Source organism: Streptomyces sp. NPDC059010 (genome assembly GCF_042740355.1).
Lineage (GTDB): Bacteria > Actinomycetota > Actinomycetes > Streptomycetales > Streptomycetaceae > Streptomyces.
In genome coordinates this window covers 1-54,810 of the sequence record NZ_JBHYJA010000032.1, presented here as the reverse complement: position 1 = coordinate 54,810, position 54,810 = coordinate 1, and the positions used below count along the sequence as shown (strand labels likewise).

At 71.2% G+C, this 54,810-nt stretch carries 47 protein-coding genes; 26 read left to right on the top strand and 21 right to left on the bottom strand.

Annotated elements, in window-relative coordinates:
• Positions 1-75: 75 nt before the first annotated feature.
• The 4 genes from ACFWYS_RS30335 to ACFWYS_RS30320 all read right to left on the bottom strand — a co-directional run bounded on the left by ACFWYS_RS30335 (position 76) and on the right by ACFWYS_RS30320 (position 4,633).
• Positions 76-696, bottom strand: coding sequence for a hypothetical protein (locus ACFWYS_RS30335; RefSeq protein WP_384775724.1), 621 nt, complete (start codon positions 694-696; stop codon positions 76-78).
• 175 nt (positions 697-871) lie between these two features.
• Positions 872-2,074: a serine hydrolase domain-containing protein gene (locus ACFWYS_RS30330; RefSeq protein WP_384775722.1), complete on the bottom strand. Its 1,203-nt coding sequence runs from the start codon at positions 2,072-2,074 to the stop codon at positions 872-874.
• 100 nt (positions 2,075-2,174) lie between these two features.
• Positions 2,175-3,965, bottom strand: coding sequence for a TIGR03767 family metallophosphoesterase (locus tag ACFWYS_RS30325; RefSeq protein WP_384775720.1), 1,791 nt, complete (start codon positions 3,963-3,965; stop codon positions 2,175-2,177).
• Between the two features lie 200 nt (positions 3,966-4,165).
• On the bottom strand, positions 4,166-4,633 hold the full coding sequence (locus ACFWYS_RS30320) for an NUDIX hydrolase (protein ID WP_384775718.1): 468 nt from the start codon (positions 4,631-4,633) through the stop codon (positions 4,166-4,168).
• A gap of 203 nt (positions 4,634-4,836) precedes the next feature.
• On the opposite strand from ACFWYS_RS30320, the gene ACFWYS_RS30315 reads away from it, so the two are divergent.
• A complete protein-coding gene (locus tag ACFWYS_RS30315) occupies positions 4,837-8,124 on the top strand; it encodes a S8 family serine peptidase (protein WP_384775716.1) in 3,288 nt (1,095 codons plus the stop codon).
• Between the two features lie 67 nt (positions 8,125-8,191).
• Here the strand turns inward: ACFWYS_RS30315 and ACFWYS_RS30310 are convergent, their stop codons facing one another.
• Together ACFWYS_RS30310 and ACFWYS_RS30305 are read right to left on the bottom strand one after the other, a co-directional pair.
• Positions 8,192-8,926, bottom strand: a complete 735-nt coding sequence (locus tag ACFWYS_RS30310; protein WP_384775714.1) for a hypothetical protein — start codon at positions 8,924-8,926, stop codon at positions 8,192-8,194.
• A gap of 1 nt (position 8,927) precedes the next feature.
• Positions 8,928-9,455, bottom strand: a complete 528-nt coding sequence (locus ACFWYS_RS30305) for an RNA polymerase sigma factor (protein ID WP_384775818.1) — start codon at positions 9,453-9,455, stop codon at positions 8,928-8,930.
• 308 nt (positions 9,456-9,763) lie between these two features.
• Here ACFWYS_RS30305 and ACFWYS_RS30300 point away from each other — a divergent pair, with 308 nt between their 5' ends.
• Complete coding sequence (locus ACFWYS_RS30300; RefSeq protein ID WP_384775712.1) at positions 9,764-10,780, top strand: aspartate-semialdehyde dehydrogenase; 1,017 nt, start codon at positions 9,764-9,766, stop codon at positions 10,778-10,780.
• 110 nt (positions 10,781-10,890) lie between these two features.
• On the top strand, positions 10,891-12,435 hold the full coding sequence (locus tag ACFWYS_RS30295; RefSeq protein WP_384775710.1) for a TerD family protein: 1,545 nt from the start codon (positions 10,891-10,893) through the stop codon (positions 12,433-12,435).
• A gap of 50 nt (positions 12,436-12,485) precedes the next feature.
• Here ACFWYS_RS30295 and ACFWYS_RS30290 read toward each other — a convergent pair whose 3' ends face one another.
• Positions 12,486-12,971 (bottom strand): DUF1203 domain-containing protein, encoded by a 486-nt coding sequence (locus ACFWYS_RS30290; RefSeq protein WP_384775708.1) that lies wholly within the window; start codon positions 12,969-12,971, stop codon positions 12,486-12,488.
• A gap of 120 nt (positions 12,972-13,091) precedes the next feature.
• On the opposite strand from ACFWYS_RS30290, the gene pepN reads away from it, so the two are divergent.
• Positions 13,092-15,665 carry an aminopeptidase N gene (gene pepN / locus ACFWYS_RS30285; protein WP_384775707.1) on the top strand — a complete coding sequence of 858 codons (2,574 nt, stop codon included), beginning with the start codon at positions 13,092-13,094 and terminating at the stop codon, positions 15,663-15,665.
• Between the two features lie 76 nt (positions 15,666-15,741).
• On the opposite strand, the gene ACFWYS_RS30280 is transcribed toward pepN, so the two are convergent.
• Genes ACFWYS_RS30280 through ACFWYS_RS30270 form a run of 3 tightly spaced genes read right to left on the bottom strand, consistent with a single transcriptional unit; the run spans position 15,742 to position 17,787 of the window.
• Positions 15,742-16,284: an NUDIX hydrolase gene (locus ACFWYS_RS30280; RefSeq protein WP_384775705.1), complete on the bottom strand. Its 543-nt coding sequence runs from the start codon at positions 16,282-16,284 to the stop codon at positions 15,742-15,744.
• Between the two features lie 11 nt (positions 16,285-16,295).
• Positions 16,296-17,423: an adenosylhomocysteinase gene (locus tag ACFWYS_RS30275; protein WP_384775703.1), complete on the bottom strand. Its 1,128-nt coding sequence runs from the start codon at positions 17,421-17,423 to the stop codon at positions 16,296-16,298.
• Entirely contained in the window at positions 17,410-17,787 is a 378-nt protein-coding gene (locus ACFWYS_RS30270) for an ATP-binding protein (RefSeq protein ID WP_384775701.1), read from the bottom strand. Before ACFWYS_RS30270 ends, ACFWYS_RS30275 begins: the two co-directional genes overlap by 14 nt.
• Positions 17,788-17,994: 207 nt before the next feature.
• On the opposite strand from ACFWYS_RS30270, the gene ACFWYS_RS30265 reads away from it, so the two are divergent.
• Both ACFWYS_RS30265 and ACFWYS_RS30260 read left to right on the top strand, forming a co-directional pair.
• On the top strand, positions 17,995-18,537 hold the full coding sequence (locus ACFWYS_RS30265) for a GntR family transcriptional regulator (protein ID WP_384775699.1): 543 nt from the start codon (positions 17,995-17,997) through the stop codon (positions 18,535-18,537).
• The gene (locus ACFWYS_RS30260; protein WP_384775697.1) at positions 18,534-19,313 is read left to right on the top strand and encodes a GntR family transcriptional regulator; all 780 of its coding nucleotides are present in this window, start codon (positions 18,534-18,536) and stop codon (positions 19,311-19,313) included. The genes ACFWYS_RS30265 and ACFWYS_RS30260 overlap by 4 nt, the downstream gene beginning before the upstream one ends.
• A gap of 14 nt (positions 19,314-19,327) precedes the next feature.
• Here ACFWYS_RS30260 and ACFWYS_RS30255 read toward each other — a convergent pair whose 3' ends face one another.
• From ACFWYS_RS30255 to ACFWYS_RS30240, 4 genes are read right to left on the bottom strand one after another with little or no spacing between them, the layout of a single operon-like run.
• Complete coding sequence (locus ACFWYS_RS30255) at positions 19,328-20,170, bottom strand: phosphotransferase family protein (protein WP_384775696.1); 843 nt, start codon at positions 20,168-20,170, stop codon at positions 19,328-19,330.
• 13 nt (positions 20,171-20,183) lie between these two features.
• Positions 20,184-21,080, bottom strand: coding sequence for a LysR family transcriptional regulator (locus tag ACFWYS_RS30250; RefSeq protein WP_384775694.1), 897 nt, complete (start codon positions 21,078-21,080; stop codon positions 20,184-20,186).
• Positions 21,081-21,094: 14 nt separating this feature from the next.
• Entirely contained in the window at positions 21,095-22,009 is a 915-nt protein-coding gene (locus ACFWYS_RS30245; protein ID WP_384775692.1) for a DMT family transporter, read from the bottom strand.
• 42 nt (positions 22,010-22,051) lie between these two features.
• Positions 22,052-23,008: an EamA family transporter gene (locus ACFWYS_RS30240; RefSeq protein WP_384775690.1), complete on the bottom strand. Its 957-nt coding sequence runs from the start codon at positions 23,006-23,008 to the stop codon at positions 22,052-22,054.
• Positions 23,009-23,119: 111 nt separating this feature from the next.
• Here ACFWYS_RS30240 and ACFWYS_RS30235 point away from each other — a divergent pair, with 111 nt between their 5' ends.
• A complete protein-coding gene (locus ACFWYS_RS30235) occupies positions 23,120-23,632 on the top strand; it encodes a MarR family winged helix-turn-helix transcriptional regulator (protein WP_384775688.1) in 513 nt (170 codons plus the stop codon).
• Position 23,633: 1 nt separating this feature from the next.
• Here ACFWYS_RS30235 and ACFWYS_RS30230 read toward each other — a convergent pair whose 3' ends face one another.
• The gene (locus tag ACFWYS_RS30230) at positions 23,634-25,145 is read right to left on the bottom strand and encodes an FAD-dependent monooxygenase (RefSeq protein ID WP_384775686.1); all 1,512 of its coding nucleotides are present in this window, start codon (positions 25,143-25,145) and stop codon (positions 23,634-23,636) included.
• Between the two features lie 156 nt (positions 25,146-25,301).
• Here ACFWYS_RS30230 and ACFWYS_RS30225 point away from each other — a divergent pair, with 156 nt between their 5' ends.
• On the top strand, positions 25,302-25,901 hold the full coding sequence (locus ACFWYS_RS30225) for a TetR family transcriptional regulator (RefSeq protein ID WP_384775684.1): 600 nt from the start codon (positions 25,302-25,304) through the stop codon (positions 25,899-25,901).
• Positions 25,902-26,055: 154 nt separating this feature from the next.
• Here the strand turns inward: ACFWYS_RS30225 and ACFWYS_RS30220 are convergent, their stop codons facing one another.
• From ACFWYS_RS30220 to ACFWYS_RS30210, 3 genes are all read right to left on the bottom strand, one after another.
• Positions 26,056-26,316, bottom strand: a complete 261-nt coding sequence (locus ACFWYS_RS30220) for a hypothetical protein (RefSeq protein ID WP_384775683.1) — start codon at positions 26,314-26,316, stop codon at positions 26,056-26,058.
• A gap of 117 nt (positions 26,317-26,433) precedes the next feature.
• On the bottom strand, positions 26,434-28,548 hold the full coding sequence (gene malQ, locus ACFWYS_RS30215) for a 4-alpha-glucanotransferase (RefSeq protein ID WP_384775681.1): 2,115 nt from the start codon (positions 28,546-28,548) through the stop codon (positions 26,434-26,436).
• Entirely contained in the window at positions 28,549-28,746 is a 198-nt protein-coding gene (locus ACFWYS_RS30210; RefSeq protein ID WP_384775816.1) for a hypothetical protein, read from the bottom strand.
• A 235-nt stretch (positions 28,747-28,981) separates the two neighbouring features.
• Between ACFWYS_RS30210 and ACFWYS_RS30205 the strand changes: the two genes are divergently transcribed.
• The 3 genes from ACFWYS_RS30205 to ACFWYS_RS30195 are packed head-to-tail and all read left to right on the top strand — an operon-like array spanning position 28,982 to position 31,628.
• On the top strand, positions 28,982-29,515 hold the full coding sequence (locus ACFWYS_RS30205) for a PadR family transcriptional regulator (RefSeq protein ID WP_384775679.1): 534 nt from the start codon (positions 28,982-28,984) through the stop codon (positions 29,513-29,515).
• Positions 29,512-30,270, top strand: a complete 759-nt coding sequence (locus tag ACFWYS_RS30200) for an ABC transporter ATP-binding protein (protein WP_384775677.1) — start codon at positions 29,512-29,514, stop codon at positions 30,268-30,270. The genes ACFWYS_RS30205 and ACFWYS_RS30200 overlap by 4 nt, the downstream gene beginning before the upstream one ends.
• 8 nt (positions 30,271-30,278) lie before the next feature.
• Entirely contained in the window at positions 30,279-31,628 is a 1,350-nt protein-coding gene (locus ACFWYS_RS30195; protein ID WP_384775675.1) for an FtsX-like permease family protein, read from the top strand.
• Between the two features lie 90 nt (positions 31,629-31,718).
• Here ACFWYS_RS30195 and ACFWYS_RS30190 read toward each other — a convergent pair whose 3' ends face one another.
• Entirely contained in the window at positions 31,719-32,255 is a 537-nt protein-coding gene (locus tag ACFWYS_RS30190) for an HNH endonuclease (protein WP_109498769.1), read from the bottom strand.
• Positions 32,256-32,582: 327 nt separating this feature from the next.
• On the opposite strand from ACFWYS_RS30190, the gene ACFWYS_RS30185 reads away from it, so the two are divergent.
• Positions 32,583-33,677 carry a mechanosensitive ion channel family protein gene (locus ACFWYS_RS30185; protein ID WP_384775814.1) on the top strand — a complete coding sequence of 365 codons (1,095 nt, stop codon included), beginning with the start codon at positions 32,583-32,585 and terminating at the stop codon, positions 33,675-33,677.
• Between the two features lie 67 nt (positions 33,678-33,744).
• Here ACFWYS_RS30185 and ACFWYS_RS30180 read toward each other — a convergent pair whose 3' ends face one another.
• Both ACFWYS_RS30180 and ACFWYS_RS30175 read right to left on the bottom strand, forming a co-directional pair.
• Positions 33,745-34,005: a hypothetical protein gene (locus ACFWYS_RS30180; RefSeq protein ID WP_384775672.1), complete on the bottom strand. Its 261-nt coding sequence runs from the start codon at positions 34,003-34,005 to the stop codon at positions 33,745-33,747.
• A 128-nt stretch (positions 34,006-34,133) separates the two neighbouring features.
• Positions 34,134-35,063 (bottom strand): LysR family transcriptional regulator, encoded by a 930-nt coding sequence (locus tag ACFWYS_RS30175; protein WP_384775670.1) that lies wholly within the window; start codon positions 35,061-35,063, stop codon positions 34,134-34,136.
• A 123-nt stretch (positions 35,064-35,186) separates the two neighbouring features.
• Here ACFWYS_RS30175 and ACFWYS_RS30170 point away from each other — a divergent pair, with 123 nt between their 5' ends.
• The 14 genes from ACFWYS_RS30170 to ACFWYS_RS30105 all read left to right on the top strand — a co-directional run bounded on the left by ACFWYS_RS30170 (position 35,187) and on the right by ACFWYS_RS30105 (position 54,728).
• Positions 35,187-36,500 (top strand): MFS transporter, encoded by a 1,314-nt coding sequence (locus ACFWYS_RS30170; protein ID WP_384775668.1) that lies wholly within the window; start codon positions 35,187-35,189, stop codon positions 36,498-36,500.
• Positions 36,501-36,674: 174 nt separating this feature from the next.
• The gene (locus tag ACFWYS_RS30165) at positions 36,675-37,886 is read left to right on the top strand and encodes an ROK family protein (protein WP_384775666.1); all 1,212 of its coding nucleotides are present in this window, start codon (positions 36,675-36,677) and stop codon (positions 37,884-37,886) included.
• A 112-nt stretch (positions 37,887-37,998) separates the two neighbouring features.
• The gene (locus tag ACFWYS_RS30160) at positions 37,999-39,360 is read left to right on the top strand and encodes an ABC transporter substrate-binding protein (RefSeq protein ID WP_384775664.1); all 1,362 of its coding nucleotides are present in this window, start codon (positions 37,999-38,001) and stop codon (positions 39,358-39,360) included.
• A gap of 2 nt (positions 39,361-39,362) precedes the next feature.
• Positions 39,363-40,304 carry a carbohydrate ABC transporter permease gene (locus ACFWYS_RS30155; protein ID WP_384775662.1) on the top strand — a complete coding sequence of 314 codons (942 nt, stop codon included), beginning with the start codon at positions 39,363-39,365 and terminating at the stop codon, positions 40,302-40,304.
• On the top strand, positions 40,304-41,197 hold the full coding sequence (locus ACFWYS_RS30150) for a carbohydrate ABC transporter permease (RefSeq protein ID WP_384775660.1): 894 nt from the start codon (positions 40,304-40,306) through the stop codon (positions 41,195-41,197). Before ACFWYS_RS30155 ends, ACFWYS_RS30150 begins: the two co-directional genes overlap by 1 nt.
• A 2-nt stretch (positions 41,198-41,199) precedes the next feature.
• Positions 41,200-42,465: a 6-phospho-beta-glucosidase gene (locus ACFWYS_RS30145; protein ID WP_384775658.1), complete on the top strand. Its 1,266-nt coding sequence runs from the start codon at positions 41,200-41,202 to the stop codon at positions 42,463-42,465.
• Entirely contained in the window at positions 42,456-43,427 is a 972-nt protein-coding gene (locus tag ACFWYS_RS30140; RefSeq protein WP_384775656.1) for an N-acetylglucosamine kinase, read from the top strand. The genes ACFWYS_RS30145 and ACFWYS_RS30140 overlap by 10 nt, the downstream gene beginning before the upstream one ends.
• A 215-nt stretch (positions 43,428-43,642) precedes the next feature.
• Entirely contained in the window at positions 43,643-45,028 is a 1,386-nt protein-coding gene (locus tag ACFWYS_RS30135) for a hypothetical protein (protein WP_384775654.1), read from the top strand.
• 167 nt (positions 45,029-45,195) lie between these two features.
• Positions 45,196-46,176: a glutamate ABC transporter substrate-binding protein gene (locus tag ACFWYS_RS30130; protein WP_384775812.1), complete on the top strand. Its 981-nt coding sequence runs from the start codon at positions 45,196-45,198 to the stop codon at positions 46,174-46,176.
• A gap of 64 nt (positions 46,177-46,240) precedes the next feature.
• Positions 46,241-47,566 (top strand): hypothetical protein, encoded by a 1,326-nt coding sequence (locus ACFWYS_RS30125; RefSeq protein ID WP_384775653.1) that lies wholly within the window; start codon positions 46,241-46,243, stop codon positions 47,564-47,566.
• 22 nt (positions 47,567-47,588) lie between these two features.
• Positions 47,589-50,144, top strand: a complete 2,556-nt coding sequence (locus ACFWYS_RS30120; RefSeq protein WP_384775651.1) for a tetratricopeptide repeat protein — start codon at positions 47,589-47,591, stop codon at positions 50,142-50,144.
• Between the two features lie 3 nt (positions 50,145-50,147).
• The gene (locus ACFWYS_RS30115) at positions 50,148-51,605 is read left to right on the top strand and encodes a PP2C family serine/threonine-protein phosphatase (RefSeq protein WP_384775649.1); all 1,458 of its coding nucleotides are present in this window, start codon (positions 50,148-50,150) and stop codon (positions 51,603-51,605) included.
• Positions 51,606-51,703: 98 nt separating this feature from the next.
• Positions 51,704-53,050, top strand: coding sequence for a VWA domain-containing protein (locus tag ACFWYS_RS30110; RefSeq protein ID WP_384775647.1), 1,347 nt, complete (start codon positions 51,704-51,706; stop codon positions 53,048-53,050).
• A gap of 103 nt (positions 53,051-53,153) precedes the next feature.
• Positions 53,154-54,728, top strand: a complete 1,575-nt coding sequence (locus ACFWYS_RS30105; RefSeq protein ID WP_384775645.1) for an FHA domain-containing protein — start codon at positions 53,154-53,156, stop codon at positions 54,726-54,728.
• Positions 54,729-54,810: the final 82 nt, after the last annotated feature.

The window sequence follows — 54,810 nt, the reverse complement described above, 5'->3', positions numbered from 1 at the left end:
GTCCACGTGTACGGCCTCCCCGACCCCGTCTGGAACGTCGACCTGCGGCTGCCCGGCGGCCCCTCCTCGTGCCGCTCAGTAGAGCTTGTCGACGGCCGTGACGGTGGTGTTCTTGAAGTCGGCGACCTGGGCGTGCTGGAAGTTGCCCAGCTGCGCCCACCTGACGAGTGTCACGGTCGTCCCGTCCCGGCCCACCGAGTACAGGCTGATGTCGGAGGACCCCACTGTCGAGGAAGTGGTGTGGATGCCGTAGACATGGGCCCCCTCCTCCACATTCAGCCTGCCGTAGTACTTCTCGGTCGCGGTCACGTCGGGGTTCTGCCGCATCAGCTTCGCCGCGCAGTCGGCGAGGTCCTTGCGCAGCAGGGCCGCGAAGTCCTTGGCCCGCTGCTCGCTGCGCTCCACCACCGTCACCTGAGTTGCGTTGGTGTCGTACTCGGTCCAGTACTGGCGGTGGCCGGCGATCGACGGCAGCGGGTCGCCCCCGCAGGCCGGCAGCGGGTCGGGCTGCCCCGACGTGACGGGGCCGGCGTACCAGGCCGACGTCGGGTGCGGCGGCAACTCGCTCGCCGCCAGGTACCGCGGTGTGCCGTCGGACGTCGACACGGCGGCAGCCGGGACTGCGGCCAGGGCGACGACGACTCCGGCCGCCACGGAAGCAGCGGTGCTTCGGGCGCCTCGTACTCGGACGTTCATGATTCCCCCATGCTGGTCAGCGGTCATTTGCAGGGGCGGGCAACCCGAGAACCCGGTGTTTCCCCGCCCCTACGCCTCATACGACCCGCCGCCACCCACACCCGTTGTGCCAACGTTCGTTACGGATCCGTCCGATGTGTCACGTTCCCGCAACAGGCCGCCCCGGCGGGCTCGGTCAGCCGATACGGGACGGTGCGAACGGCACGCCCGGATCAGCTCGGTGCCGCGTGCCCGGCACGTTTCCGCAGAACTCGGCCTCGATCACCGCCACCGCGTCCCCCGACCAGTCGCCGTTGAAGTTGAGGGCCAGGGAGTGGCGGCCGTCCTCGGTCGTGACCCCCTCGGACTGGGAGCCGTGGATGCCGCCGCCGTGGCCCCAGACCGTGACGCCGCAGGTCAGCTTGGCCTTCATCAGGCCGAGGCCGTAGCCGGTGGTCTCGTCGACGGGGACGGTCGTGGTCATCTCGGCCAGCTGCTCGCGCGGGAGCAGCTGGCCGCGCAGCAGGGCGCTGTAGAAGCGGTTGAGGTCGGTGGAGTTGGAGATCATCTCGCCGGCCGAGGAGGCGAGCGAGGGGTTGAGCTTCGTGACGTCGTACGTCGGCCCCGTCGCCGTCTCGGCCAGCTTGGAGTAGGCCCGGCTGCTGGGCCCCGGCACGGTCACCCGGGTGCCGGGGACGGACGTGGCGGTCAGGTGCAGGGGCTTGATGATGCGCTCGCGGATCGCGTCGCCGTAGGGGCGGCCCGTGGCCTTCTCGATCACCATTCCGGCCAGGACGTAGTTGGTGTTGGAGTAGTTCCAGGACGTACCCGGCTCGAAGTCCGGCTTGTGGGTCATGGCGACCGCGACCAGTTCCTCGGGCTTCTGCGTGTCGTAGCGGTGCTCGAAGAAGCCGTCCTTGAGGAAGTACGTGCGGCCGAAGTCCTCGTCCGCCGTGTAGTTGAAGATGCCGCTCGTGTGGTTCAGCAACTGCCGCACGGTGATGCGGCTCCCGTCATGGCCGTTGCCCCGGACCAGGCCCGGCAGCCACTTCTCCACCTTGTCGTCCAGGGACAGCCTGCCCTCCGCCTCCAGCTGGAGCAGCACGGTGGCGACGAAGGTCTTGGTGATGCTGCCCACCCGGTAGCGGTCGTCGGCCGAACGCGGCTTGCCCGTCTTGAGGTTGCCGACGCCCGCCGTCGCGGACCAGGCCCCACGGCCGTCCTTCGCCGTGGCCGTCACTCCGGGCACACCGGCATCGACCGCGGCCTCGATGGCCTTGCGGGTCGCCTCGTGGTCGGTTCTGGCGGGCGCCGCCGCCAGAGCCGGTGCCGCGAGGGCCACGGACAGTGCCACCGCCGTTGCCGCGACGAGTGCCGTGCGGGTCGTACGTACGCTCATGTCTCTCCCCCAGCTCCTGCGCTCTCACCGAGCGCGGTCGGGGGGAGAGACCTGGCGTCCACGGCCAAGGTTGACGCGTGTTGTGCCAGTTGAGCGTGTTTCAGCCCTTCTTCAGGACCAGCTCCGTGTTGCGGTCCCTGCGGTCGCCGCCGAGGGTCGAGCGGGCTCCGGGGGCGTTGAGGGAGAGCTCGCGGTAGAGCGCGGCGAGGCCCGTCTGGGAGAGGTCGGTGAAGTTGGTGCGGTGCGGGGCCCCGGACTCGATCAGGGTGGTGAACAGGGAGATCGTGCCGTCCTTGTTGTCCACCACCTCGATGATCCGGGCGAGTTGGGGGAAGTCGACGTGGGAGGCGGTGGAGATCTCCCAGAAGGCGCGGCCGCCGGAGGCGGAGTGCGGGGTGATGACGTTCTTGTGGATGTGGCCGTTCACCCAGGCGAGGACGTTGCGGTGGCTGCCGAGGAGCTGGAGCAGTTCGGCACCGCCGACGCGCCGCTCGTTCGGGCGGGCCGGGTCGCGGCGCAGGTTGTCCATCGTCTCGCTGGTGTGATGGCTGAAGATGATCGCGTACGAGTCCTCGTTGTCCCGCAGCGTCTTGTCCAGCCACTTGAACTGGGCCGCCCCGATGGACCCTTCGTAGTGCCCGCCCGGGTTGGTGGTGTCCAGGCTGATGCCGATGACGTCGTCGGCGATACGGAAGCTGTAGTACTGCGTGCCCGCGTCCAGGTTGGCCGTCGAGTAGCCGTGGCCGACCGGGCCGTGGCCGCTCAGGGCCGGGTTCAGATGGGCCTGCACGTACTCGCGGGGCGTGAACGGGGCGCGGCCCTCGTCCGGGGTGACCGAGCGCATCGAGCGGGCGTGGGCCTTGAGGAAGTCCTTGAAGACGGTGCCCCTCGGGTCCTGGTCCTGCTTGAGGGAGTCCTGGAGCTTCTTGGCGTCGGCGGCGGAGACGTTCATCAGCTTCTTGCCGCCGACGGCCAGGTCGGTGAGGTAGGAGTCGCTGTGCGAGGCGTAGGTGCCGAGCGGCAGCGCGTCGTGGTTGCCGACCGTCGAGTACCAGGGGATGTTCAGGCCGGGGCTGCGCAGCTCGCGGATCGCGGCGGCCAGGTAGCCCTCGATGTGCGGGAAGCCGAGCTGCTTGTCGGCGTCGCGGATGCTGTCGTCGGCCTGCCAGTACAGCTTCAGGCCGCTGCTCTGGACGCCCTCGTAGTGCCGCGGGTCACCGGTGTTGGGGGTGACCCGGCCGCCGCTCATCACCTTCAGGAACCAGTCCAGCTCGGACTTGCAGTTGTTGTCGGTGTTGTCGCCGGTGGTCATGGCGAAGTGCAGCGGGGCGCCGGTGACGGGGCTGCCGCGCAGCGCGTTGATCCGCTCCACCAGGGCCACCGCGCCGGGCACGGTCAGCGCCTCCTGCGGACGCCAGGCGTGCACGTCCGTGGAGCGCAGGTACTCAAGGCGCAGCGGGTGCTGGGCGTCGATCAGGTGCAGGTCGGTGAGCTGGACGAAGGCGGCGAGCGCCGTACGCCGCTTCTCGCGGCCCGCCTTGGCCGACGCCAGGTTCTCGCGCACTACGCGCCGCCAGCCGGGCCCGTCGGCGAGCCGGCGGTAGCCGCCGGTGCCGGTCGGGGTGGCGACGTTCGCGAGGGTGGTGCCCCGGGTGTAGGGCGCGAGGGCGACCGGCAGCTTGCGGGAGGCGCTGGCGGGGGCCTCGGCGGCAGCGGCGCCCGCTGCGGCGTTCGGCGCGCCCGCCGGGTCGGCGGTGGTGGCGGCCTGGCTGTCGGTGGGCCGCAGGGCGTAGCCGACGCCCGCGGAGAGGGTGACCGCTCCGGTGGCGGCGAGCAGGGTGCGGCGGTGGACCCCCACCGCGGAGCTGGCGACAGAGCGTATGCGCGACATGCGCGATCTCCCCGAGTGCGAACGCGTCGGCAACAGGACGCGAGCGTCCGCCTCGGGCGAACTGCTCGCTCACTGTGGATCGTTGGCACCGGGGATGACCTGTGCATGAACATGGCGGCAACGGGCAACGCCGATCACCGTACGTGGATCTTCGCCCACCTTCCGCGTTCACGGCCGCTCTTCGAACGGCCGGGACGCGGTCACTCAGTGTTCATCTTCCGGGGTACCCGTCCCGTCGCCGGGCGCTCACGCCACAGCGCCAGCCCCTTGGTGACCATGGGGACCAGGGTCAGGTCGGTCACCGTGTCGAGCGGATGCCAGGCCGCCATGTCCGTGGAGCCGTTCGTCTCGTGACGGAGGTCGCCGCCGGTGATCCTGGCCTCGTAGACGAGCCGCAGGCCCTGGTGGTCCACGGCCCGGCGGAGGCGGCGGCCCGGGAAGCGGCGCTGGAAGGAGTCCAGGCCGAGCAGTCCGGTCGGCTCGACGAGATAGCCGGTCTCCTCCTCCACCTCCCGCACGACCGTGTCGTAGGGATCCTCGCCGTGCTCCATGCCGCCGCCCGGCAGGACCCACTCATGGCCGCCGCCGGGCGCCGGGGAGCGGGCCAGGAGGAGTTGCCCGTCCCGTACGCATATGGCGTAGGCCGCCACCCTCAGGTTTTTCCGCACGTACGGACATTAGCGCCACCGTCGGCATGTCCCGTTTGTGGCTGATCTCCCCAATGTTCGCCGGGGGTTTTCCCCATCCGTCCATTTCGATTCGGTCAACTCTTCCCAAACATCCTTCCCTTGCATAAAGCTGTGCGGTCGTCCGGGATCGCATACCGAACGCATACCGGACGCCCATGCTCCTTTACCTACAAGGGATGCCGATGACCCTCACCCCCCAGCGCGAACCGAAGCCGGGCGCGAGACGCGCGGCCCGCATAGCCGTGGCCGCCGGTCTAGTCGCCGCGCTCTCCGCAGCCGGGCCGATACCCATGGCCATGGCCGTGGACCCCGCGCCCGCCGCGACGGACCCGGGCGTCAAGTCCGCTCACGACAAGCTCGGTTCGGACGACGCCGACCTGCTCGCCGAGGCCAAGGCCGACGGCGACAAGAACGTCACGATGATGATCGCGACCGCGCCCGGCCAGACCGAGAAGGTCGCCGAGCAGCTGGACGCGGTCGGCTCTGTGGGCCGTACCTACGACAAGCTCGGCTACGTCCGGGCCACCGTCCCCACCGGCAAGGCCGACAAGGCCATCGCCGCCGCGACGAAGCTCTCCTCGGTGCACGGCATCGATCTGCGCGAGGAGATACCCCTGGACGACCCCGCCGTCGACACGAAGAAGTCGTCGGCCGCCGCCGTCGCGGCCGCCGCCCCGGACAAGAACACTCCGGCGGAGAACCCGTACAACCCGTCCTTCGAGACGGGCGCCGTCGACTTCGTGGACGACCACCCGAAGGCGGACGGCCGAGGCATCACCATCGGCATCCTCGACAGCGGTGTGGACCTCGGGCATCCCGCCCTGCAGAAGACCACCACCGGTGAGCGGAAGATAGTCGACTGGGTCACCGCCACCGACCCGCTGCTGGACAGCGACCGCACCTGGCGCCCGATGGTGACCTCCGTCTCCGGGCCCACCTTCACCTACGGCGGCAAGACCTGGACGGCGCCCGCGGGCTCGTACCAGGTGAGCACGTTCCTGGAGTCGTACACCACGGGGGGCGACGCGGCGGGCGACGCCAACCGCGACGGCGACAAGACCGACTCGTGGGGCGTCCTCTACGACGCCGCGAACGGCACGGTCCGGGTCGACCTCAACAACAACTACGACTTCGGTGACGACACCCCGATGAAGCCGTACAAGGACGGCTACCAGATCGGGTACTTCGGCACCGACAACCCGGCCACCGACGTCGCCGAGCGCCAGCCGTTCGTCGTGCAGATCCGCAAGGACGTGCCGATGGACCCGCTGGGCGGGGACTGGGTCGGCAAGAAGTCCGACTTCGTCAACATCGGCGTCATCGAGTCCGAGCACGGCACGCACGTCGCCGGCATCACCGCCGCCAACGGCCTGTTCGGCGGCGACATGAACGGCGAGGCGCCGGGCGCCAAGCTCGTCTCCTCCCGCGCCTGCACCTGGACCGGCGGCTGCACCAACGTCGCGCTCACCGAGGGCATGATCGACCTCGTCACCAACCGCGGCGTCGACATCGTCAACATGTCCATCGGCGGCCTCCCGGCGCTGAACGACGGCAACAACGCCCGCGCCGAGCTCTACACGCGCCTGATCGACACCTACGGCGTCCAGCTGGTGATCTCCGCGGGCAACTCCGGCCCCGGCGCCAACACCATCGGCGACCCGGCCCTGGCCGCCAAGGTCATCTCGGTCGGCGCGACCATCTCCAAGGAGACCTGGGCCGCCAACTACGGCTCGGTCGTGTCCAAGCCGTACGCGATGATGCCGTTCTCCTCGCGCGGCCCGCGTGAGGACGGCGGCTTCACCCCGACCCTGGTCGCCCCGGGTGCCGCGATCAACACCATCCAGACCTGGCTGCCGGGCGCCCCGGTCGCCGAGGCGGGCTACGCGCTCCCGGCCGGCTACGGCATGCTCCAGGGCACCTCGATGGCGTCCCCGCAGGCGGCGGGCGCGTCCGCGCTGCTCCTGTCGGCCGCCAAGCAGAAGCGCATCGCCCTCACCCCGGCGACCCTGCGCACCGCGCTGACCTCGACCGCCGACCACATCAAGGGTGTTCAGGCGTACGAGGAGGGTGCCGGCCTCATCAACATCGAGGACGCCTGGGACTCCATCCGCGACGGCGCCACCGCCCACGAGTACGCGGTGAAGGCGCCGGTCGACACCGCGATCGACCAGTTCCTGAAGACGCCGGGCTTCGGCACGGGCGTCTACGACCGCGAGGGCGGCCTCAAGGCCGGGCAGAAGAAGTGGTACGACGTCACCATCACCCGTACGTCCGGCCCGGACAAGGCGATCCGGCACGAACTCGACCTGGCGAACAACGCGGGTGACACCTTCCGCATCGCCGGCTCCGACGAGATCAGCCTCGGCCTGAACAAGCCGGTCACCGTCAAGATCGCCGCCAAGCCGTCCTCGGCCGGCCTCAAGAGCGCGATCCTGGAGGTCGACGACCCGCGCACCGAGGGCGTCGACCAGCAGATCCTGAACACGGTCGTGGTCTCCGCGCCGCTCAAGTACAGCTACTCGGCGTCCGGTTCGGTGCAGCGCAACAGCACCAAGTCGTACTTCGTGACCGTCCCCGAGGGCGCCAAGTCCCTTGAGGTCGCGATCGGCGGGCTGAAGGACAAGAGCCAGACCCGGTTCATCGCCATCCACCCGTACGGCACGCCGTCCGACAACACCGGCACCCCGTACTGCTACAACAACTACCTCGCCGGCAACGGCTGCAAGCCGGACGTGCGTTCCTACGCCGCCCCGCAGCCCGGTGTCTGGGAGATCGAGGTCGAGTCGCGCCGTACGTCGCCGCTGCTCGACAACCCGTACAAGCTGGACGTCACCGTCCTCGGCGCGGCCTTCGACCCGGAGACCGTGACCGTGCCCGAGGCCAAGGTCGGCACCCCGGCCGCCGCCTCCTGGAAGGTGACCAACAAGTACGCCGCGATCGACGGCAAGCTGGCCGGCGGCCCGCTCGGCTCGTCGAAGACCGCGCGTCCGACCATCGCCCAGGGCGCCACCCAGACCACCACGGTCGAGGTGCCCGCGGGCGCGACCTCGCTGAACGTCTCCATCGGCAACGTCTCCGACGCCGCCGCCGACCTCGACCTGGTCGTCCGCAACGCCGCCGGCACCGAGGTGGGCAGCTCCGCCGACGGTGACTCGGAGGAGGCGGTGTCGGTCGCGAACCCGGCCGCCGGGACGTACACGATCGACGTCATCGGCTACTCGATTCCGGCCGGTTCGACGGCGTACGACTACCTGGACGTGTTCTTCTCCGCCGCGCTCGGCACCGTCAAGGTCGACGAGTCGGCGCCGGTGAAGCTCGGCACGGGTGACTCGGCCACCGTCACGGGCAGCGTCACCGCCGCCGCGGCGGCGCCCGAGGGCCGTGCGTTCTTCGGCCAGGTCCAGCTGCTGAACGCGCGCGGCACGGTCGCGGGCATGGGCAGCGTGAAGATCGAGAAGGTCACGCCGTAGTTCACGGCAGACCGTCGGTAGTACGGCAGTGAGGGCGGGCGTCCGTGAGGGCGCCCGCCCTTCGCCGTCAGCAGGTGAGCCGGTGCGCCTCGCGGAGAGAGGCGGTGATCCAGGCCCGCTCGGGGGCGATGTCCTGCTCGCCGATGAACCAGACGTCCGGGGTCGTGGCGTCGCGGGGGATGCCGACCAGGAGGTGTTCGCCCTTGAGGACGGAGTCCTTCTCCATCTCGAAGGTCACCTTGTCCTCGGTCTTCTCCGGCAGGTAGGCGCGGGTCACGCGCAGGGTGATCCGCTCCTGTGCCGTGTCGGGCACCGGCTCCACGGCGGTGACGACGCCCTCGGCGACGAGGCGGGAGCAGGCGAGGTAGTTCGGGCTGCCGAAGTCCTCGTCGGCGGACGGTGAGGCGGCCGCCTTGCTGTCGGCGGCGGCGCCGCCCGCGTCCGAACTCATGGTGTCGGTCCCGGCCCGCGACAGCAGCCAGCCCATGCCGACCAGCACGGACGCGGCGGCGGCCACGGCGAGGGAGCCGAGGGCGACGGTGCGGATCCGGTGCCGGGCGCGGGAGGGGCGGCGTACGGGGGCAGGGGCATGCTCGGGCTCCGGAACCGGAACCGATTCGGGTGGCTCGGCGAGCGCGTGCCCGATGATCCCGAGCTGCTCCCTCAGCAGCGCCACATCGGCGGCGGCCGACCGGTGCTCGGCCATGAAGGCGGCGTCCGCCCGCTCCTGGTCGGACAGCGGTTCACCGGTGATCGCGGCCATCAGCGCGTCGGCGCCGCGGCCCTCGTTCTCGGCGGTCATGTCACACCACCTCGTCCTCGTGCAGGCGGGCGCGCAGGGCCCGTACCGCCGTGTGCAGCCTGCTCTTGACCGTGCCCTCCGGGATGCCGAGCTCCTCGGCTATGTCGCGCACGGGGAGATCGCCGTAGAAACGCAGGACGAGGACCTGACGCTGGGCGTCGGGCAGCTCGTCCAGGCCCCGGGCGACGGCGAGGGAGAGCAGGCTCGTGTCCTCGCCGGAGGGGTGCTCGGTCTGGCGCAGGGAGGCGAGCCGTTCACCGAGCCGCTCCTGACGCTTCTTCGCCCGGTGCCAGTCCATGGCGAGGTTGGAGGCGACGACCGCCGCCCACGCCGACACGTCCCGCGGCGCCTCACGTCCGCTCGCGGCCCGCTCCAGCAGCCGCAGACGTACCTGCTGTACCCCGTCCAGCAGGTCCGCCTGCGGCACCCCGCCGAGCGCGAGCACCGCCCGTACCCGGCGTTCCTGAGCCGCGTCCAGGGGATCGGTGTGATCGTCCTCCCGGGCACGGCGGGCCTTTCTGCGCAGCACAAGCCACCCCCTCACCGCGTTTCCTCTACGACGCCGCAGCGCACGGAAACGTTCGGCCGGGGCTTCAGGAGATTTCGCGAGGTGTACGTCACACCGACACGCGAGCGCAGCACAGCTTGCGGCACGAGAGCCCCGTAGGACGAATTTCTGCAGCTCAGCGCGGGTGCGGACGGGAGTTCCGGTGCCGTCCGGCCGGTCGGGGTGGCCCGGCCCACGGGTATGAAGCGCAAAGAATTGGACAGGCGGACCAGGGTCGGCCGCATGATGGAAAGGCCGCAGACATGCAGGAACGCCTAGAGGGAGTCGCCGTGAGGGTCGGAATCGTCGGAGCCACCGGTCAGGTCGGTACGGTCATGCGCAGGATCCTCGTGGAGCGGGACTTCCCGGTCACCGAGCTGCGTCTGTTCGCCTCGGCCCGCTCGGCGGGGACGGTCCTGGACGGCGTGACGGTGGAGGACGCGGCCACCGCCGACTACTCCGGTCTGGACATCGTGCTGTTCTCGGCGGGCGGCGCGACCTCGAAGACGCTGGCCCCGAAGGTCGCCGCGCAGGGCCCGGTCGTGATCGACAACTCCTCCGCCTGGCGCCGTGACCCCGAGGTCCCGCTGGTGGTCTCCGAGGTGAACCCGCACGCCATCGCCGACCGCCCCAAGGGCATCATCGCCAACCCGAACTGCACGACGATGGCCGCGATGCCGGTGCTGAAGCCGCTGCACGCCGAGGCCGGCCTCGAAGCGCTGGTCGTCGCCACCTACCAGGCCGTCTCGGGCTCGGGTCTCGCGGGCGTGGACGAGCTGTTCGAGCAGGTCAAGAAGGTCGGCGAGGACGCGCCCAAGCTGACCCACGACGGTTCGGCGGCGGAGTTCCCCGAGCCGAACAAGTACGTCGCGCCGATCGCGTACAACGTCCTGCCGCTGGCCGGCTCCATCGTGGACGACGGTCTCAACGAGACCGACGAGGAGCAGAAGCTCCGCCACGAGTCCCGCAAGATCCTGGAGGTCCCCGGCCTGAAGGTCTCCGGCACCTGCGTCCGCGTCCCGGTCTTCTCCGGCCACTCCCTCCAGGTCAACGCCCGCTTCGCCCGCCCGATCAGCGTGGAGCGCGCCAAGGAGGTGCTGGCCGGCGCCCCCGGCGTGGCCCTCACCGACGTCCCGACCCCGCTGCAGGCGGCCGGTCAGGACCCGTCCTACGTCGGCCGCATCCGCCAGGACGAGACGGTCGAGCACGGCCTCGCCCTGTTCATCTCCAACGACAACCTCCGCAAGGGCGCCGCGCTGAACGCCGTGCAGATCGCGGAGCTGGTGGCGGCCGAGCTGAAGGGCTGACGTCGCGTCGCGGTGAGAGGGGCGGGGCGCCCGGCAGGTGCCCCGCCCCTCCCGCGTCCGGACTGACGAAACCGGCCACACATACGTGCGGTTTGTGTGAAGATCGCGCCATGACGCAGATGGCCAAGGGCGCGAACCTGCCCGTCCCCTCGGACACCCTGAACGTCGCGGTGACGTGGATCCGGGCCCCCGGCGTCCCCGACGTGGACGTCTCGGCCCTGCTGCTCGACCCGTCGGGCCGGGTGCGCGGCGACGCGGACCTCGTCTTCTACAACCAGAGCGAGCATCCGTCGGGCAGCGTGCGCCACCTGGGCAAGGGCGAGGGCACCGCCGGGGCGACGGCCGACTGGCTGTGGCTGGATCTGGCCGCCGTCGAGGCCGCGGTGGACCGGGTCGTGGTGGCCGCGTCCGCCGACGGGGGAGCGTTCGGCGACGTACCGATGCTGGACGTTCGGGTCGGAGTGCCGACCGGGCAGATCATCGCGTGCTTCACGATCGACGACGCGCTCACGGAGACCGCGTTCGTCTTCGGCGAGTTCTACCGCAGGAACGGCGGCTGGAAGTTCCGCGCGGTGGGCCAGGGCTACGACTCGGGCCTGGCGGGACTGGCGACGGACTTCGGCATCACGGTGGCGGACGCGGAGGGCGCTGCGGATTCGGCGGGCACGGCAGGCGCTGCGGGCACGGCGGGCATCCATATGCCGACGGCCGCGCCGATGCCCGCACCGACCGCGCCCCCGCCCCCTCCGGCTGCCGCCCCCTTTCCGCCGCAGGTCCCGGGCGTGCCGCCCCAGTCCGATGGCCCGGTCTTCAAGGCACCGGGCGTGCCACCGGCACCCCAACCCCCGGCCGCACCACCCGGCTTCCCTCCCCCGGCCGCACCACCCGGCTTCCAAGCCCCAGGCGCCCCACCCGTCCCCCAACCCCCGAGCACGCCGCCCGCCTTCCCGCCCCCCGCATCCTTCCCGCCCCCAGCCGTCCCGCCCTCGGCCCCACCCCCGGCCACGCGCCCGCCCGTTGCCGGCTTCGCCGCGCCCGACCACTTCGGCTCCGTGCCCTCCCCGCCCCCGGCCGCCGGAAGCCTGGACGACCTCGGGGCCGGCTTCCCGGCCTTCGTCCAGCAGGGGCAGGGCAAGCAGCGGGTGACCTGTCCACCCTCGCTGCCGGCCGGGTGCCGGGTGGTCGTCGAGATCGAGTGCCGGAACAGCATCTCGGTGAACATCGACACCTGCGACGAGTACGGCCGCAGCGACCAGAGTCTGCTGTCCGCCTACGAGGACGAGGTGCACGGCCGGACGGTCGCCCTCGTCCCCAAGGACCGCCCGCTGAGCCTGCTGGTGCGCGCCGACACCCCGTGGACGCTGCGTGTGCTGCCGCTCGGCCACGCCCGGCGCCTCGACCACACCCTGCACGGCCGGGGCCCCGACCTGCTGGTCTACGAGGGCCCGGCGGGCGTGCTGTCCTTCGTGCACCAGGGCGAGAGCAACTTCGCCGTCTGGCACCACTCCAAGTCGGCCGACCCCACCTGGCCGCAGGACGAAGAGGACCTCCTGGTCAACGAGGTCGGCCGGCTGGACCTGCTGGCGCCGGTGCAGGGCCCGGGTCTGCTGCGGGTGGAGGCCGACGGGCCGTGGCGCATCGCCGTGGGCGGCTGACCCTCGCCACGGCCGGCCTCAGGACCTGCGCACCTCAAGGCCGGCGCACCTCAGGACCGGCGGACCTCGTAGAGGAAGCAGCCGTACTCGACGGCCCGAACGTGGACGAGCGCCACCGCCGGATCGGCGAACGCCTCCCGGAACGCCGCCTCGAACTCCCCCTGTTCCGGGTGCTCCGGCACGAGCCGCCCGCCCAGGATGTGCCCCTCGGCCGAGTAGCGCCGCACCGTGCGGTGGGCGTTGGCGAAGGGCAGCGCGGTCCCGTCCGGCCCGGCGCACTCGTCCGCGTGGACGAAGACGGGACCCTGCTCGTCGTAGGCCCCGGGAGCGGCCCCCGTCTCCGCCGCCCAGCGGCGCAGGGGAGCGTACGAAACGAGGGCGATCCGCTCCCCCGGTGCACTCCGCCGCAGGCAGCAGCGCAGGGGTGCCCCGCCCTCGTCGTCGGTCACGGGAACCGTGCGGCGCCCGGCGTCGTCGACGAAGCGCAGCTCCTTCAGGGCCGTCGGATCGATGGCGCGTGCGAGGTAGGTGGTCATGCCCCCAGCCTCGCCCGCCCCCACCCCCGTCCACCGGCGGTAAACGGACATCGCGCTCCGTCAGGTCACGTGGAAGGATGACCGAACCGCCGAACCTACACATATCGAGGAGATGACCGCGTGCCTGGCACAAACCTGACTCGCGACGAGGCTCAGCAGCGGGCGCAGCTGCTCACCGTCGAGTCCTACGAGATCGATCTCGACCTCTCCGGCGCGCAGGAGGGCGGTACCTACCGGTCTGTCACCACGGTGCGCTTCGACGTCACCGCGACCGGCGCGGAGTCGTTCATCGACCTGGTGGCCCCGACCGTGCACGAGGTGACGCTGAACGGCGACGCGCTCGACCCGGAGCAGGTCTTCGAGGACTCCCGGATCGCACTGCCCGGCCTGCTCCAGGGCCCGAACGTCCTGCGCGTCGTCGCCGACTGCGCGTACACCAACACGGGTGAGGGCCTGCACCGTTTCGTCGACCCCGTCGACCAGCAGGCGTACCTGTACACCCAGTTCGAGGTCCCGGACGCGCGTCGCGTGTTCGCGTCCTTCGAGCAGCCCGACCTGAAGGCCACCTTCCAGTTCACCGTGAAGGCGCCGGAGGGCTGGACGGTCATCTCCAACTCGCCCACCCCGGAGCCCAAGGACAACGTCTGGTCCTTCGAGCCGACGCCGCGCATCTCGACGTACATCACGGCGCTCATCGTCGGCCCGTACCACTCCGTGCACAGCGTGTACGAGAAGGACGGCCAGTCGGTCCCGCTCGGCATCTACTGCCGCCCCTCGCTCGCCGAGTACCTCGACTCGGACGCCATCTTCGAGGTGACCCGGCAGGGCTTCGACTGGTTCCAGGAGAAGTTCGACTACGCGTACCCGTTCAAGAAGTACGACCAGCTGTTCGTGCCGGAGTTCAACGCGGGCGCGATGGAGAACGCGGGCGCGGTGACCATCCGCGACCAGTACGTCTTCCGGTCCAAGGTGACGGGCGCGGCGTACGAGACGCGCGCGGAGACCATCCTGCACGAGCTGGCCCACATGTGGTTCGGCGACCTGGTCACCATGGAGTGGTGGAACGACCTGTGGCTGAACGAGTCGTTCGCCACGTACACCTCCATCGCCTGCCAGGCGCACGCCCCCGAGTCGCGCTGGCCGCAGGCGTGGACCACGTTCGCCAACCAGATGAAGACGTGGGCGTACCGCCAGGACCAGCTGCCGTCGACGCACCCGATCATGGCGGAGATCCGCGACCTGGACGACGTGCTGGTCAACTTCGACGGCATCACGTACGCCAAGGGCGCCTCCGTGCTCAAGCAGCTCGTGGCGTATGTCGGCATGGACGAGTTCTTCCGGGGCGTGCAGGCGTACTTCAAGCGGCACGCGTACGGCAACACGCGCCTGTCCGACCTGCTGGGCGCCCTGGAGGAGACCTCCGGCCGCGATCTGAAGACCTGGTCGAAGCTGTGGCTGGAGACGGCGGGCATCAACATCCTGCGCCCCGAGATCGAGACGGACGCCAGCGGCGTGATCACCTCGTTCGGGATCCGCCAGGAGGCCCCGGCGCTGCCCGCGGGCGCGAAGGGCGAGCCGACGCTCCGTCCGCACCGCATCGCGGTGGGCCTGTACAACCTGGACGAGGAGTCCGGCAAGCTGCTGCGCGACGAGCGCGTCGAGCTGGACGTGGACGGCGAACTGACCGCCGTGCCGCAGCTGTCGGGCAAGCGCCGCCCGGACGTCGTCCTCCTCAACGACGACGACCTGTCGTACGCAAAGGTCCGTCTGGACGAGCAGTCCCTCGCCTTCGTCACCGAGCACCTCGGCGACTTCGAGGCGTCCCTCCCGCGGGCCCTGTGCTGGGCGTCGTCCTGGGACATGACGCGTGACGCCGAGCTCGCCACCCGCGACTACCTGTCCCTGGTGCTGTCGGGCATCGGCAAGGAGTCCGACATCGGCGTCGTGCAGTCGCTGCAGCGGCAGGTGAAGCTGGCGATCGAGCTGTACGCCGCCCCGACCACCCGCGAGGCCCTGCTGACCCGCTGGACGGACGCCACGCTGGCCCATCTGCGCGCGGCCGATGCGGGCAGCGACCACCAGCTGGCCTGGGCACGGGCGTTCGCCGCGACGGCTCGTACGCCGGAGCAGCTGGACCTGCTGGAGGGCCTGCTGGACGGCTCCCACTCCCTGGACGGCCTGGCCGTCGACACGGAGCTGCGCTGGGCGTTCGTGCAGCGGCTGGCGGCGGTGGGCCGCTTCGACGAGACGGAGATCGCGGGCGAGTACGAGCGGGACAGGACGGCGGCCGGCGAACGCCACGCCGCCACGGCCCGCGCCGCCCGCCCGACCCCCGAGGCCAAGGCCGAGGCCTGGGCGTCGGTCATCGACTCCGACAAGCTCCCGAACGCCGTCCAGGAGGCCGTGATCGGCGGCTTCGTCCAGACCGACCAGCGTGAACTGCTGTCCCCCTACACGGACAAGTTCTTCGAGGTCGTCAAGGACATCTGGGACTCCCGCTCCCACGAGATCGCCCAGCAGATCGCGGTCGGCCTCTACCCCACGCTCCAGGTCTCGGAGGAGACCCTGCGCAAGACGGACGCCTGGCTGTCGTCGGCGGACCCGAGCGCGGCCCTGCGACGCCTGATCTCGGAGTCCCGGGCGGGCGTGGAACGCGCACTGAGGGCTCAGGCTGCGGACGCGGCTGCGGAGTAGTAACTGTCGTAATACGTACGCCGATGGGGGCGCCCGGTGCTTCTGCGCCGGGTGCCCCTCTCGCATAGGACTCACGTCAGCGCAGCGCCTCAAGTACTCGGCTGCGTAGCGTTTCGTTCTCGATCGTGTCAGCGTGGCGCCAAGCTGCGGCGGAGACTTCCTCGGTTTGCAGTTCGACCACGTCGGCCGAGGTGCCGAAGAGGAACCGGAAGTCGAAGTGCTGGTGATCCGGCTCGCCCTTGGCGGGGTTGGCCGGGATGGGGTGAGCGTCGATGTGGACGGGACGGTGCCCGGCCGGGGTGACGATGGCGGCCGGGATGCCGGTCTCCTCGGACAATTCCCGCTGTGCGGCGGCGAGGAGGCTGATGTCGTCCGCCTCAACGTGTCCGCCGGGCAGGAGCCAGCGGTTCAGTGCCACATGCCTGAGGTGAAGGACGCGGCCGGCGGGGTCGGCGAGGATCGCCCCTGCCGTGACGTGCCCGCGGAACTCCTTACGGCTGGTGAGGTCGGCGGAAGCGTCGAGGAGCTCAAGAAGATCGACGAGTTGCCCTTTGTCGTGCGGATGGACGTCGAGGTAGTCGTCGAGGGTCTCGCGGATGTGGTCGGCCGTGATGGTCATGGGGTGTTTCCTCACCGGTTGAAGTAGTCGAGCCAGGTCGCGGCGATGGCAGCGCGGTCCGCCGGGCCGATCTCGTGGAGGCCGGGACCGAGTCCGCCGCGGGCGAGTACAGCGGAAGCGGCGAGTATCTCGGCCTGCACGAGGAAGATGAACGGCCCCACGCTGGCGCCATGCAGGAAGTTGACGGCGTTTCCTCCGTTCAGGAGGTAGAAGTAGTGCCCGGTCGTCAGATACCGGGTGATGTGTCGGCCGACGTGGGCACGCTCGTACACCTCGGGCAGACCGGCGAGTTCGAGCTCGTCCTCGCTGCTCGTCACGGTGGCGACGTATGCGCCGTTGCGTAACCGTGCGAAGTCCTCACCGCGCAGCGAGAGCGCACCCGTGGCGCACAGGACGAGTCCCGCGCCCTCAAGGCCCTCCACGAGTGCACGCGCCACCGCGAAGCCCTGGGAGAGCGCCTGTGTGCGGCGTACCGGGTCGGTGTCGTACACCGTGACACGCACCCCTTTGGCGTGCAGCAGGCGGGCGATGCTCGACCCCAGTTTGCCGAAGCCGATCACCAGCGCCGTGCGGCCGTGCAGGATGTCTCCCCGGCTGCGCATGAGTGCCTCGGTGGAGAACACCACCGACTGCCCGACGAGGAAGTCTTCGGGCTCCTTGAGGGGCGAGCGTGCCACCGAGACGACCGGACATGGGAGCTTGTCGAGACCTGCATAGCGGCGGTGGCCGTTCTCGGTGTCCTCGACCAGGCCGAGGATCCGTCCCGAAAAACGGTCGCACAGTGTTTCGAGCGACGGAGCAAAGTAGCCGCCCACATCGAGCAGTACGACGGGGCAGCCTGCCGCGCGCGCCTCGACATATCCCACCGCCCGATCAGGATCGGCGAACAACTCACGCGACAGCTTGTCGCACACGTACCCGCTGCCCTCGATCTCGCGCAGTGCCTCGGCATGCACGGACTTGGGCTTGGGCAGCACCGCTCGCAGGTCCGTAACCGCCGCCACGCCTCGCACGAAGGCGGGTCGCTCGGGTAACAGGTGTGTGATCAGGAGTGCGACCGGAGGCTCGGCCGACGGAGCGAAACGAGAGGCGATCCGACCGAAGTAGGCGTCGAGCCGGGCGCGTTCAGATGCTTCCATCACAGGGCTCCTCGATCCTCGCGGCGGCGGCAGTCTTGAACACCGACCAAACTGTCTTTCCAGGCTTGTGTGCGGTGACTCCGAAGTCATCGGCAAAGGCGGTCACGAGACGAAGTCCCCGCCCCCCACAGTCCTCGACTCGCCCCTCTGCCACCTCCGGACGCCCACCCCCGCTGTCCCGGACCTCGACGCGGACCAGCGAGCCGTCGGTGACAACCGTCAGACAGAACTCACGCCCAGGCGGAACACCGTGCAGCAGGGCGTTCGTCGCGAGCTCCGAGACGCAGAGCCGCACATCGTCATGCCGATCGGTGCAGCCCCACTCCGTCAGCGTTTGGAGGGCGAAGGCGCGTGCGGCGCTCACGGAGCTGCGGGCGCGAGGAAAAACGTCGTTGCCGTGACAAGGACACGGTGATTCACCGCCTGTTCGTGGGGGTGTACGATCGCCACGACCGTATCACTATTCGCGAAAAGCAGAAAGCTTGCCTTTGAGAGGCGGAAGCGGGCAACTGTGCGAGTCGCTTAACGTGTAAAGCAGCAAGGTTGGAATCCCGCCCCGCCGGAGGACACCGTGAGCGACAGCGCGTGGGTCAGCACCTCGATGCCGTACCTGACACCACGAGAGAAGGGCCAGCCCGACGCGTGGGGAGCCGAAGCCGCCGGCCGCGGGGGCAAGGGCAGCCAGCGCATCGCCTTCGCCGGGGAGGTGCCCGCTCCGGACGAAGTCGCCGTCCTCCTCGGACTGCACGCGGGAGAGCCGGTTGTCGTGCGCCGACGCGTCATCCAACTGGACGACGAACCTTGCGAGTTGACGGACACGTACTATCCGCCCAGCATCGCCCGCGGCACTCGTCTCGCCCAGAAGGGAAAGATCCCCGGTGGTGCCGTGACCCTCCTCGCCGAACTCGGGCACGTCGGCGTACGAGTACGGGAGGACGTCACCGCGCGTATGCCCAGCCACGAGGAGCGCGAGGCTCTTCACCTGAGTGCGGACGAACCGGTCCTCCGGCTGAGCAGGGTCACTCTGGACAGCGACGACAAGGCCATACAGGTCGACATGATGGTCATGCCGGCTCATCGGCAGCGGCTGCGTTACGAGATCAAGATCGGATGACCGTGTCCATCACCGACAGCACCCCCTCGGACCCTCGATCGCTCCACGAGCGGATCGCCGCCGACCTCCGGGACGAGATCATGACCGGCGACCTGGCGCCCGGCGCCAAGCTGCCCTCTACCGCCCAGCTCAAGGCAAGATTCGACGCCTCCAACGCCACCATTCAGAAGGCGCTCCAGGTCCTCAAGGACGAGCGGCTCGTCATCGGCCGCGCCGGAGCGGCGGTCACCGTGCGCGAGCACCGGCAGCGGACCATGCGCCCCGCCTCGTTCATGGCTCCGGCAAGCTCGGGACAGCCCTACCGCTGGTTGACCGAGGCCGCGAAGAACGGAATCCAGGCGCACAGCACTCTGCTGAATGTGGCAGAGGTCAGTCCCCCGGCCGACGTCTCATCCGCCCTCGATCTCGCCGAGAGCGAGACGGCTCTGCTGCGGCACCAGATTCTCTCCATGGACGGGGAACCCGTCGAGCTGGTCAAGTCCTACTACCCCTTGGCCCTTGCCCGAGGCACCGCGATCACGGACAAGCGGAAGATCAGGGGCGGCACTCCGGCCCTCCTCGCCGAACTCGGACATCCTCCGCGCGTCAGCGTGGACCGAGTCTCCGCCAGAGTCCCCACCCAGGAGCAGTACCAGGCCTTGAACCTGCCCAGCGACCTGCCGGTCCTCCGTACGCTGCGCGTCGTGTACAGCGACGACCAGCGTCCCATCGAAGTCACCGTCATGGTCAAGGCCGGTCATCTCTACGAGCTCCAGTACGAGTTCACGCCTGAGTGACCCTCCATCCGAGTTCAGCCCAGCCCGCAGCGATCGAGTGCCGCACGGACCTGGTTGAGGCCCTCCGCTCTCCGGTTGTCCCGGTCAGGCATTTGGTCGTCCCGGCGCCAGCGCCAGGCCGAGAACATCGCCCAGTTCAGCGCACGGCACCGGTGAACCAGGCCGTGGTCGGCCCCCGCATAGTGCTCTGCCACTTCTTCGGGCGCATGGGCGAGGTCGAACTCGATCGGCCCTCGGCAGCATGTGGCGAGGTCCACGAAGAGCGGCCCCTCTCGCGTGTTGAGGAGGTTGCCCGGATGCGGTTCGCCGTGCAGCAACTGGTCGCCGGCGTTCTCGATGCCGATTGCGGCGCTCGGGCCACCGAGTGTGTCGCTGAGGAGTTCCCGGTCGGAATCGGGCAGTTCGGGGGACTGCTCCCGGTCGGTCACGACTCTGAGCGCCCCGGCGATTCGATCGGTGAAATGCGGTGCGTCCAGATCGATCCGGCGCAGGGCGGCATGGTGCCGCTGGAGCGCGTCCGCGTAGTCGGCCGGCGCGATCTCCGATTCCACGGGTTCGTAGTAGGTCCAGAGCGAGATGGCGAAGGCATCGCGCGAATGGACGCGGGAGCCGACCCGAGGCGCGAGCTCGGCCACCGGAGCGTCGACGCCGACGAGGCGGCGGGCAACCTCGATTTCGAACGCGGAGTCGGCCAGATGCGCTGAAGGTGCGACCCGAGCCAGCACATCGCAAGGGACCAGACGTAACGCGACACGGTCCGAGTTGTGGATGACCACCACATCGTCGACCTGAAGTCCCAGCTCCGAAGCGGTCGCCCGTCCTGCCTCGACTGCGCGGCGGAGTTCGGATGGCTCCATACGTTCCTCCCTCTTACGTGGCCGCCACATTCCGGAGAGCGTCGAGCACCCTTCCCACCGCAGGGGAATCCTCCCCACCCTTGCGCACGGCCGCCACCACATGGCGGACCGGCCGCGGCTCCCCCACCTCCCGCATCGCGACGCCGCTCCTGCCCACGGCGGCCATCCGCGGCACCAGCGCCACCCCCATCCCCGCCTCCACCATCGCCAGAATCGCGGTCCAACCGGCCGCGGAATGCCCCTGCCGAGGACTGAAGCCGGCCGCCTCGCAGGCGCCCCGGGTGATGTCCGACCACGGCCCGCTGCCACCGAAGATCCAGTCCTCCCCGGCGAGATCGGCCAGCCGCAGCTCGTCTGCGTGAGCCAGCTCGTGCCCCTTCGGGAGGGCGACGTCCAGGGGGTCCGCGAGCAGTTCGACCCGGGTGAAGCGCGCGTCGCCCACCGTCGGTGCCTGCGCCGCCAGCGACAGGGCGAGGTCGACCTCCCCGGCGGCCAGCACCTCGTACGCCTCCCCGGCCTCCGCCTCCCGCACCCGTACGGCCACCCCGGGCGCCGTCTCCCGCAACGCCCGCACGGCCGGCACCACCAGCGCGGGCACCGCCGTGGAGAAGGCCGCCACCCGCACCTCCCCGACCTCTCCGTGCACGTAGGCCGCCAACTCGGCGTCGGCCCGCTCCAGTTGCTCGAACACGGCCTCGGCATGCCGCAGCACCAGCCGGGCCGCGTCCGTCAGCCGTACCCGCCGTCCCTGCGCCTCCAGCAGTGGCACCCCGACCTGCTTGGCGAGGTTGGTCAGCTGCTGCGACACGGCCGACGGCGTCATCCGCAGCGCCTCGGCGGTCGCGGTGACGGTCCCCCGTTCCCGCAGCGTCCGCAGGATCTGCAGCTTCCGGATGTCCCACTCGACCATGGCGGCAACCTACGTCACCGACGCGACGCCGCACCCAGCACGACCCCGCCGAGGATCAGCGCCATGCACACCGCCTGCGTCCAGCCGGTCGCCTCACCGAGGACGGCCCAGGACAGCAGGGCCACACACACCGGCTGGAGGTAGTAGACGACCCCGGCGCGGCTCGGGCCGACCAGCGCGATCGCCCTGTTCCAGGCGAAGAAGGCGACGGCGGACGAGGCGATCCCGACGTAGAGGATCGGCAGGACCGTCCCGGGCGTCGGGGCGAAGCCGCCCTGCACGGCCACGCTCACCCCCTGCGCCGGCAGCAGCAGGGCCGTACCCAGCAGGAACGTCGTGAACAGGAAGGCCGTACCGCCCAGTTCGGCCGGCTTGCGACGCAGCAGACCGCTGTACGCCCCGAAGCAGCACGCCGCCGCCACCATCCACAGGTCCCCCGCCGCGAAACGGGCCCCGCCCGCACCACTCCCGATCAGCAGCACGACGCCCGCGCAGGCCACCAGCAGCCCGGCCACCCGGCGCGCACCCAGCCGTACCCCCGAGGCCCGCTCGAACACGGCCATCAGCACCGGCGAAGCGGCCATGATCATGGCCATGTTGGCGGCGGACGTGGTCAGCCCGGCCTGGTTGACGAGGGTGTTGTAGGTGGTGACGCCGAGGAGTGAGGCGAGGAGTACGAAGCCCGGGTGACGGCGGATCAACTGCCTCTGCCGCCAAGCCTGCCGTGCGCCGAACGGCGCCACCGCCACCAGCGCCACCACCCACCTCCAGAACGCGTGCTGCACCGGCGGCACGCTGTCGTGCAGGGCGCGGGAGGTGACGAAGCTGCCGGACCAGACGATGGTGGCGAGTGCGGCGAGCGCGAGACCGAGAGCGGTCGCTCGGGGGAGGGAGGTCGGGGTGGCTGTCCTGGGGAGGACGACGGTCACGGAGATCCTTTCGCTGGTCGGTGATCGGTGATCGGACTCGATCTACCGTCGCAGCGCGCGACCTGTCACGTCCATCGAAACTTTCCGATGATTCTCTTCAGCAGAACTGAACAATCGAGCCCCGGACGACCGTACGGAACCCCGCCCCGCCCCCACCTGCCCCACGACCGTCGCCCCGAACGCCAGCGCCATGCCCGTGAGCTGGAGCGGGGTCAGTGTCTGCCCCAGCGCCGCCCAGCCGACCACCGCGGCGGTCAGGGGCGACAGCGGGCCGAGGAAGGTGACCTGGGTGGCGGTGAGGCGGCCGATGCCGCGGAACCAGAGCCAGTACGCGACCGCCGTGTTCGCCAGCGCCAGATAGAGGTAACCGACGGCCGCCCGGCCGTCCAGCGCGGGCGGCGCGCCCTCGACCAGGAGGGCGAGCGGGGCGATGAGCAGGCCGCCGGCCGTCAGCTGCCAGCCGGTGAGGGCGAGCGGACCGACGCCGTCCGGGCGCCCCCAGCGCTTGGTCAGGACGGTGCCGGCCGACATGGAGGCCGTGGCCGCCAGGGCCGCCAGCACGCCGACGAGATCGAGCGCACCGGCCGCCTTCAGTACGACCAGACTGACACCGAACGCCGCCACGACCCCGGTGAGCACGTTCCGTACCGTCGGCCGCTGCCCCAGCAGCAACGCCGAGAGCGCCACGACCAGCAGCGGGCCCACCGAGCCGACGACGGCCGCCATGCCCCCGGGCAGCCGGTACGCCGAGAGGAAGAGAAGCGGGAAGAAGGCCCCGATGTTCAGCGCACCCAGCACCGCCGACTTCGCCCACCAGGCGCCGCGCGGGAGGACGCGGGTGACGGCGAGCAGCAGCAGACCGGCGGGCAGGGCCCGTATCAGGCCGGTGAACAGGGGGCGGTCGGGCGGCAGGAACTCGGTGGTGACCGCGTAGGTCGTGCCCCAGGAGACGGGGGCGAGGGCGGTGAGGAGGATCAGGGCGGCACGATTGGCGGCCATGGGGCGACACACCCTTCAGAAGTAGGTCAACAGGAAGTAGCTTAGCCGTAAGCTACTTTCCGTCAAGCCACTTTCTTGCGGGCGAGCGGATCACCGCCGATACTCGGGCCCATGAGCGAACGCCCCCACCGCAAGGACCCCGTCGACGCGATCATCGAGCAGTGGACGGCCGTGCGGCCCGACCTCGACACCAAGGCGATGGAGGTCTTCGGGCGGATCTACCGCCTCTCGCGCACGGTGGGCGACCGCATGGAGAAGGCGTACACCCCCTACGGCATCTCGCGCGGCGAGTTCGACGTCCTGGCAACCCTGCGCCGCTCCGGCGAGCCCTACACCCTCTCGCCGCGCCAGCTCTCGGCGACGCTGATGCTCACCACCGGCGGCATGACCGGCCGCCTCGACAAACTGGAACGCGCCGACCTGCTGCGCCGCTCCCCCGACCCGCACGACCGCCGCGGCCTCCAGGTCACGCTCACCGAGAAGGGCCTGAACCTCATCGACCAGGCGGTCGTCGCCGGCCTCGCCGTCCAGACCGAGGCCCTGTCCGCCCTCGACGCCGAACAGGCCGACCAACTGGCCGACCTGCTACGGGAGTTGCTCGCGGGGGCGCCCGAATCCCGGTAGTTCACCCACCCAGGTGGGCGGCGAGCGCCGCCTCGACCGCCGCCGCGTCCGGGGCCTGAGCCGCCCAGGCCACATACCCGTCGGGGCGGACCAGCACGGTCGTACGCCGGTCGCTCGCCCAGCGCTCCACGGTCACCCGCTCCTTGCGGGGGCCCTCGTTCCCGTACGGCTCGTTCTCGTACGGCTCGGACTCGTGCGGCCCGGACTCGTGCGGCCCGGAATCCCTCGGTGTGATCAGCACGAACCGTCCGCCGCGCAGTGCCTCGTAGAGGCGGCCGCTCTCCAGGGCGACGTCGGGGACGCGGGTGCCGGTCAGACGGTGGGCGCCGCGGGGCGCGGGGTACTTGAAGCCGATGCCGGAGACCTGGGCCAGAGCCGCACGCTGGGCGGGCCTGGCCACGCCGACGAAGGTGGAGACCAGGGCGCGTACGGCACGCAACGCCGGGCTCTGCGCCCGCGCCAGCCGGACCAGCCCGCCACTGCTGCGCAGCACGGCCTTGCCGACGGGGTGGCGCTCGGTCTGGTAGGTGTCCAGGAGCCCCTCGGGCGCCCGCCCCTGGACGGCCGAGGCGAGCTTCCAGCCGAGGTTGGCCGCGTCCTGGAGGCCGGTGTTCATGCCCTGGCCGCCGGCCGGCGAGTGCACGTGCGCGGCATCCCCGGCGAGGAAGACCCGGCCCACCCGGTACTCGGGGACCTGCCGCTCGTCGCTGTGGAAGCGGGAGAGCCAGCGCGCGTCATGCATGCCGTAGTCGGTGCCCAGGGCGCGACGGGTGACCTGCCTGATCTCGTCGAGGTCGATCGGGGCGTCGTCGGGGACCTCGTGGCGGCGGTTCCAGCCCATGACGCGGTACCAGCCGTCGCCGAACGACGCGATCATCGCGAAGGCGTCGTCCGCACCGTTGACGGTGAGCACACCCTCGGGCTCCTCGGCGAGCCGGACGTCGGCGAGGAACAGGGACTTGATGACCGATACGCCGGGGAAGGGCAGGCCGAGCGCCTGGCGTACGGCGCTGCGGTGACCGTCCGCGCCGACGACGTAGGCCGCACGCCGGGTGACGACCGTCCCGTCCGGGCCCCGCACATCGAGGTCGACCCCGCTGTCGTCCTGCCGCAGTGCAACGACCTCGCCCTCGAAGCGGAACTCCACACCCAGCTCCCGCGCCCGCCGCTCCAGCAGCCGCTCGACCTCGTACTGCGGGGTGATCAGCAGGAACGGGAAGCGGGACGGCAGCGTGCCCAGGTCGAGGGAGAGGCGCCGGAAGAGACGCAGCTCGGTGATGGTGTCGCCGGTGGCCAGCAGCTCGTCGGCGAGACCGCGGGCGTCGAGCTGCTCCAGGGTGCGGGCGTGTACGCCGAAGGCACGGGAGAGGTTGCTGATCTCGTGGGGGCGCTTCTCGACGAGGGTGACGGGGACGCCGGCGGCGGCCAGGTCACCGGCGAGGAGGAGGCCGCTGGGGCCGGAGCCGACGACGATCACGGGGTGGGTGGGGGTGGGGGTGGGGGTGCCGGGCATGGTGGCCTCCTGGGTGCCAACATTCGTTTGCCAACGCTCGTTGACCAACGCTTGTTGGCAACGTTAGGACGGCGGGGCAGACGTGTCAACACTTGTTGGCATACAAGCGTTGACCCACACTTGTTGGCCCACATTCGTTGGCCTACGATCGTTGACATGACGCAGCGCAAGGCCACCACCCCCGCCCCGGCCCCCACCCCACCCCGCCGTTCCGACGCCACCCGCACGGCGATCCTCGACGCCGCCCGCGAGCGCTTCGCCACCGACGGGTACGAGCGGGCCACCATCCGCGCCATCGCCAAGGACGCGAACATCGATCCGTCGATGGTGATGCGCTACTACGGCAACAAGGAGGGCCTGTTCGCGGCGGCCGTCGCCATCGATCTGCGGCTGCCGGACCCGGCGTCGTTGACCAAGGAGGACGCAGGCCGGGCGCTGGTGACGCACTTCCTGGCCATGTGGGAGAAGAACGAGGTGCTCACGGCCCTGCTCAGGGTCGGTGCGACCAACCAGGCCGGGGCCGAGCGCATGCGGGGCATCTTCGGGGACCAGTTGCTGCCGGTCGCCCGCCGGGTGTGCCCCGACCCCGAGCAGGCCCCGGCGCGGGCCGCGCTGGTGTCGGCGCAGCTGCTCGGGCTGGCGCTCACGCGCTATGTGCTGCGGTTCCCGCCCGCCGTCGAGCTGGCCGCCGAGGAGGTCGTGGCGTGGCTGGCGCCGACGGTGCAGCGGTATCTGACGGCGCCGTACCCGGCGTGAGAGCCGCGCGGGCCGGGGCGCCGGGGAACATCGCCTGCCGGAGAACACACCGAGGGCGCCGGCCTCGCCCACGTACCGCGACTACGCGTACGTACGGCGAGGGCGGCGCCCTCGGCTTCGGTGTGCGGCGGGCTCGGCGGGAGCCCGCGGTGGGTCAGGCCTTGGCCTTGCCCGGCTTCACCACACGGTGCTCGGACTTGGACTTGTCGAGGACCATCACCAGGCCCGTGATGACCACGAACAGGGCAACGGGGGCCAGGACGTAGAGGCCCAGCGTCTCGATGACGCTCAGGCCCTGACCGGGGTCGTCGCCGTCGTCACGCGTGAGCGCGAGCGCGGGGGACGACATGAGCAGCATCATCAGCGTCGTACCGGCAGCCAGGGCGCCGGCGCGCAGGGCGTTCTTCTTGTCCACGATCCCAAAAGTACAGAACGCCATGAGGGGCCGCGCGCCCGGGGTGCCGTATGCGACGGCCCGCATGCGACGCGGCCCGCCCGGCCGGGCCTCCCGGCCGGACCTCCCCGCGCACCGTCACTCCCGCGAGATGTCCCCGGTATCCCCTCGCCGGCCGTCCTCCCGCAGCACCTCCATCAACGCCCGCACCCTCGGCGAGGCCGCCAGCTCCTCCAGCGTCACGGCCCGCCCCTCCGCGTCGGCGATGGGCAGCCGCCAGTTCGGGTACTGGTCCCATGTGCCCGGCAGGTTCTGCGGGCGGCGGTCGCCGACGCCGTCGGGGAGCCAGATGCCGACCATGCGGGCCGGGGTGCGCAGCAGGAAGCGGTGGACGGCCTGGATCTCGGCCTCCTCCTCCGACACGCAGTGCCCGCCCCACGCACCCCGCGACAGGCCGAGGCGGGAGAGCAGCTCCAGCCACTCCCCCGTGTCCGCCGCCGCCTCCGCCCGCTCCTGTTCCAGGGGGCGGGTCAACAGGCCCAGTCCGTCGCGGAGTTCGACGTGTTCGCCGGTGAGGCGGGCCGCGGTGGGCGGCAGGTCGTGGGTGGTGGCGGTGGCGAGGCAGTCGGCGCGCCAGGACTGCGGCGGCAGGGGGCGGCCGTCGCCGTCCCAGTCCCGTTCGAACCACAGCACCGAGGTGCCGAGGACACCCCGGGAGCGCAGCTTCTCCCGCACGCCCGGCTCCACCGTGCCGAGGTCCTCCCCGATCACCACCGCCCCGGCCCGGGAGGCCTCCAGCACCAGGATCGCGAGCATGGCCTCGGCGTCGTAACGGACGTACGTCCCCTCCGTGGGCGCATGTCCCTGCGGCACCCACCACAGCCGGAACAGTCCCATGACGTGGTCGATGCGCAGGGCGCCTGCGTAGCGGAACAGCGCCTGGAGCAAGCGGCGGTACGGCTCGTAGCCCGACTCGGCCAGCCGGTCCGGGCGCCAGGGCGGCAGTCCCCAGTCCTGCCCGCGCGCGTTGAAGGCGTCCGGCGGCGCCCCCACCGACATCCCGGCCGCGAAGTACGCCTGCTGCGCCCAGGCGTCCGCGCCGTCGGGGTGCACCCCGACCGCGAGGTCGTGCACGATCCCGACCGGCATCCCCGCCTCCCGCGCGACCCGCTGGGCGGCGGTGAGCTGGGTGTCGGTGAGCCAGGCGAGGCGGCAGTGGAAGTCGACCCGGTCCATCAACTCGCCGCGCGCGCGGGCGGTTTCGGGTGATCGCGGGTCCCGCAGCCCCTCCGGCCAGTGCTGCCAGTCGGGGCCGTGCACCTCGGCCAGCGCGTACCAGGTGGCGTGGTCCTCCAGCGCCTCCCCCTCGCGCGCGAGGAAGTCGACGTACGCGGCCCGTCGCCCGGGCCCGAGGGGCACCTCGCGCACCAGCTCCAGTGCCTCCCGCTTGGCCTCCCACACGGCGTCGCGGTCGATCAACGCGCCCTTGGTCAGCACCGCTTCCCGCAGCAGCCCGGCCCGCGCCGACAGCTCCCGGACGCGCTCGTGGTCCTCGGCGTACGCGAACTCGGGGACGTCCTCGACCCGCAGGTGCACGGGGTCGGGGAAGCGGCGGGAGGACGGGCGGTACGGGGAGGGGTCGGTCGGGGCTCCGGGTACGGCCGCGTGCAGCGGGTTGACCTGCACGAATCCGGCGCCGAGTGCCCGTCCGGCCCACGCGGCGAGTTCGGCGAGGTCGCCCAGGTCGCCCATGCCCCAGGAGCGGCGGGAGAGCAGGGAGTAGAGCTGGACGAGGAGGCCGTAGGAGCGTCCGGGGGGCGTGGGCAGGCGGGGCGGGGCGACGACCAGGTGGCTGGTCGCGCTACGGCCGTCGGGGGCCGTGGCCGTCAAGCGGTGGACGCCGGGCGGGAGTTGGCCGGCGGTGGTGCGGGACTCGCCCTGCTCGGTCTCGACGAGCAGCCGGGTGCCGGAGGGCAGTGCGGTCAGGGCCTCGGGTTCGGCGCCGCTCCAGGACACCACCGTCGGCGGCAGCAGCCGTTCGCGCAGTTCCCGCTCCCGTCCGGTGAGGGCGGCGCGGACGGCTCCGGGTGTGCTCGTGTCGACGTCGAGGGCGGCCAGGGCGAGCGTGAGGGCGGTGGCGGAGGCCGTGACCGTGCGGTCGGCGGACGGCTGGTAGGAGGTGGCGACGCCGTGCAGCTCGGCGAGCCGGGACAGATCCTCGGCAGGGGCTTCGGCCGACCGCTCTGCTGTCATCTACACCCTCGGGTAGTCCAGGTCCATGTCCATACCGGTGTCCATACCCGTATCCCAGGCCGCTGCCTCACTGGTCAGTGGCGCGGCGTCGGCGAGCGGCGGCTCGCTGGTGAGGGGCTCGGCGTCGGGGAGGGGTGGTTCGCTGGTGAGGGGGGCTTCGAAGCAGGCGCCCTCGGCGCTGAAGACGCAGGCGTGCATCTCTGGCTCGATGGGCGCCTCAGGTTTGGACAGGGCCGATGCAGTGGCCACGGGAGCCTCCTTGTCGAGTACGGCATCGCGGTTATCGCAGCCCTACCCAGCGGGCGCGATGGCAGACGTACAGACTGGAACAACGTGCCTCTAGTCACATTCGTTCCGCTCGACCGACCCTCCTGTCGTCCTTCCGCGTGATCACTATTCACTCAGTACATGTACTCAGTGCATAATGATCGCCATGAGCACCCGCCACATCCTGTTGGGGCTGCTCGCCGGGGGGCCGAGCCATGGCTACGACCTCAAGCGACGCCACGACGAACGTTTCCCGCAGGCCCGTCCGCTGGCCTACGGGCAGGTCTACACGACCTTGCAGCGCCTGGTCCGCGACGGCCAGGCCGAGGTCGAGGGCATCGACTCGGACGGCGGACCGGAGCGGACCATGTACCGCTCGACGCAGGACGGAGCGCGCGAACTGGCCCGGTGGGCCGGGGAGATCGCGCCGCCCGCGCCGTTCGTGACGAACGAGATCTTCGCCAAGGTCGTCGTCTCGATCCTGTCCGGCGGCGACCCGGAGGCCTATCTGCGCGCCCAGCGTGCCGCCCACATGGAGCGGATGCGGGAGCTCACGGCGGTCAAGACCGCGCAGGGCGCCGATCTCGCGACGGTGCTCTCGGCGGACTACGCCCTCAACCATCTCGACGCCGACCTCCGCTGGATGACGACCACGGCGGCCCGGCTCACCACCCTGACCGCGGAGGTCGACGCCGTATGAGCGACAAAGAGCGCCCGAGGGGGAGCAGTACGAGCGGCGAGGGGGGACCCGCGGTGCCGCTGCTGGCGGCCCGTGACCTCGTCAAGGTGCTCGGCAGGACGCAGGCCCTGCGCGGCGCCTGCGTCGAGCTGGGCGCCGGCGAGATCCTCGCGGTCACCGGCGCGAGCGGCAGCGGGAAGTCCACGCTGCTGCACTGCCTCGCCGGGATCGTCCGCCCGGACACCGGCTCGGTGACATACGGCGGGGACGGCAGGGCCGGCGGAAACGGCGGGGAGCGGCTCGACCGGCTGTCCGAGAAGCGGCTGAGCGAGCTGCGGCGTACGGAGTTCGGTGTGGTGTTCCAGTTCGGGCAGCTGATCCCCGAGCTGAGGGCCGTCGACAACGTGGCGCTGCCGCTGCTCCTCGCGGGCGCCCGCCGTCAGGAGGCGCAGTCGGCGGCCGGTGAGTGGCTGGAGCGGTTCGGGGTGCGCGGGCAGGAGACGCTGCGGCCCGGCGAGCTGAGCGGCGGCCAGGCCCAGCGGGTGGCACTGGCCCGGGCCCTGGTCACCGGCCCGAAGGTCGTCTTCGCCGACGAGCCGACGGGGGCGCTGGACTCGCTGGCGGGCGAGCAGGTGATGACGTCCCTGGTGCACACGGCCCGCGAGTCGGGCACGGCCGTCCTGCTGATCACGCATGACGCGCAGGTGGCGGCGTACGCGGACCGTGAGGTGCGGATGGCCGACGGGGCCGTGGCGCCGCTGGGGGTGGCGGCATGAAGGCGGGCATGACGGCCGACCTCCGGCTGGCCTGGCTGCTCACCAGGGGTTCCGACCGGCGTGAGTGGTGGCGGGTGTCGCTCACCGCGGTCGGGGCGGCGCTCGCGACCGGCATCGGCCTTGCGGTCGCCGCGCTCGCGGCGCTGCGGGGGCGGCAGTACTCGGTGTCCTTCGGCTCCGGACTGCTCGACCAGCCGAACGACCGGCAGGGCGTGATCATGGCCCTGCTGATGCTGCTGGTGCCGGTGCTCGGCTTTCTCGGGCAGTGCGCGCGCGTGGGGGCCGTGCACCGCGACCGGCGCCTTGCCGCGCTGCGGCTCGCGGGGGCCGCGCCCGCTCAGGTACGGCGGATCGCGGCACTGGAGGCGGGGCTGGCCTGTCTGGCCGGCTCGGCCGTGGCCACGGTCGCCTCCGTCCTCGTCCTGCTGAGCGTGTGGCGGCACCCGGAGCCCCTGGCGTGGCTGGGCATCGCGCTGGTCGCCGTGACCGTCCCGGTGCTGGGCGCGGCCGTGAGCGCGCTGTCGCTGCGCCGGGTGGTGGCCTCGCCCCTGGGCTGGGTGCGGCGGGTACGGCCGACGCGGAGGCCGGGGCGGGCGTTCCTGGCGGTGACGGTGCTGTTCGTGGCGCAGGCGGCGTACGCCGGGCTGCGCCTGTACTCCGGCGACCGCCTCGGGTTCGCCGCCGGACCGCTTCTGCTGTTCGCCCTGTGCCTGCTGATCGGCGCCTCGGCCGTGTGGCTGGCGGGCTGGTCGTCCCGGCGGCTGGGCGGCGCGCTCGCGGCCCGCGCCCGGCGTCCGGCGCTGCTGATCGCGGCGGAGCGGCTGCGTGACGACCCGTGGGCGGCGGCCCGTACCCATGCGGCGGTGCTGCTGGTGACGGTCGTGGGCACGGCGTTCGCCGGTATCCGCGCGGTGCTGCTGCAGGTGGTGAGCAACACCGACCAACTCGCCGAGAGCAGGTCGTACTACACCACGGGCCTCGACCTTTCCGGCGCCGCGATCCTGGTCGCCCTCCTGCTGACCCTGTCGGCCCTGGCCGTGGGCACCGCCGAGTCGCTGGCCACCCGCCGCCGGGGACTGGCCGCGCAGGCAGCCGCGGGGGTGCCGCAGAGTGTGCTGGGCCGGGTGCTGCTTCTGGAGACCGCACTGCCGCTCGCACCGGCGGTCCTGCTCGCGGGCGCCGGCGGCACGGCGATCTATGTGGGCTGGGCCGGCCTGATCGACGACCCCGTCGGGTCCGTACCGCTGCTGCCGGTGCTGGTCCCGGTGGCCGTCTACGCCGCCTGTCTGCTGGCCGCGGCCACCTCACTGCCGTTGCTGCGGCGGTCGGTGCGGCCGGCGGAGCTGCGGTACGTGTGAGCGCGGCCGCACAGCCGTCCAGCCCCGGGGGCGCAGGGGACCCTCGGGGCCGGATCGCCGCATACGCCAGGTATGCGAAGGCCCGGGTCGTCAGGCAGAAATGCCGTCGATCCGGGCCAAGGCGTCGTCCGCGCCGAACGGTTGCAAGTACGGCAACCAGCGCGGGTCCCTATGCCCGGTGCCGATGATGCGCCAGGCGAGACCGGTGGGTGGAGCGGGTTTGTGGCGCAGCCGCCAGCCGATCTCGAAGAGGTGTCGGTCGGCCTTCACGTGGTTGCAGCGGCGGCAGGACGCCACCACGTTGTCCCAGACGTGTTTGCCCCCGCGGCTGCGCGGAATGACATGGTCGACGCTGGTTGCGACGCCACCGCAGTACATGCACCGGCCCCCGTCGCGCGCGAAGAGCGCCCTGCGGGTAAGAGGAACGGGCCCCCGATAGGGAACCCGGACGAATCGCTTGAGCCGGACCACGCTGGGTGCGGGGACTGTGACGGTTGCGCTGTGCATGAAGGCGCCGGACTCTTCAAGGCATACGGCCTTGTTCTCCAGGACGAGGACGAGCGCGCGGCGGAGCGGTACGACGCCGAGAGGCTCGTACGACGCGTTGAGGACCAGGACATGCGGCACGGATGCCTCCTTGGGCGTCGGCGGCGCGTGGCTCGCGCCGGGACGATCTGTAGTCAGTCTCCCCTCTTGCCTGGTGAAAGCGCCACCATGTCCCGGTAACGGGCTGGGAGTGTTTTCGACCACATCTGATTCATCCCCCGGATGACGAACGGTTCATCCCACCAGTTCATCCCCGGGTGGGCACGTTTCCTCCCTCGAACATGGCGGCGATCCACACACGATGCCCCGATAGTGTGGTGGGCCTGCCCCGCCGGTGACCTTTTCGTGACCTTGACCGCCATTGACCATCTGCCGGTGGGGCGGGCCGCTGCACTGGAGGTACCCGCCGTGTCCCTGCCCGCCGTCCTACTGGCCGTCGGTTCCACTCCGTCACCGTCTCCCTCGGAGAGCGAGACGCCGTCGGTCCCCTCGATCCAGGACGCCCACGAAAGCGCGACCCAGGCCGCGAGCTGGGTCGAGCAGAACTGGTCGACCTGGCTCGCGATAGGCCTCAAGGTCCTGCTGATCCTGGTGATCGCGGGCGTGCTGAGAGTGGTGATCCGGCGGGCGATCACCAAGCTCATAGAGCGGATGAACCGCACCGCGCAGGCGGTGGACGGCACGGCCATCGGCGGCCTGCTGGTCAACGTCGAGCGGCGCCGTCAGCGCTCGCAGGCGATCGGCTCGGTCCTGCGCTCGGTGGCCAGCTTCGTGATCATGGGCACGGCAGCGCTGATGGTGCTGTCCGCCTTCGACATCAACCTGGCCCCGCTGCTGGCCTCCGCCGGTGTCGCGGGCGTGGCGATCGGTTTCGGCGCCCGCAACCTGGTCACCGACTTCCTCTCCGGCGTCTTCATGATCCTGGAGGACCAGTACGGCGTCGGTGACTCGATCGACGCGGGCGTCGCCTCCGGCGAGGTCATCGAGGTCGGCCTGCGCGTGACCAAGCTGCGCGGCGACAACGGCGAGATCTGGTACGTCCGCAACGGCGAGGTCAAGCGCATCGGCAACCTCTCGCAGGGCTGGTCGACGGCCGGGGTCGACGTCACCGTCCGGCCCTCCGAGGACCTCGACCGCGTGAAGTCCGTGCTGGGCGAGGTCGGCGAGGCGATGAGCAAGGAGGAGCCCTGGAACGAGCTCCTCTGGGGCCCGATCGAGGTGCTCGGCCTGGACAGTGTGCTGCTGGACTCGATGGTCGTGCGCGTCTCGGCGAAGACCATGCCCGGCAAGTCCCTCACCGTCGAACGCGAACTGCGCTGGCGCGTCAAGCGCGCCTTCGACGCCGCCGACATCCCGATCGTCGGCCGCCCCGCGCTCCCCGTCGAGGACGGGGTCACGGCCGATCCGACGGCGGGCATTTCGGCCCCGTCGGCGTACTCCAACACCTCGTCACCACAGGCCCAGGCAGCCACTCCGCTCACGCCGCCGAGCGTGACGAAGTAGGACGGCCGCGCGGCGGGACTGCAGTGGCTCGGTCGGCCTCGGCCACTCCGCCCGCCCTCGGTGCCTCTTAGTCGACCCACCCCCGCCACCGCGGCCACGGCGGCTCGCACCGCCCCTCGGCGATGGCCTCCTCGTGCAGCCGCTGAGCAAGTTCCTCCAGCTCACGCCCGGTCGGCGGCTTGCTGCCGATGGTGGAGACCCGGGAGTAGGCGACCAGGCACTCGCCGTGGTGCACGGGCCGTGTCGCCCAGAAGACGAAGGACACGCCCGCGACGATCACGGCGAGCGAGGCGAGGGCGAGCAGTGCACGGCGACGGTCACGCGTCATCCGCGCAGCCTAGCCACGGCCGGTCACGAACCCACGGGTTCCGGTCACGACCGTGCTGGTTCCCGTCACCGCACCTCCGGAACCGCTCAACGCACCACAGGAACCGATCACCGCACCGCCGGAACCGATCACCGCGCCCAGGCCGGTGTCCAGGTCTCCGCCTCCGGGCGCTCGGTGCGGGTCGCGGTGAGGTGGGTGCGGAGGGACGTGAGGGTGGGGTGCGGGTTGTCGCCGCGCCAGAGCAGGGAGTGCGGGTAGACCGGGGCCGGGTCGCGCAGCGGGATGCGGCGCAGGTCCTGGTCGGCGGGCCAGACCAGGCGGGTGTCCGCGCCGACGAAGGTCGCCAGTACGGCGGAGTCGGCGATCGTGTCGACGAGCGGCTCGGTGCCGAAGTCGGGGCCGGTCGCCTCGATCGCGAGCCCGAACTCGGCGGCGAGGGCGTCGTAGTAGGCGGCCCATTCGGTGCCTTCGACGATGCCGGGCATCCAGATCCGGTGCCCGGCGAGCCGAGCGGGCGTCACCGAGCGCGCCGCGGCGAACGCGTGCCCCGGCCCGGTCAGCAGCTGCACCGGCTCGTCGTACACCCGGACCGCCTCGATGCCCTCGGGCAGCTGCCGCTCGGGCACGGTCACGGCGCGGAAGGACGCGTCGATCGTGCCGGCGCGCAGGGCCGCGACGGCCGCGTCGGCGTCGAAGAGGGTGACGACGTCGAGTTCGGTGTCGGGGTGGGCGCGATGGAAGCCGCGCAGCAGGACCGCCGGGGCGAGCCGCCGGCCGATCACGTCGACGCGCAGGGCACGGCGGCCGGGGCGTACGGAGGCCACGGCCCGTTCCTCGGCCTGCAGGAGGGCACGCGCGTGTGGCAGGAACGCCTGCCCGTCGATGGTGAGCCGGGCCCCGCGGGCGGCACGGGTGAACAGCCGGACCCCGAGGCGCTTCTCCAGCCCGGCGATGCGCTTGGAGACGGCCTGCTGGGTGATCGACAGGGTCGCGGCGGCGTCCTGGAACCGGCCCGCGTCCGCTACGGCGACGAAAGTACGCACGGCGTCGAGGTCCACGGCGGCATCGTAGGCGTACAACCCGTGGTTGTGTCCGTGGACGCCCGTTGGTTGTTTGATCTGAGGAATCGCCTGTCGTTTGGATGGCTCCGGTCAACGGGAGGTTGGGGGGCGGGGCGGAGCATGGTGGGCGAGCGGTCCTTGGGACGAGGGTTCGGGTGGCTGTGGGCGGCGTACACGGTCAGTACGTTCGGGACGCGGCTGGCCTTCGACGCGCTGCCGCTGATCGCGGTGCTCGTGCTGCACGCCGGGGCGACCGAGGTGGCGCTGCTCGCGGCCTCGGGGCTCGCGGTGGGGGCGGCGGTGGCGGTGCCGCTCGGGGCGTGGGTGGAGGTCCGCCGGAAGCGGCCGGTGATGGTCGCGGCGGACCTGCTGCGGTGCGCGGCCCTGCTGAGCATTCCCGCCGCGTTCGCGCTGGGCGGGCTGGGTCTCGGGCAGTTGCTGGTGGTGTCGGTGGTGGTCGCCGCGGCGGACATCACGTTCACCGCGGCGAGCGGGGCGTATCTGAAGTCCCTCCTGCCACCGGAGGACCTGCTCGTGGCGAACGGCCGCTTCGAGGCCACCATGTGGACCGCCACCGCACTCGGACCACCGCTCGGCGGCGTGGCCGTCGGCGTGTTCGGCCCCGTGACGACGGTACTGGCGGACGCGGTCAGCTATCTGCTGTCGGCGCTGGGGATCGGGGCGATCGGCGGGGAGGGCGGGCGCCGAGGCGGTAAGGAAGGGCAACAGAGCGGCCAGGACGGGCGGCAGAGCAGTAAGGAAGGGCACCAGTCCCGTCCTGACGCCCCGTCAAGCCCGCGGGCGACGCGCACGCTGCGGGCCGCCGACCTCGTCGCAGGCTGGCGGCACATCCTCACCGACCCCGCCCTGCGCCCGCTGTTCCTCAACACGATCCTGGTCAACGCCCTGATCATGGCCCCGGCCCCGCTGCTCGCCGTCCTCATGCTGGGCCAACTCGGCTTCACCCCCTGGCAGTACGCCCTCGCCTTCGCCGTGCCCTGCCTCGGCGGCCTGCTCGGCTCCCGTCTCTCGCCCCGCCTGGTGGCCCGTCACGGCAGGCACCGGGTCCTGTACACCGCCGGGACCCTGCGCGCCTGCTGGACGATCGGCCTGGCGTTCGTCGGCCCGGGGACGTCCGGACTGGCCCTCGTCATGGCCGTCGAGTTCGGCCTGATCACCAGCGTGGCCGTCTACACCCCGGTGCTCGCCACCACCCGCCTCGACCGGACCCCGCCGGACCGGATCACCCGCACCCTGTCGGCATGGCAGATCACGGGCAGGACGACGACCGCGGCGATGACGGCGCTGTGGGGTCTGCTGGCGGCACTGACCGGCCCGCGCATCGCCATCGGCCTGGCCGGCGCCCTGATGCTGGCGACCCCGCTCCTGCTCCCCCGCCGCGAACGCACACCGCAGCACAGCACCACCGGGTAACGCCTGGCCGGGTAACGACTGGGCCACCTGGTATAGACCTCTCTTGACGCCACCTTCCCATCGGGTCTACCTTCCTGGACAACTCGATAGGAAACTTTCCTAACAGTGATCCTGGATGGACTTCCGTCGTAGATCGCTGAGAAGCTGGTCAGCCGAAAGGCAGGTGTCGATCCCATGGCAGGAACCGCCGGTACGCCGGGCACTCCACGCGTTCTGCGCGCCATGAACGACCGTGCCGCCCTCGACCTCCTCCTGGAGCACGGGCCGCTGTCCCGCACGCGGATCGGCAAGCTCACCGGCCTGTCCAAGCCGACCGCGTCCCAGCTGCTGGCCCGCCTGGAAGCCGCCGGCCTGGTCCTGGCGACCGGCACGACGGAGGGCCGCCCCGGCCCCAACGCCCAACTGTACGAGGTCAATCCGACCGCCGCGTACGCCGCGGGGCTCGATGTCACCCCCGAACGCATCCGCGCCGCCGTCGCCGACATCACGGGCCGCACGGTCGGGTCGTACGAACTGCCCACCCCCGGCAGACGCCCCGCCCACCCCGTGGTCCGGCAGGTCACCGACGCCCTCGACGGCGCGGTGAAGGCGGCGGGTCTCGCCCGCGACGACGTCCACCGGCTCGTCATCGGCACCCCCGGCGCCTTCGACCCCAACACGGGCCGGCTGCGCTACGCCTCCCATCTGCCCGGCTGGCACACCCCCGCGCTGCTCGACGAGCTCGCGGCGGCCCTGCCGATGCCGGTCGAGTACGAGAACGACGTCAACCTCGCGGCGGTGGCCGAGCAGCGGCTCGGCGCGGCCCGCGGCCACGAGGACTTCGTACTGCTGTGGAACGAGGGCGGCCTCGGTGCCGCGCTCGTCCTCGGCGGGCGCCTGCACCGCGGCTGGACCGGCGGCGCGGGCGAGGTGGGTTTCCTGCCGGTTCCGGGTGTACCCCTGGTCCGTCAGGTGACCAGAGCCAACAGTGGCGGCTACCAGGAGCTGGCCGGTTCGCAGGCCGTCCCCCGGCTCGCGGGCGAAATCGGTATGACCGACATCCCGTCGGGGTCGTACGCCGAGGTCGCCGCCACCCTCGTCCAGCGGGCCGCGGCCGAGGACACCGTCCTGAACCGACTCCTGCTGTCGACCTACGCGACCCGGCTGGCCACCGGTCTCGCCTCCCTGGTCTCCGTCCTCGATCCCGAGCTGGTCGTCCTCAGCGGCGCCTCCCTCACCGCGGGAGGCGAGGTGCTGCGGACCCTCGTCCAGGACGAGCTGGAGGAGCTGGCCGCGTCCCGGCCCCGGCTCGTCGTCGGTGACGTCCGTGAACATCCCGTGCTGCGGGGCGCGTTGGAGAGCGCGCTCGCGACCACACGCGACGAGGTCTTCGACACCTCACGCTGACGCCCCGCCCCTCTCGACCCACCCCCCTCGTCTCATCACTCTCACCTCACCCCTCTCGACCCACCCCCCGCCTTCCCTCACCCACCCCGTCCCGCCCTTGGGAGACCTCGTCATGCCCGGAAAGTCCTGGAAAGTCATACCCTCGGTGTCCCGCAAGGCGGCCACCGCGCTCGCCGCCTCCGCCTCCCTCGCCCTTCTCGCCACGGCCTGTACCGGCCAGTCCGACGCGGGCGCCACCGACGACGCCTCCGCGGAGACGACCCTCAACTTCTGGCACGCCTGGAGCGCGCCCGGCGAGGTGGCGGCGGTCGAGGATCTGGTCGCCGGATTCGAGAAGGCGCACCCCAACATTCACGTCAACGTCGTCGGCAACATGACCGACGACAAGATCAACCAGGCCCTGCGCGCGGGCGGCGCGAAGGCGCCCGACGTGATCTCGTCGTTCACCACGAGCAACGTCGGCAAGTTCTGTTCCTCCGGAGCCCTGGTCGACCTCAACCCGTTCTTCGAGAAGTCGGGGATCGACCCGGACAAGACGTTCCCGAAGGCGATGAACGAGTACACCCAGTACGAGGGAAACCGCTGCGCGGTCCCGCTGCTCGGTGACGCCTACGGCCTCTACTACAACAAGACGGCCTTCAAGAAGGCGGGCATCACCAGCCCGCCCAGGACCTGGTCCGAATTCGAGGCGGACGCCAAGAAACTGACGATCACCCAGGGCGACTCCTACAAGCAGCTCGGATTCATGCCGAACTACCACGGCTGGGAGTCCACGACCGAGCACCTCTTCGCCCAGTGGTCACCGAAGTACTTCGGCTCCGACGGCAAGTCGACGGTCGCCGAGGACCCCGGTTTCGCGGCCGGTTTCACCTTCCAGAAGAAGCTGGTCGACGAGCTCGGCGGCTTCCAGAAGCTGGAGAAGTACCGCTCGGGACTGGGCGACGAATGGGGACCCAAGCATCCCTTCCACACCGGCCAGGTGGCCATGCAGCTGGACGGTGAATGGCGGCTCGGAATGGCCCTGGAGGCCAAGCCGGACTTCGAGATCGGGGTGGCCCCGCTGCCCGTCCCGGACGACCAGGCCGACCAGTACGGCAAGGGCTACATCACCGGCACGATCGCCGGCGTCCCCGCCACCAGCAAGAAGCAGAACGCGGCCTGGGAACTGGTGAAGTACATGACCACCGACACCGATGCCGTGGTCGGCTTCTCCAACGCCGTCCACAACGTGCCCTCCACCCTTCAGGCCCTGAAGTCGCCGAAGCTGAAGTACGACCCGCGCTTCAAGACATTCCTGGACATCGCCGCGAACCCGAACTCGCAGACCGCCCCGGCATCCGTGAACGGCGGCGTGTACCTCGTCACGCTCCAGAAGTTCGGATACGACTACGAGAGCGGCAAGGTCTCCGACCTCAAGGCCGGCCTGAAGAAGACGGCCGAGCAGATCGACACGGACATCGCGCAGGCCAAGTAGTCGTGACCACCTACACACTGCGCGCCAAGCGACGGAAGGCGGCACTGAAGACCGCCGTCTTCCTGTCGCCGTGGCTCATCGGATTCACGCTCTTCTTCGCCTACCCGCTGATCTCGACGGTCTACTTCTCGTTCATGCACTACGACGGGTTCCGGCCGCCCACCTTCAGCGGGGCGAAGAACTGGACGTACGTCTTCCAGGACTACCCCTACTTCTGGCCGGCGCTGCGCAACACCCTGTGGCTGGTCCTGGTGATGGTCAGCCTGCGCGTCCTGTTCGGACTCGGAATCGGCATGCTGATCACCAAGATCAAAACAGGTACAGGGGTCTTCCGGACCCTCTTCTACCTGCCGTATCTGGCCCCGCCCGTCGCGGCGACCATGGCGTTCGCGTTCCTCCTCAACCCCGGTACGGGACCGGTCAATTCCATTCTGGAAGGCATCGGAATTCCCGCACCGGCCTGGTTCAACGACCCCTCCTGGTCCAAGCCCGCCCTCACCCTGCTCGCCCTGTGGGGCGTCGGCGACCTGATGGTCATCTTCATGGCCGCGCTGCTCGACGTCCCCAAGGAGCAGTACGAGGCCGCCGAACTGGACGGGGCCTCGCCCTGGCAGCGGTTCCGCTATGTCACCCTGCCGAACATCTCGCCGATCGTGATGTTCGCGGTCGTCACGGGCGTCATCCAGACCATGCAGTACTACGCCCAGCCGCTGATCGCCGGAAAGGTGGCCTCGGGCGTCATCCAGGGCGCGGGCACCGCGTTCGAGCCGGGCTATCCGGAGAACTCGACCTGGACGCTTCCCCAACTCGTCTACAACCTCGGATTCCAGCGCTTCGACTACGGCTCGGCCTGTGTGGTGGCGCTGGTCCTCTTCGCCCTCTCCATGGTGTTCACCGCGTTTCTGATGCGGCGCCGCGGCGGTCTCATCCAGGCAGGTGACTGATGACCCAAGTACTGGAAAAGCCGGTCGATTTGCCCGCCTCGGCATCCCCCGCCGAACGCACGGCCCGCCGAAAGGCGGTCCTGCACTGGATAGCGGTGCATTCCCTGGGCCTGGCAGCAGCCCTGTTCTTCACGCTTCCCTTCGTGTTCGTGCTCCTGACGTCACTGATGAGCGACAGCCAGGCACTGAGCCGGGACCTGATCCCCGACACCTGGGAATGGGGCAACTACACAAGGGTCTTCGACACACCGGGCTTCCTGACGTGGTGGCGGAACACGCTCCTCTACGCGGTCCTCGGCACCGCCCTCACGGTCGTCTCGTCGATCCCCGTGGCCTACGCGCTCGCCAAGTTCCGCTTCCGCGGCCGCAACCTGGCGATGATGCTGGTCATTTCCATGATGATGCTGCCGCCCCAGGTGGTCGTCATCCCGATGTACCTGTTCTGGGCGAAGCAGCTGGACCTCTCGGGCACCCTGTGGCCCCTGATCATTCCGATGGCGTTCGGGGACGCGTTCTCCATCTTCCTGCTGCGCCAGTTCCTGATGACGATCCCGAACGAATATCTGGACGCGGCCAGGGTGGACGGCTGCGGAGACGTCCGGACCCTCCTGAAGGTCGTCCTGCCGATGGCCCGCCCCGGAATCGCCGCAGTGGCCCTCTTCCAGTTCTTCTACGCCTGGAACGACTACTTCGGGCCGCAGATCTACGCCTCCGAAAACGCGGGCGCATGGACCCTGTCCTATGGCCTGGAGTCGTTCAAGGGCATGCATCACACCGACTGGAATCTGACCATGGCCGCGACCGTACTGGTCATGGCCCCCGTGATCGTCGTGTTCTTCTTCGCCCAGAAGGCGTTCGTAGAGGGCGTCACGCTAACCGGAGTAAAGGGTTGATCATGAAACTGACCGTGGTCGGCGGGGGCTCGACCTACACCCCCGAACTCATCGACGGCTTCGCCCGCCTCCGGGACACCCTGCCCATAACGGAGCTGGTCCTGATGGACCCGGCGACGGACCGTCTGGAACTGATCGGCGCCCTGGCCCGCCGTATCTTCGCCCGGCAGGGCCACCCCGGCACCATCGCCACCACCACGGACCTGGACGCGGCGGTGGACGGCGCCGACGCGGTCCTGCTCCAACTCCGGGTGGGCGGCCAGGCGGCCCGCGAGCAGGACGAGACCTGGCCCCTGGAATGCGGCTGCGTGGGCCAGGAGACAACAGGTGCGGGCGGCCTGGCGAAGGCGCTGCGCACGGTCCCGGTCGTCCTCGGCATCGCGGACCGGGTCCGCCGCACCAACCCCACCGCCTGGATCATCGACTTCACCAACCCGGTCGGCATCGTGACCCGCGCCCTGCTCCAGGAGGGCCACCGGGCGGTCGGCCTGTGCAACGTGGCGATCGGATTCCAGCGCAAGTTCGCGGCCCTGCTCGGCGTGACCCCCGCCGACGTCCACCTCGACCACGTGGGCCTCAACCACCTCACCTGGGAGACCGGGGTACGTCTGGGCGGTCCCGAGGGCGAGAACGTCCTGCCGAAGCTCCTGACCGACCACGGCGACACCATCGCCGCGGACCTGCATCTCCCCCGCCCCCTCCTGGACCGCCTGGCCGTGGTCCCGTCCTACTACCTCCGTTACTACTACGCACACGACGAGGTGGTCCGCGAGCTGCGCACCAAACAGTCGCGCGCCGCACAAGTGGCGGAAATGGAAAGAAAGTTGCTCACCCTGTACGCCGACCCGGCCCTGTCCGAGAAGCCGGAACTGCTCTCCGAGCGAGGCGGCGCGTACTACTCGGAGGCGGCGGTGGACCTGGCGGCGGCGCTGCTGAACGGAGCGGGCAGCCCTCACCAGGTGGTGAACACGTACAACAAGGGCACCCTCCCGTTCCTCCCCGACGACGCGGTGATCGAGGTGCAGGCGACGGTGGACCAGAACGGTGCCCGCCCCCTCCCCGTCCCGGCCCCGGACCCCCTGTACGCGGGCCTGATGGCCCAGGTGACGGCGTACGAGGACCTGGCCCTCGACGCGGCCCTGCACGGCGGCCGGGACCGCGTCTTCAAGTCGCTGCTCTCCCATCCCCTCATCGGCCAGTACGAGTACGCGGAACGACTCACCGACGAACTGATCGCACACAACCGGGAGCACCTCGCGTGGGCATGACCGCACGTGTCCTCGCCATCGACGCGGGCAACAGCAAGACCGACGTGGCGGTGGTGGCGGCCGACGGAACCGTCCTCGGCACGGCCCGCGCCGGGGGGTTCCGTCCCCCGGCGGTGGGCGTGGAACAGGCGATGGACACCCTGGCCGAGGCGGTGGAGCAGGCGTTCACCTCGGCCGGTGTGACCTGCGCCGACCACGTCTCGGCGTGCCTGGCCAACGCCGACCTCCCCATCGAGGAGGAGACCCTGGCGGCCGCGCTGCACGCACGCGCGTGGGGCCCGGCCGTCGAGGTGCGCAACGACACCTTCGCCATCCTGCGCGCGGGCGTCACGGAACCGCGCGGTGTGGCCGTCGTCTGCGGCGCCGGCATCAACTGCGTGGGCATGCGCCCCGACGGCCGTACGGCCCGCTTCCCCGCGCTGGGCCGTATCTCCGGGGACTGGGGCGGTGGCTGGGGTCTGGCGGAGGAGGCGCTGTGGCACGCGGCCCGCGCGGAGGACGGCCGCGGGGTGCCCACGGCGCTGTCGCAGGCCCTCCCCGGCCACTTCGGCCTGCCCACCATGTACGCCCTGATCGAGGCGCTGCACCTGAAGGACGTCCCCGACGCCCGCCGCCACGAACTGACGCCGGTCCTCTTCGCCACAGCGACGGCCGGCGACCCCGTGGCCCGCGCGATCGTGGACCGCCTGGCCGACGAGGTCGTGACCATGGCCACGGTGGCTCTGACCCGCCTCGACCTGCTGGAGGAGGAGGCGCCGGTGCTGCTGGGCGGGGGCGTGCTGGCTGCCCGGCACCCCCAACTGACCGACGGGATCCGAGACCTCCTCACGTCCCGTGCACCCAAGGCGGTACCGCAGGTGGTCACGGCGAGCCCGGTACTGGGGGCGGCCCTGCTGGGCCTGGACGCGGTGGGGGCGCCGACGGAGGTGCATGACCGGGTACGCACCCACTTCGAGTCCTGAACGCCTGTCTGCATCATGCGGCCCGTCAGGAACCGAACTGATTCCCGCCGCGTGTACATGGGCAGGGGTGGTGGGGGATCCTGCCCGTGGGGGATCCTGCCCAGCCGCCGGCAGGCATTGCGCTGCGATCCGATCAAGATCCAGTGAAGGCCGGTGCGGATGTCAGTCCCGGCAGCGATACTTGCGGCGAAGGATGACCATGGGGGAGGTCAGCAGTGACACAGACGCCGACGGGCCACGCGCCACCACCACCGCCGGCGCCCCCGGCCGGAACCCCGCCCCGCCGCACCGCCTTCGCCGAGGGCTTCGACCAGCTCCGCGCTGCCGCCACCACGGAACCCGGGCGGCTGCGGATCATCGGCGCCTTCATCGCCCTCCTCGTCGTCGCCTTCGGCGCCATCGCGGCCTGGCAGATGACCGACCGGGCAGCAGCGGCCGACGACATCCTCAACCGCAGCCAGCCCCTCAGCTCCGACGCGGCCGACATCTACCGCTCCCTCGCCGACGCCAACACCGCCGCGGCCAGCGGCTATCTCGCCGGTCTGCAGGAGAAGCCCGCCATGCGCGAGGGCTACGAGCGGGACATCCGCACGGCAGCCGCCAAACTCGTCAAGGCGGCCGCCAACTCCGAACCGGGCTCCGCCTCGGCCGACACCATCGCCGACCTCAGCAGGCTGCTGCCGGAGTACAAGGGCCTGGTGGAGACGGCGAGGGCCAACAACCGCCAGGGCTACCCCGTGGGCGGCGCCTACCTGCGCGCCGCGAACGAGATGATGCAGCAGAAGATGCTGCCGGCCGCCGAGAAGCTGTACCAGACGGAGAACCAGCGCCTGCGCGCCGACTACGCGGACGCGAAGTCGTTCCCCTGGGCCGCCGCCGGCCTCGGCGTCCTCGCCCTGGCCGCCCTCGCCTGGGCCCAGCGCCGCAACTACCAGCGCACCAACAGGGTCCTCAACCACGGCCTGGTCACCGCCACGGCCGCCGCCACGGTCGTCCTGCTCTGGCTCGCCGTGAGCCACACCGTCGCCCGCGCGGGCCTGAACGACTCCTACGACCACGGCGTCCGTTCCCTGGACGTGCTGCACGAGGCCCGCATCGCCTCCCTCACGGCCCGCAGCGACGAGAACCTCACCCTGGTCCGCCGGGGCGCGGACTCCAAGACGCTCGGCGACGGCTCGGCCGTGGACGCCTACGAGTGGGGCTACGACCAGCAGATCGACCAGCTCGGCAAGTCGCTCGTCCGGGCCGCGGGCCTCGCCGACGACTCGGCGGGCAAGAAGCCCGTACAGGACGCGAACGGCTTCATGAAGATCTGGAAGGACCGTCACAGCCTCGCCCGCGACGACAACAACTCGGGCGACTACCAGGCCGCCCGCGACCGCGTCATCGGCGCCGCGAAGGAGCCGACCAGCGTGTGCTTCGACAACGTCGACAAGGCCCTGGCGACGGCGCTCAAGCACGAGCAGGAGGAGTTCCAGCAGGCCGCGAGCGGCGGCCGTGACTCGCTGACCGGCCTCCCGACCGGCGCCGCGGTCCTCGCGGTGCTGGGCGCGACCGGCGCGGTCCTCGGCATCGGCCGCAGGCTGTCGGAATACCGGTGAGAGGGGGCACGACGATGAACGCACGCGGCACGACGGCGAACGCAGGCGCCCACTCGGTTCGCCTCCGGGGCACAGGTGGTACAGGTGGCACAGGCTGCACAAGCGGCACAGGCGGCCCGTGGCGGCGGCTGCGGGCCGGACTGCGCGGCTGGGGCGGGGTCGGCGCGATGGCCGTCGTCTGCGCGATGGCGCTGGCGTTCACGCTGCTGCTGCCGCTGTCCCAGCAGCAGGGCGGGCTCGGTGGTACGGCCACCGGGGGCCAGGGCGTCGCCCACGGCAGCCAGGTGCGGGCCGAGGACTGCGAGGACCCGCAGGACCAGAGCCTGTCGCCGTCCGGCGGCAGCGGCGACACCCCCGCCCTCGACGCCATCAAGGGCCGCAAGGACCGGCGTCTGATCGTGGGCGTCGACACCAACAGCTACCGCTGGGGCTACCTCGACCCGAACAACCCCGCCGGTGAGCTGGAGGGGTTCGACATCGACCTGGTGCACCGGATCGCCGAGGACATCCTCGGTGACCGGGACGCGGTGCAGTTCAAGGCGATCCCGACCAGCCGCCGTATCGAGGCGATCCAGAAGGGCGAGGTCGACATGGTGGTCCGCACCATGACGATCAACTGCGACCGCATCGGGCAAGTCGCCTTCTCCGCCCCGTACTTCGTCACCGGCCAGCAGGTCCTGGCCCCCAAGACCTCGACGGTCACCGGGTTCAACGAGACGCTGGCCGACAAGAAGGTGTGCTCGGCCCAGGGCTCCACGGCGTACGACAACCTGAAAGCGGGCAGGAAGAATCGCGACCTTCCCCCCTCCACCGACATCAGGACCACCGTCCCCAACCAGCTCGACTGCCTGGTGAAGTTGCAGCTCGGAGAGGTCGACGCGGTCGTGACCGACGGCGCGCTCGCCGCGAGCCAGGCCGCGCAGGACCCCACGGTGGAGCTGAAGGGCAGCCTGTTCACCGACGAGTACTACGGCGTGGCGATGAAGCTGGGTTCGGACGATCTGGTACGCCAGGTCAACCGGACGTTGGAGAACTACATCAAGGATGGTGGGTGGGAGGCGTCGTACGAGAAGTGGCTCCACCCGACCATGGACCAGGGCGACAAGAAGTCGGCGTCGGCGACCCCTCCCGAGGCCGACTACAAGTAGAGGCCGACTACAAGTAAGCGACCACTGAGACAGACCAGGACCACAACGCAGCGAGAGGTGATCGATGGGCGTCACGGACCCCGCCGGGCCGGTGATGGACCGGGACGAGGTGGACCGTGCGCTGGCGCGGCTCGGCGCGGAGCACGAGGCGATCGAGACGTCGCTCCTCGCCCTGCAGGACCACGCGGGCCGCAGACTGCTGGAGGGCGCCGAGCTCACGGGTGTCACCAAGGAGCGCTGGGCGGCCGCGGAGGCGTCGATCACGCTGCTGTGGGCGTACTTCGACGCGTACACGGACGCGCTGCGCGCCGCCCGTGACATCCGGGCCCGACGCCGCTGGTCCAGCCGCGAGGACCTGGTCGAGCTGACGGAACTGCTGCGCGGCGAGTCCGTGACGGTGGCCGGATCGGCGACCGCGACGGCCAATGCCCCGACCCTGCAGGGCAGTTCGAGCAAACTCAGCGAACAGTTCTCGCTGGCCACCCTGGTGGACCGGATGAACGAGCTGTACGCGACCTCGTTGGACATGGTCGTCGCCGCCGACGCGGTCTGGTCGGCGCTGCCCGCCCGGATCGATTTACTCGCCGCGGAGCTCCAGCGCACCCGCCGCCTCGCGCACTCCGTCGGCGTACGCCCCGGCGAGCACCCGGCGGGCGACGATCTGGAACGCATCACGCGCACGCTCACCCACCTGCGGGCGGAGGTCGTCTCCGACCCGCTGGCGTACTGGCTGCCCACACAGGGGAGTTCGGCGCCCGGCGGCGGCCGGCCGGACACCACGGTCTACGACCGTGAGGCGCGCGCCCTGGAGGACGTACGCCGTGAGATCGACGCGGTGTTGACGGTCCGTCAGGATGCCGAGCAGCGTCTGGTCAGGCTGCGTGACGTGCTGTCCCGCGCGGACCGTACGCTCGCCGAGGCCCGTACCGCGCGCGGCGAGGTGCTGGCGAAGATCGCCGCCACGGAGGTGCCGGTCGTCAGCGGCCCGCCGACCGTGCTCCAGGAGCAGCTGGCGACGGCCGCCGAGTACCGCAGACACGCCCAGTGGCACCGGCTGTCCCCGCTGCTTGAGTCCCTGGAGCAGAAGGCGGAGGACGAACTGCTGCGCGCGCGTGAGTCGTTGACCGCGGTGACCGCGCCGCTGGCGGTCCGTGCCGAACTGCGCGGGCGCCTCGACGCGTACAAGGCGAAGGTCGCCCGGCACGGCTTCGCGGAGGACCCGTTCCTCATCGAGCGCTACGACGCGGCCCGCCGCATGCTGTGGAGCGCCCCCTGCGATCTGCGCGTCGCCGAACAGGCCGTCCTGCGCTACCAGCACGCGGCGGCCGAACTGCTCGGCGGCCCACGCGTACCGGGACCGCGCGGGCCAGAGGACCGCGGGGGAGCATGAGGGTGAGGGGGGAGTCGTCGTCATGAGTCAGGCACAGCAGAGCTGTCAGCGGCCGGACTGCGGCGGGGCGTACGAGGACATGGGCGGCGGGGAGCTGTACTGCGACACCTGCGGTCTGGCCCCGGTCGTCTCGGCGACCGGCATGGTCGGTTCGCCGCCCACCGGGGTGACCGGCGGCGGCAAGGGCGGGCGCGGTTCGGGCAGCGACAGCTCCCGTTCGACCAGCCGCGGCAGTTCGCGTACGTCTTCGCAGTCGTCGAAGTCCCGGCGCTCGGTGTCGGGACGGCTGTCGCGCTCGTTGTCGGGCCGTTCCACGGGCCGCTCGGTGTCGGTGCGCAGCTCCGGCTCCACGGCCGGCTCCAGCGCCCGCGGCCGGCTGGGCGTCGGCCTGGTCCAGGTGCCGGACGTGCCGCGGCCCGACCCGCGCGCGATGGTGCTGGAGAACCCGGAGGTGCCCGAGCGCAAGCGGTTCTGCTCGCGCTCGGACTGCGGCGCGCCCGTCGGCCGGGCCCGCGGGGAGCGTCCGGGCCGTACGGAGGGCTTCTGCACGAAGTGCGGGCACCCGTACTCGTTCGTCCCGAAGCTGAAGTCCGGGGACATCGTGCACGGCCAGTACGAGGTGGCGGGCTGTCTCGCGCACGGCGGGCTCGGCTGGATCTACCTCGCCGTGGACCGCGCGGTCTCCGACCGGTGGGTGGTGCTCAAGGGCCTGCTCGACACCGGCGACCAGGACGCGATGGCGGCGGCGATCTCCGAGCGGCGCTTCCTCGCGGAGATCGAGCACGCCAACATCGTGCGGATCTACAACTTCGTCGAGCACCTCGACAAGCGCACCGGCTCGCTCGACGGCTACATCGTCATGGAGTACGTGGGCGGCAAGTCGCTGAAGGAGATCGCCAACGGCCGCCGCTCCCCCACGGGCAAGCGCGACCCGCTCCCCGTGGAGCAGGCCTGCGCGTACGGCATCGAGGCTCTGGAGGCGCTCGGCCATCTGCACAGCCGGAACCTCCTCTACTGCGACTTCAAGGTCGACAACGCCATCCAGACCGAGGACCAGCTCAAGCTGATCGACATGGGCGCGGTGCGCAGGATGGACGACGACGAGTCGGCCATCTACGGCACGGTGGGCTACCAGGCGCCGGAGGTCGCGGAGGCCGGCCCGTCGGTGGCGTCCGACCTGTACACGGTCGCGCGCACCCTCGCCGTCCTGACCTTCGACTTCCAGGGCTACACCAATGTCTACGTCGACTCGCTGCCCGACCCCGACCACATCGAGGTCTTCCGCCAGTACGAGTCCTTCTACCGCCTCCTGGTCCGCGCCACCGACCCCGACCCGGCCCGCCGCTTCGCCTCCGCGCAGGAGATGACGGAGCAGCTGACGGGCGTGCTGCGCGAGGTGGTGTCCCTGCAGTCGGGGCGGGCGCGGCCGTCGCTGTCGACGCTGTTCGGGCCCGAGGTGCGGGTCACGGACACGGAGTTGTTCCCGAAGCTGGACGGCGAGGTCTCGCGGCTCGGGGCGCGGGTGGTGCGGACCGGCAAGAAGTCGGCCCCGGCGCCGTCACCCGCCGCTCCCAGCCCCGTCGCCGCTGCCGACGGCGGAGCCGCCGGCGCGCTCCCGGCCACCGCACCCGGCATCGTCAAGACCGTCGGCACCTCCGCCGCCGCCCTCGCGCTCCCCGTCCCCCACGTCGACCCCTCCGATCCGAACGCCGGTTTCCTCGCGGGCCTGATGACCACCGCGGCGGCCGAGCTGCTCGGCGCCCTCGCCGCCGCGCCCGCGCCGTCGACCGAGACCCGGCTGCGGCAGGTGCGGGCCTGGCTGGAGAACGGCGACACGATCACCGCGCACGAGGCGCTGCTGAAGCTGGAGGACGAGCGGCCCGACGACTGGCGGGTCGTCTGGTACCGCGGTGTGGCCGCGCTGGTCACCGGCGACCACGAGGGCGCCGCGCTCTCCTTCGACGCGATCTACGACGCCTTCCCCGGCGAGCCCGCCCCCAAGCTGGCGCTCGGTATGTGCGCGGAGGTGCTGGGCCAGCTGGACAACGCCGCCGAGTACTACCGCCTGGTGTGGTCGACCGACCCGAGCTATGTGAGCGCCGCCTTCGGTCTCGCCCGGGTCCAGCTGGCGACCGGTGACCGCCGTGGCGCCGTGGGGACCCTTGAGTCGGTTCCGGAGAGCTCCATCCACTACACGGCGGCACGCGTGGCGGCCGTCCGCGCCCGGCTGCGTCAACGCACGGCGGTGGCCGCCGACGTACCGTTCCTGGACGACCTGACCGCGGCGGCGGGGCAGGTGGAGGCGCTCGACGCATATGGTCTGGACCCGGCGCGCCGGGAGCAGTTGTCGGCGGAAGTCCTCGGTTGCGCGCTGGACTGGATACTCTCCGGGGGCCAGGGTTCCGCCCTACCCGCCTCCGGAGGACGGACGCTGCTCGGCAGCGGCCTGGACGAGCGGGGACTGCGTTTCGGTCTGGAGCGTTCGTACCGCATGCTGGCCCGGCTCGCACGGGGCGGCGAGGAGAGGATCGACCTGGTGGAACGTGCCAACCGTTACCGCCCCCGGACGTGGGTGTAGTTGATGTCGCAGATGCCCCAGCAGGCCGCCCTGACGAAGTGCCCGAGCTGTGCTTGGCCGCTCGAATCGGGGGACCGTTTCTGCGGTGCGTGCGGATACGACCTGTCCGCCGTGTCCGTACGGCCAGACGACCACCCGACCATCGCCATGAACGGCTCGGTGGCGCCCCCCGCGGGCGCGCCCGGCACGGACTGGCCGACGGACGCCCAGGGCACCGACGCCGGCGGCTACGACCTGCCCCCCGGCACACCCCCGCCCCCGCAGTCACCGCCGCCCCCGCCTCCCGCGCCCTCCGCACCGCCGGCGCCCCCGGCGTCGACCGGCACCGGCCTGCCGCCCGGCTTCACCGTCCCGGCCCCGGGCTCCCCCGGTGTGCCCGCCGCCCCGCACACACCGCCGCCCGCGCCCGCCGGTCCGCCCGCCCCGACCGGGTCCCCCGTCTCCCCGGCGTCCGGCGTCCGGTTCGACCGTCCGCCGGAGCCCGAGGAGTACCCGCTGCAGGCGCCCGACCCGCGTATCGCCGACGTACCGACCCCGCGCGAGGGCACCAAGGTGTGCGTGGCCTGCCGTGCGGGCCGGGTCGACCTCGACGGGTACTGCGAGAACTGCGGGCACGCCCAGCCGCGTGAGCGCGACCACATGGAGCAGGACGCCGGCCCGGTCGCCGCCGTCAGCGACCGCGGGCTGCGCCACCACCGCAACGAGGACGCGTTCGCCGTCGACTGCACCGCGCTGCCCGACGGCCGTCCCGCGGTCGTGGCGGTCGTCTGCGACGGCGTGTCCTCGGCGACCCGCCCCGACGACGCCTCGATGGCCGCGTCCCGGGCGGCGAGCGAGTCGCTGCTGACCGCCCTGCCACGCGGCACGCACCCGCAGCAGGCCCTGCACGACGCGATCATCGCCGCCTCGAACGCGGTCAACGCGCTCGCGAACGAACCGGCCACGGCCCGCGAACAGGGCCCGCACCAGAACGCCCCCGCCTGCACGATCGTCGGCTCCGTGGTGACGCCCGAGCTGCTGATCGTCGGCTGGGTCGGCGACAGCCGCGCCTACTGGGTCCCGGTGGACCGCAGCACTCCCCCGGCCCGGCTCACCGAGGACGACTCCTGGGCGGCGCAGATGGTCGCCGCGGGTCTGATGAGCGAGGCCGAGGCGTACGCCGACGAGCGCGCCCACGCCATCACGGGCTGGCTCGGCGCGGACGCCTACGAACTGGAGCCGCACACCGCTTCCTTCAAGCCGGACCGGCCGGGTGTAGTGGTGGTGTGCACGGACGGGCTGTGGAACTACGCGGAGGCCGCCGAGGACATGGCCGACGTCGTACCCTTCGACGCCGCCGCGCGCCCCCTGCACTGTGCCCAGGTACTGGTCGGCCACGCGCTCGACGGCGGGGGCCACGACAACGTAACAGTGGCCGTCCTGCCGTTCCCGGCGCCGCCGATGGGGGCAGGATCGGCCTGAGGCCTGCCGCGGGGGCGGCGCCTCATCGGACCGGAGGGGACCGGTCCGTCGACAGCCATGACCCCATTGCGGGGTTCATTAGGGGGATTTGAGAACGTATGGCCAATTTCTCGAAGTCGAATGTGCCGCAGTTCTCGGTGGACGTGTACCAGAACGAATACCTGCCGGAGGGCGGTCGCGAGGTCAACGCGATCGTCACGGTGACCTCGACCGGCGGCGGCACGATCGGAAGCGCGGTCGCGGCACCCCACCTCTACGCGCCGGGGCAGGGCCCGTCCGCGGCGGTGGCGATCATGGTCGACTGCTCGGGGTCGATGGACTACCCGCCGACCAAGATGCGCAACGCCCGCGACGCCACGGCCGCCGCGATCGACACGCTGCGCGACGGCGTCCACTTCGCGGTGATCGGCGGCACGCATGTGGCCAAGGAGGTGTACCCGGGCGGCGGACGTCTCGCCGTGGCCGACGCCGGCACCCGCGACCAGGCCAAACAGGCCCTGCGCAGGCTGAGCGCGGGCGGCGGTACGGCCATCGGCACCTGGCTGCGGCTCGCCGACCGGCTGCTGTCCTCGGAGGACGTCGCCATCCGGCACGGCATCCTGCTCACCGACGGCCGCAACGAGCACGAGTCACCGGAGGACCTCAGGGCCGCGCTCGACTCCTGCGCCGGACGCTTCACCTGTGACGCGCGTGGCGTGGGCACCGACTGGGAAGTGAAAGAAGTCACAGGCATCGCCTCGGCCCTGCTCGGCAGCGCCGACATCGTCGCCGACCCGGCCGGTCTCGCGGCCGACTTCACACAGCTGATGGAGACGGCGATGGGCAAGGAGGTCGCGGACGTCGCCCTGCGGGTGTGGACGCCGGTCGGCACGACCATCAAGTTCGTCAAGCAAGTCGCGCCGACGGTCGAGGAGTTGACCGACCGGCGCACCGAGGCCGGCCCGCGCGCCGGGGACTACCCCACCGGCTCCTGGGGGGACGAGTCCCGTGACTACCACGTTTGCGTCGAAGTGCCCGCCGCGGAGATCGGCCGGGAGATGCTCGCCGCCCGGGTCTCCCTGGTCATTCCGCAACCCGACGGCTCCGCGGCGAACTTGGGCGCCCAGGGCCTGGTGAGGGCCGTATGGACCGACGACATGGTCGCCTCGACGTCGATCAACCCCCAGGTCGCCCACTACACCGGCCAGGCCGAACTTGCACAAGCCATCCAACAAGGGCTTGATCTTCGCAAATCAGGGGATATCGATGGAGCAACGGCGAAACTGGGCCGCGCCGTTCAGCTCGCCAGCGCGTCCGGGAACGCGGATACGGCGAAACTCCTTGCGAAGGTGGTGGACGTGGTCGATGCCGCGGCGGGTACTGTGCGACTGAAGGCGAAGGTCGCGGAGGCCGACGAGATGACTCTCGAAACACGGTCGACAAAGACTGTTCGTGTAAAGAAGTGACTCAGTACTGACTCAGCAGGACCCTGGAAAGCATCGAGCCTGACCCCTTGGGGTTGGAGAAATCCGGTCGAAGCGGCCGGTAAGGAGAGGGGGAAGCGCCGACATGCCGACCTGCCCGAACGGACACCAGTCGGGTTCCGACGACTGGTGCGAGGTCTGCGGTCACCGCATGGCCGGTGCCGTACCTCCGCCCCCTCCGCCGCCGCCCCCGCCCGGCGGTGGCTATGGCTTCCCGCCGCTCGGCGGCCCGTCCGGTGGACCGAACATCGGTCAGCAGGGCGGCCCGCCGCCCATGTCCGGCGTCCCGGAGCCGGAGCTCTGCCCGCAGTGCCGTACGCCGCGTGAGGGCGGTGCGCCGTTCTGCGAGGAGTGCCGGTGGAACTTCCTGACCAACACGGCGACGTCGTACACGCCCGCCGCCCCGCCCCCGTCGGCGCCCGGCGGCCCGGGTCTGCCCTCCCACTTCCAGCAGGGGCCCCCTCCGCCGTCGTTCGGCGGCGGTGACTCGTACGAGTACCAGGGCTCGCGCCCGTCCCAGGTGAACCGCCCGGCGGAACCGATCCCGCCGTTCGGCGCGGAGCCGCAGGGGCCGGGTGGGCCTGGTGGTCACGGTGGCCCTGGCGGCCCCGGTGGTCAGGGTGGCCCTGGCTCGGGCTTCGGCGGACCTGGTGGCCCCGGTGGTCCTGGCGCTCCCGGCGGCCCTGGTGGCCCCGGCCCCGGCCCCGGTGGCATGGGTGGTCCTGGTTCGGGCTTCGGTGGTCCTGGTTCGGACTTCGGCGGACCTGGCCCTGGTGGTCCCGGCGGTCCCGGCGGCTTCGGCCCGGGTCCCGGTGGTCCGGGCAACACGAACCCCGGTGGTCCCGGCGGCCCCGGTGGACCTGGCGGTCCCGGCGGCCCGGGTGGTCCGGCGTTCAACGGCCCCTCCGGCTTCGGCGGCGACCCGTCGCGGTCCGTTCCGCCGCCGCCCGGTTCCACTCCGCCCGGTGGTCCCGGCGCGACCGGCGGTGCTCCGCAGGCGTTCCAGCCGGCCGGTCCCGGCCCTGGCCCCGCCGCGCCGCCGGCCCCGCCCGGGTTCGGGCAGGATCCGAACCGTCCGCAGCAGGGCGGCCCGTCCTTCGGCGGCGGCGAGGACGACTGGGTGATCTCCCCGCCCGGGTCGGCCCCCGGCGCTCCCGGTGCACACGGCGCGCCTTCTCAGGGCGGCTACGGCTACCCGCAGCCCGGCGCGACCCAGGCCCCGCCCCCGCCCGGCCCCGGCTACCCGCAGCAGCCGTCGACGTGGATGGCGACCATCGGTCCGGACCGTGAGTACTTCATGGCGATGATGCACCGCTCCGGCCCCGAGGCGGCGGGCCTCAACCTGCCCGCGTACTCGCCCGAGCAGCAGCGCACGCTCACCGGCAACCAGGTCACCATCGGCCGCCGCCGCCACTCCACCGGCGACACCCCCGACATCGACCTGTCGGTGCCGCCGGAGGACCCGGGCGTCTCGCACCAGCACGCGGTCCTGGTCCAGCAGCCGGACGGCACCTGGGCGGTCGTCGACCAGAACTCGACGAACGGCACCACGGTGAACGGCTCCGAGGAGCCCATCCAGCCCTTCGTGCCGGTACCGCTGCAGGACGGCGACCGGGTGCACGTGGGCGCGTGGACGACGATCACGATCCGACGCGGCTAGCAGCGGGCACGGCTCGACCCTGAGGTCGGGAGATCGACAGACCGGGAGGGGGCTGTCGTACGGCGATTCCTCGCCGTACGAC

Excerpts from the sequence above, each read along its gene's own strand:
- ACFWYS_RS30310 (WP_384775714.1), bottom strand. The coding sequence starts at position 8,926 with ATGACCGCCGAGAACGAGGGCCGCGGCGCCGACGCGCTGATGGCCGCG.
- ACFWYS_RS30235 (WP_384775688.1), top strand. The coding sequence starts at position 23,120 with ATGAGCGAACGCCCCCACCGCAAGGACCCCGTCGACGCGATCATCGAG.
- ACFWYS_RS30125 (WP_384775653.1), top strand. The coding sequence starts at position 46,241 with ATGGGCGTCACGGACCCCGCCGGGCCGGTGATGGACCGGGACGAGGTG.
- ACFWYS_RS30295 (WP_384775710.1), top strand. The coding sequence starts at position 10,891 with ATGACGCAGATGGCCAAGGGCGCGAACCTGCCCGTCCCCTCGGACACC.
- ACFWYS_RS30170 (WP_384775668.1), top strand. The coding sequence starts at position 35,187 with ATGGTGGGCGAGCGGTCCTTGGGACGAGGGTTCGGGTGGCTGTGGGCG.
- ACFWYS_RS30275 (WP_384775703.1), bottom strand. The coding sequence starts at position 17,423 with ATGGAAGCATCTGAACGCGCCCGGCTCGACGCCTACTTCGGTCGGATC.
- ACFWYS_RS30160 (WP_384775664.1), top strand. The coding sequence starts at position 37,999 with ATGCCCGGAAAGTCCTGGAAAGTCATACCCTCGGTGTCCCGCAAGGCG.
- malQ (WP_384775681.1), bottom strand. The coding sequence starts at position 28,548 with ATGACAGCAGAGCGGTCGGCCGAAGCCCCTGCCGAGGATCTGTCCCGG.
- ACFWYS_RS30195 (WP_384775675.1), top strand. The coding sequence starts at position 30,279 with ATGACGGCCGACCTCCGGCTGGCCTGGCTGCTCACCAGGGGTTCCGAC.
- ACFWYS_RS30200 (WP_384775677.1), top strand. The coding sequence starts at position 29,512 with ATGAGCGACAAAGAGCGCCCGAGGGGGAGCAGTACGAGCGGCGAGGGG.
- ACFWYS_RS30145 (WP_384775658.1), top strand. The coding sequence starts at position 41,200 with ATGAAACTGACCGTGGTCGGCGGGGGCTCGACCTACACCCCCGAACTC.
- ACFWYS_RS30105 (WP_384775645.1), top strand. The coding sequence starts at position 53,154 with ATGCCGACCTGCCCGAACGGACACCAGTCGGGTTCCGACGACTGGTGC.
- ACFWYS_RS30165 (WP_384775666.1), top strand. The coding sequence starts at position 36,675 with ATGGCAGGAACCGCCGGTACGCCGGGCACTCCACGCGTTCTGCGCGCC.
- ACFWYS_RS30150 (WP_384775660.1), top strand. The coding sequence starts at position 40,304 with ATGACCCAAGTACTGGAAAAGCCGGTCGATTTGCCCGCCTCGGCATCC.
- ACFWYS_RS30225 (WP_384775684.1), top strand. The coding sequence starts at position 25,302 with ATGACGCAGCGCAAGGCCACCACCCCCGCCCCGGCCCCCACCCCACCC.
- ACFWYS_RS30315 (WP_384775716.1), top strand. The coding sequence starts at position 4,837 with ATGACCCTCACCCCCCAGCGCGAACCGAAGCCGGGCGCGAGACGCGCG.
- ACFWYS_RS30290 (WP_384775708.1), bottom strand. The coding sequence starts at position 12,971 with ATGACCACCTACCTCGCACGCGCCATCGATCCGACGGCCCTGAAGGAG.
- ACFWYS_RS30230 (WP_384775686.1), bottom strand. The coding sequence starts at position 25,145 with ATGCCCGGCACCCCCACCCCCACCCCCACCCACCCCGTGATCGTCGTC.
- ACFWYS_RS30180 (WP_384775672.1), bottom strand. The coding sequence starts at position 34,005 with ATGACGCGTGACCGTCGCCGTGCACTGCTCGCCCTCGCCTCGCTCGCC.
- ACFWYS_RS30330 (WP_384775722.1), bottom strand. The coding sequence starts at position 2,074 with ATGAGCGTACGTACGACCCGCACGGCACTCGTCGCGGCAACGGCGGTG.
- ACFWYS_RS30325 (WP_384775720.1), bottom strand. The coding sequence starts at position 3,965 with ATGTCGCGCATACGCTCTGTCGCCAGCTCCGCGGTGGGGGTCCACCGC.
- ACFWYS_RS30110 (WP_384775647.1), top strand. The coding sequence starts at position 51,704 with ATGGCCAATTTCTCGAAGTCGAATGTGCCGCAGTTCTCGGTGGACGTG.
- ACFWYS_RS30280 (WP_384775705.1), bottom strand. The coding sequence starts at position 16,284 with ATGACCATCACGGCCGACCACATCCGCGAGACCCTCGACGACTACCTC.
- ACFWYS_RS30260 (WP_384775697.1), top strand. The coding sequence starts at position 18,534 with ATGACCGTGTCCATCACCGACAGCACCCCCTCGGACCCTCGATCGCTC.
- ACFWYS_RS30255 (WP_384775696.1), bottom strand. The coding sequence starts at position 20,170 with ATGGAGCCATCCGAACTCCGCCGCGCAGTCGAGGCAGGACGGGCGACC.
- ACFWYS_RS30120 (WP_384775651.1), top strand. The coding sequence starts at position 47,589 with ATGAGTCAGGCACAGCAGAGCTGTCAGCGGCCGGACTGCGGCGGGGCG.
- ACFWYS_RS30130 (WP_384775812.1), top strand. The coding sequence starts at position 45,196 with ATGGCCGTCGTCTGCGCGATGGCGCTGGCGTTCACGCTGCTGCTGCCG.
- ACFWYS_RS30240 (WP_384775690.1), bottom strand. The coding sequence starts at position 23,008 with ATGGCCGCCAATCGTGCCGCCCTGATCCTCCTCACCGCCCTCGCCCCC.
- ACFWYS_RS30205 (WP_384775679.1), top strand. The coding sequence starts at position 28,982 with ATGAGCACCCGCCACATCCTGTTGGGGCTGCTCGCCGGGGGGCCGAGC.
- ACFWYS_RS30115 (WP_384775649.1), top strand. The coding sequence starts at position 50,148 with ATGTCGCAGATGCCCCAGCAGGCCGCCCTGACGAAGTGCCCGAGCTGT.
- ACFWYS_RS30250 (WP_384775694.1), bottom strand. The coding sequence starts at position 21,080 with ATGGTCGAGTGGGACATCCGGAAGCTGCAGATCCTGCGGACGCTGCGG.
- ACFWYS_RS30210 (WP_384775816.1), bottom strand. The coding sequence starts at position 28,746 with ATGCACGCCTGCGTCTTCAGCGCCGAGGGCGCCTGCTTCGAAGCCCCC.
- ACFWYS_RS30335 (WP_384775724.1), bottom strand. The coding sequence starts at position 696 with ATGAACGTCCGAGTACGAGGCGCCCGAAGCACCGCTGCTTCCGTGGCG.